The sequence below is a fragment of the Streptomyces asiaticus genome, from assembly GCF_018138715.1.
GTDB classification, from domain to species: domain Bacteria; phylum Actinomycetota; class Actinomycetes; order Streptomycetales; family Streptomycetaceae; genus Streptomyces; species Streptomyces asiaticus.
Genome location: NZ_JAGSHX010000006.1, coordinates 2518344 through 2576014 on the forward strand (window position 1 = coordinate 2518344; position 57671 = coordinate 2576014).

At 71.2% G+C, this 57671-nt stretch carries 47 protein-coding genes and 1 riboswitch (1 of these 48 only partly in view); of the genes, 12 read left to right on the top strand and 35 right to left on the bottom strand.

Going from position 1 to position 57671, the window contains the following annotated elements; genetic code table 11:
- Both KHP12_RS18255 and KHP12_RS18260 read right to left on the bottom strand, forming a co-directional pair.
- Window positions 1-2161: the 5' portion of a putative bifunctional diguanylate cyclase/phosphodiesterase gene (locus KHP12_RS18255; RefSeq protein WP_210609931.1), read on the bottom strand. The gene continues 755 nt to the left of window position 1, outside the view; the window shows 2161 of its 2916 coding nt (coding positions 1-2161); the start codon lies at window positions 2159-2161; its stop codon lies off the left edge, out of view.
- 346 nt (window positions 2162-2507) lie between these two features.
- Window positions 2508-3506, bottom strand: a complete 999-nt coding sequence (locus KHP12_RS18260) for a 2-hydroxyacid dehydrogenase (RefSeq protein WP_246643133.1) — start codon at window positions 3504-3506, stop codon at window positions 2508-2510.
- Window positions 3507-3581: 75 nt separating this feature from the next.
- Here KHP12_RS18260 and KHP12_RS18265 point away from each other — a divergent pair, with 75 nt between their 5' ends.
- From KHP12_RS18265 to KHP12_RS18275, 3 genes are all read left to right on the top strand, one after another.
- Complete coding sequence (locus KHP12_RS18265) at window positions 3582-4580, top strand: aldo/keto reductase (protein ID WP_086885131.1); 999 nt, start codon at window positions 3582-3584, stop codon at window positions 4578-4580.
- 135 nt (window positions 4581-4715) lie between these two features.
- Complete coding sequence (locus KHP12_RS18270) at window positions 4716-5912, top strand: PQQ-dependent sugar dehydrogenase (RefSeq protein ID WP_086885130.1); 1197 nt, start codon at window positions 4716-4718, stop codon at window positions 5910-5912.
- A gap of 143 nt (window positions 5913-6055) precedes the next feature.
- Window positions 6056-6223, top strand: a complete 168-nt coding sequence (locus tag KHP12_RS18275) for a DUF6191 domain-containing protein (RefSeq protein ID WP_166483824.1) — start codon at window positions 6056-6058, stop codon at window positions 6221-6223.
- Between the two features lie 115 nt (window positions 6224-6338).
- Here KHP12_RS18275 and KHP12_RS18280 read toward each other — a convergent pair whose 3' ends face one another.
- From KHP12_RS18280 to KHP12_RS18290, 3 genes are all read right to left on the bottom strand, one after another.
- Window positions 6339-9728, bottom strand: a complete 3390-nt coding sequence (locus KHP12_RS18280; protein WP_245011086.1) for a helix-turn-helix transcriptional regulator — start codon at window positions 9726-9728, stop codon at window positions 6339-6341.
- 172 nt (window positions 9729-9900) lie between these two features.
- The gene (locus KHP12_RS18285) at window positions 9901-10092 is read right to left on the bottom strand and encodes a hypothetical protein (protein WP_210609927.1); all 192 of its coding nucleotides are present in this window, start codon (window positions 10090-10092) and stop codon (window positions 9901-9903) included.
- A 150-nt stretch (window positions 10093-10242) separates the two neighbouring features.
- Window positions 10243-12636, bottom strand: coding sequence for an MMPL family transporter (locus tag KHP12_RS18290; protein ID WP_211833175.1), 2394 nt, complete (start codon window positions 12634-12636; stop codon window positions 10243-10245).
- A gap of 128 nt (window positions 12637-12764) precedes the next feature.
- Here KHP12_RS18290 and KHP12_RS18295 point away from each other — a divergent pair, with 128 nt between their 5' ends.
- Window positions 12765-14255 carry a M81 family metallopeptidase gene (locus KHP12_RS18295; RefSeq protein ID WP_210609923.1) on the top strand — a complete coding sequence of 497 codons (1491 nt, stop codon included), beginning with the start codon at window positions 12765-12767 and terminating at the stop codon, window positions 14253-14255.
- A 742-nt stretch (window positions 14256-14997) separates the two neighbouring features.
- Here KHP12_RS18295 and gatB read toward each other — a convergent pair.
- From gatB to KHP12_RS18340, 9 genes are all read right to left on the bottom strand, one after another.
- Window positions 14998-16503, bottom strand: a complete 1506-nt coding sequence (gatB, locus tag KHP12_RS18300; protein ID WP_086884229.1) for an Asp-tRNA(Asn)/Glu-tRNA(Gln) amidotransferase subunit GatB — start codon at window positions 16501-16503, stop codon at window positions 14998-15000.
- A 14-nt stretch (window positions 16504-16517) separates the two neighbouring features.
- Window positions 16518-16757, bottom strand: coding sequence for a hypothetical protein (locus KHP12_RS18305; protein WP_020868240.1), 240 nt, complete (start codon window positions 16755-16757; stop codon window positions 16518-16520).
- A complete protein-coding gene (gene gatA / locus KHP12_RS18310) occupies window positions 16754-18247 on the bottom strand; it encodes an Asp-tRNA(Asn)/Glu-tRNA(Gln) amidotransferase subunit GatA (RefSeq protein ID WP_086884231.1) in 1494 nt (497 codons plus the stop codon). The genes KHP12_RS18305 and gatA overlap by 4 nt, the downstream gene beginning before the upstream one ends.
- A 5-nt stretch (window positions 18248-18252) precedes the next feature.
- Window positions 18253-18549, bottom strand: coding sequence for an Asp-tRNA(Asn)/Glu-tRNA(Gln) amidotransferase subunit GatC (gene gatC / locus KHP12_RS18315; protein WP_020868242.1), 297 nt, complete (start codon window positions 18547-18549; stop codon window positions 18253-18255).
- 207 nt (window positions 18550-18756) lie between these two features.
- Window positions 18757-20862, bottom strand: a complete 2106-nt coding sequence (locus KHP12_RS18320) for a putative bifunctional diguanylate cyclase/phosphodiesterase (protein WP_086884228.1) — start codon at window positions 20860-20862, stop codon at window positions 18757-18759.
- Window positions 20863-21165: 303 nt separating this feature from the next.
- Entirely contained in the window at window positions 21166-23388 is a 2223-nt protein-coding gene (gene ligA, locus KHP12_RS18325; protein ID WP_211833176.1) for an NAD-dependent DNA ligase LigA, read from the bottom strand.
- 15 nt (window positions 23389-23403) lie between these two features.
- Window positions 23404-24357, bottom strand: coding sequence for a methionine synthase (locus KHP12_RS18330; RefSeq protein WP_086884230.1), 954 nt, complete (start codon window positions 24355-24357; stop codon window positions 23404-23406).
- A 215-nt stretch (window positions 24358-24572) separates the two neighbouring features.
- On the bottom strand, window positions 24573-25262 hold the full coding sequence (locus KHP12_RS18335; RefSeq protein WP_086884226.1) for an SDR family oxidoreductase: 690 nt from the start codon (window positions 25260-25262) through the stop codon (window positions 24573-24575).
- 243 nt (window positions 25263-25505) lie between these two features.
- Window positions 25506-25982, bottom strand: coding sequence for an ATP-binding protein (locus KHP12_RS18340; protein WP_086884225.1), 477 nt, complete (start codon window positions 25980-25982; stop codon window positions 25506-25508).
- 290 nt (window positions 25983-26272) lie between these two features.
- Here KHP12_RS18340 and KHP12_RS18345 point away from each other — a divergent pair, with 290 nt between their 5' ends.
- The gene (locus KHP12_RS18345; RefSeq protein ID WP_086884224.1) at window positions 26273-27127 is read left to right on the top strand and encodes a helix-turn-helix domain-containing protein; all 855 of its coding nucleotides are present in this window, start codon (window positions 26273-26275) and stop codon (window positions 27125-27127) included.
- Between the two features lie 12 nt (window positions 27128-27139).
- A complete protein-coding gene (locus KHP12_RS18350; RefSeq protein WP_086884223.1) occupies window positions 27140-27337 on the top strand; it encodes a DUF397 domain-containing protein in 198 nt (65 codons plus the stop codon).
- A gap of 26 nt (window positions 27338-27363) precedes the next feature.
- Here KHP12_RS18350 and tgmC read toward each other — a convergent pair whose 3' ends face one another.
- The 5 genes from tgmC to KHP12_RS18375 form a co-directional block, all read right to left on the bottom strand.
- Window positions 27364-28500 (bottom strand): ATP-grasp peptide maturase system methyltransferase, encoded by a 1137-nt coding sequence (tgmC, locus tag KHP12_RS18355; RefSeq protein WP_211833177.1) that lies wholly within the window; start codon window positions 28498-28500, stop codon window positions 27364-27366.
- Window positions 28490-29461 (bottom strand): ATP-grasp ribosomal peptide maturase, encoded by a 972-nt coding sequence (gene tgmB, locus KHP12_RS18360; RefSeq protein ID WP_086884221.1) that lies wholly within the window; start codon window positions 29459-29461, stop codon window positions 28490-28492. Before tgmB ends, tgmC begins: the two co-directional genes overlap by 11 nt.
- Window positions 29458-29700 (bottom strand): putative ATP-grasp-modified RiPP, encoded by a 243-nt coding sequence (tgmA, locus tag KHP12_RS18365; protein ID WP_167442662.1) that lies wholly within the window; start codon window positions 29698-29700, stop codon window positions 29458-29460. Before tgmA ends, tgmB begins: the two co-directional genes overlap by 4 nt.
- A gap of 97 nt (window positions 29701-29797) precedes the next feature.
- Window positions 29798-30325, bottom strand: a complete 528-nt coding sequence (locus KHP12_RS18370) for an LOG family protein (protein WP_086884219.1) — start codon at window positions 30323-30325, stop codon at window positions 29798-29800.
- Window positions 30326-31176: 851 nt separating this feature from the next.
- Window positions 31177-32409, bottom strand: coding sequence for a glycosyltransferase (locus KHP12_RS18375; RefSeq protein WP_211833178.1), 1233 nt, complete (start codon window positions 32407-32409; stop codon window positions 31177-31179).
- Between the two features lie 3 nt (window positions 32410-32412).
- On the opposite strand from KHP12_RS18375, the gene KHP12_RS18380 reads away from it, so the two are divergent.
- The gene (locus KHP12_RS18380; RefSeq protein ID WP_086885823.1) at window positions 32413-33462 is read left to right on the top strand and encodes a MerR family transcriptional regulator; all 1050 of its coding nucleotides are present in this window, start codon (window positions 32413-32415) and stop codon (window positions 33460-33462) included.
- Window positions 33463-33553: 91 nt separating this feature from the next.
- Here KHP12_RS18380 and KHP12_RS18385 read toward each other — a convergent pair whose 3' ends face one another.
- The 3 genes from KHP12_RS18385 to KHP12_RS18395 all read right to left on the bottom strand — a co-directional run bounded on the left by KHP12_RS18385 (window position 33554) and on the right by KHP12_RS18395 (window position 37615).
- Window positions 33554-35287, bottom strand: a complete 1734-nt coding sequence (locus tag KHP12_RS18385) for a glycine/sarcosine N-methyltransferase (protein ID WP_244203394.1) — start codon at window positions 35285-35287, stop codon at window positions 33554-33556.
- Between the two features lie 205 nt (window positions 35288-35492).
- On the bottom strand, window positions 35493-36644 hold the full coding sequence (gene mnmA, locus KHP12_RS18390) for a tRNA 2-thiouridine(34) synthase MnmA (RefSeq protein WP_086885818.1): 1152 nt from the start codon (window positions 36642-36644) through the stop codon (window positions 35493-35495).
- Between the two features lie 59 nt (window positions 36645-36703).
- Complete coding sequence (locus tag KHP12_RS18395) at window positions 36704-37615, bottom strand: TIGR03619 family F420-dependent LLM class oxidoreductase (RefSeq protein ID WP_037960835.1); 912 nt, start codon at window positions 37613-37615, stop codon at window positions 36704-36706.
- 205 nt (window positions 37616-37820) lie between these two features.
- On the opposite strand from KHP12_RS18395, the gene KHP12_RS18400 reads away from it, so the two are divergent.
- Complete coding sequence (locus KHP12_RS18400) at window positions 37821-38546, top strand: N-acetylmuramoyl-L-alanine amidase (RefSeq protein WP_086885820.1); 726 nt, start codon at window positions 37821-37823, stop codon at window positions 38544-38546.
- 40 nt (window positions 38547-38586) lie between these two features.
- Here KHP12_RS18400 and KHP12_RS18405 read toward each other — a convergent pair whose 3' ends face one another.
- A complete protein-coding gene (locus KHP12_RS18405) occupies window positions 38587-40020 on the bottom strand; it encodes a hypothetical protein (protein WP_246648618.1) in 1434 nt (477 codons plus the stop codon).
- A 205-nt stretch (window positions 40021-40225) separates the two neighbouring features.
- Window positions 40226-41395, bottom strand: a complete 1170-nt coding sequence (locus tag KHP12_RS18410) for a cysteine desulfurase family protein (RefSeq protein WP_211833179.1) — start codon at window positions 41393-41395, stop codon at window positions 40226-40228.
- A 119-nt stretch (window positions 41396-41514) separates the two neighbouring features.
- On the opposite strand from KHP12_RS18410, the gene KHP12_RS18415 reads away from it, so the two are divergent.
- Window positions 41515-42396, top strand: coding sequence for an alpha/beta fold hydrolase (locus tag KHP12_RS18415; protein WP_210609919.1), 882 nt, complete (start codon window positions 41515-41517; stop codon window positions 42394-42396).
- A gap of 408 nt (window positions 42397-42804) precedes the next feature.
- On the opposite strand, the gene KHP12_RS18420 is transcribed toward KHP12_RS18415, so the two are convergent.
- The 11 genes from KHP12_RS18420 to KHP12_RS18470 all read right to left on the bottom strand — a co-directional run bounded on the left by KHP12_RS18420 (window position 42805) and on the right by KHP12_RS18470 (window position 54171).
- On the bottom strand, window positions 42805-43686 hold the full coding sequence (locus tag KHP12_RS18420) for an SRPBCC family protein (protein WP_086885100.1): 882 nt from the start codon (window positions 43684-43686) through the stop codon (window positions 42805-42807).
- Window positions 43683-44081, bottom strand: a complete 399-nt coding sequence (locus KHP12_RS18425) for an ArsR/SmtB family transcription factor (RefSeq protein ID WP_211833180.1) — start codon at window positions 44079-44081, stop codon at window positions 43683-43685. The genes KHP12_RS18420 and KHP12_RS18425 overlap by 4 nt, the downstream gene beginning before the upstream one ends.
- Window positions 44082-44154: 73 nt before the next feature.
- Window positions 44155-44814, bottom strand: coding sequence for a trimeric intracellular cation channel family protein (locus tag KHP12_RS18430; RefSeq protein WP_086885102.1), 660 nt, complete (start codon window positions 44812-44814; stop codon window positions 44155-44157).
- Between the two features lie 53 nt (window positions 44815-44867).
- Window positions 44868-45971: an ABC transporter ATP-binding protein gene (locus tag KHP12_RS18435; protein ID WP_086885106.1), complete on the bottom strand. Its 1104-nt coding sequence runs from the start codon at window positions 45969-45971 to the stop codon at window positions 44868-44870.
- A 20-nt stretch (window positions 45972-45991) separates the two neighbouring features.
- Window positions 45992-47134, bottom strand: a complete 1143-nt coding sequence (locus KHP12_RS18440; protein WP_037960854.1) for an ABC transporter ATP-binding protein — start codon at window positions 47132-47134, stop codon at window positions 45992-45994.
- Window positions 47131-48105, bottom strand: coding sequence for an ABC transporter permease (locus KHP12_RS18445; RefSeq protein ID WP_086885108.1), 975 nt, complete (start codon window positions 48103-48105; stop codon window positions 47131-47133). The genes KHP12_RS18440 and KHP12_RS18445 overlap by 4 nt, the downstream gene beginning before the upstream one ends.
- 160 nt (window positions 48106-48265) lie before the next feature.
- Window positions 48266-50026 carry an ABC transporter substrate-binding protein gene (locus KHP12_RS18450; RefSeq protein WP_086885103.1) on the bottom strand — a complete coding sequence of 587 codons (1761 nt, stop codon included), beginning with the start codon at window positions 50024-50026 and terminating at the stop codon, window positions 48266-48268.
- Between the two features lie 131 nt (window positions 50027-50157).
- Window positions 50158-51162, bottom strand: coding sequence for an ABC transporter permease (locus KHP12_RS18455; RefSeq protein ID WP_037960857.1), 1005 nt, complete (start codon window positions 51160-51162; stop codon window positions 50158-50160).
- A 410-nt stretch (window positions 51163-51572) separates the two neighbouring features.
- On the bottom strand, window positions 51573-52370 hold the full coding sequence (locus KHP12_RS18460; protein WP_037960859.1) for an enhanced serine sensitivity protein SseB C-terminal domain-containing protein: 798 nt from the start codon (window positions 52368-52370) through the stop codon (window positions 51573-51575).
- Between the two features lie 111 nt (window positions 52371-52481).
- Complete coding sequence (locus KHP12_RS18465) at window positions 52482-53288, bottom strand: enhanced serine sensitivity protein SseB (RefSeq protein ID WP_372455204.1); 807 nt, start codon at window positions 53286-53288, stop codon at window positions 52482-52484.
- 178 nt (window positions 53289-53466) lie between these two features.
- Window positions 53467-54171, bottom strand: a complete 705-nt coding sequence (locus KHP12_RS18470) for an AAA family ATPase (RefSeq protein WP_372455307.1) — start codon at window positions 54169-54171, stop codon at window positions 53467-53469.
- 163 nt (window positions 54172-54334) lie between these two features.
- A riboswitch (glycine riboswitch) is annotated at window positions 54335-54445 on the top strand.
- A gap of 170 nt (window positions 54446-54615) precedes the next feature.
- On the opposite strand from KHP12_RS18470, the gene gcvT reads away from it, so the two are divergent.
- The 3 genes from gcvT (at window position 54616) to glyA (ending at window position 57582) form a co-directional block, all read left to right on the top strand.
- Complete coding sequence (gene gcvT / locus KHP12_RS18475; RefSeq protein WP_086885105.1) at window positions 54616-55743, top strand: glycine cleavage system aminomethyltransferase GcvT; 1128 nt, start codon at window positions 54616-54618, stop codon at window positions 55741-55743.
- 166 nt (window positions 55744-55909) lie between these two features.
- On the top strand, window positions 55910-56290 hold the full coding sequence (gene gcvH / locus KHP12_RS18480; RefSeq protein ID WP_020868267.1) for a glycine cleavage system protein GcvH: 381 nt from the start codon (window positions 55910-55912) through the stop codon (window positions 56288-56290).
- Between the two features lie 26 nt (window positions 56291-56316).
- Window positions 56317-57582, top strand: a complete 1266-nt coding sequence (glyA, locus tag KHP12_RS18485; protein ID WP_037960868.1) for a serine hydroxymethyltransferase — start codon at window positions 56317-56319, stop codon at window positions 57580-57582.
- Window positions 57583-57671: the final 89 nt, after the last annotated feature.

Genomic DNA, 57671 nt, shown 5'->3' on the forward strand with positions numbered 1-57671 from the left:
CACCGCCCCCCCGGCCGTTGTCGGCGACCCGGAGGAACTCGGCGGGGGTGAACAGGATGCCCTGGGCCGAGCGCCAGCGGGCCTGCGCCGCGACCGCGGTGATCCGGCCGCTGGTCAGCTCGACGACGGGCTGGTGCAGCAGCACGAACTCCCCGTCGTGCAGGGCGGCGCGCAGTCTGGTGGCGACCTCGGCGCGCCGCGCCACCTCGGCCTGCATCTGCGGTGCGTACAGCTCGACGCGGTTCTTGCCCGCGGCCTTGGCGCGGTACATCGCCAGGTCGGCGTTGCGCATCAGGGCGCCGGGGCTGGTGCCGGACTCGGCGAAGGCGACGCCGATGCTGGCGGCCACGCGGACCTCGGTGCCGCCCTCGACCCGGTAGGGCTGGGAGAGCCGGAGCCGCAGCCGGTCGGCGATCTCCATGATGCGCTGCTCGCGGTTGCCCGCGTCCCCCTCTCCGTCGCCGAGGATGAGGGCGGCGAACTCGTCGCCCCCGAGCCGGGCCGCGCAGTCGCCGGACCCGGACCGCACGGACTCCTGGAGCCGACGGGCGGCCTGGACCAGCAGCTCGTCCCCGGCGTGGTGGCCGACGGTGTCGTTGACCGCCTTGAAGCCGTCGAGGTCGATGAAGAGCACGGCGGTGCCGGCGTCCGTACGGCGGCGGCCGGCGACGGCGTGCGCGACCCGCCGGGTGAACAGGGCGCGGTTGGGCAGATCGGTGAGCGGGTCGTGCTCGGCGTTGTGCTGGAGCTGGGCCTGGAGCCGGACCCGCTCGGTGACATCGCGGCTGTTGAAGATCAGCCCGCCGTGGTGGCGGTTGATCGTGGACTCCACGTTGAGCCAGTCGCCGGAGCCGGAGCGGAAGCGGCACTCGATCCGCGTGGTGGGCTCCTCGCCCGGTGCTGCGGCCAGGAACCGGCGGACCTCGTGGACCACCGAGCCGAGGTCCTCGGGGTGGATCAGGGAGGCCAGCTCGGAGCCCTCCAGCTCCTCCGCGTCGCGGCCGTAGACCCCGGAGGCGGCCGGGCTGACGTAGCGCAGGATCCCGGTGGGCGCGGCGATCATGATCACATCGCTGGAACTCTGCACCAGGGAGCGGAAGTGGCTCTCCTTCTGGGCGAGTTCCTGGGTGAGCCTGATGTTGTCCATCAGCATGATCGCTTGTCGGACGACGAGCGCGAGCACGACCGCGCAGGCGGTGAAGAGCACCACCCCGTCGATCGGCCGGCCGTCCATCACGTTGAACAGGACCCCCAAGGTGCAGACGGCGGCGGCGAGATAGGGCGCGAGTGCGGCGAGCGAGCCCGCGATGGGGACGCTCTGCTGCGCGGGGCGGCGCGCCGGCGGCGGGTTCTGGGCGGCCTCGCGGCGGGCCACCCACGGTGCGTACGCCAGCAGCGCGGAACCGGCGAACCACCCGGCGTCGAGTATCTGCCCGGAGCGGTAGTGCTCCCGCAGCAGCGGCGAGGTGAACAGCGCGTCGCACAGCACGGTCAGCGCGAAGGCGGCGATCGCGGTGTTGATCGCGGAGCGATTGCCCGAGGAGCGCCGGAAGTGGAGCACGATCACCATGCTCACCAGCACGATGTCCAGCAGCGGATAGGCGAGCGACAGGGCGCCGCGGGCCACGGAGGCGCCGTCCGCGCCGAACTCCCCGGTGTGGGCGAGCGCGAGGCTCCAGGAGAGCGTGACCAGCGATCCGGCGATCAGCCAGGCGTCCAGCCCCAGACAGATCCACCGGGCCCGGCTCGTGGGGCGCTTGGCGAGCACCAGCATCCCGACGATGGCGGGCGGGGCGAAGAGCAGGAAGCAGAAGTCGGCGACCGAGGGGGTCGGCACGGAACGGCCGAGCACCACCTCGTACCAGCCCCAGACGGCGTTCCCCAGCCCGGCCATGGCCGAGGAGGCGGCGAACAGCAGCCAGGCCGGGCGCAGCCGCCCGGCGTGCCGGCGGCCGTGCCACAGACAGGAGGCCGCGGCGGCGAACGCGGCGGCGCTCAGCCCGAAGTCACCCATGACCAGGGCCAGTTGGGACGATCCCCAGCCGACGATCGCCCCCGCCGCGTAACCGCCGCAGACCAGGGCGAGGACCACTTGCGGCAACAGCCCGGCCCCGCCGCCGGAGACCGACGGCCGGGCGAGCACCGCTCCGGTGGCGCTCACTGGACTGCCATCCACTGCGTGGCGGACCACTGGCGCCTCGGGGCCCCCGGAAGCGGTATCCCCGCGGGCCTCGTCGAGTTGGAGAACCGCGCGGCTGCGCGGAAGTGTCGCGGTCGACGCCTGAGCTGCGTCGGGTTGTCGGTCCATCGGCCATACATCGCCCGTCGCCCCCCTCGAGTTCCGGTCCATCGCTGACGCCGTCAGGTCAGTGGCGCAGCCCCCGCTCGGGACGATACACCAGACTGGTCACTCAGGGACATAGGCCATCTACGGACCGTAACCGACTACGGCGTTGTATATACGGAGTGGAGTCAATCGGTGCCTGTATGTGGTGCCAGAGGCATGTCTACCCCGTCGTGGCGACGAGATGTGCCAGCGACTCGCCGCGCGCGTAACGATGCAGCTGATCCCTCAACAGCCGCTTGGCGCGCGGGAGGAAGGCAGACGTGGGGCCGCCCACATGCGGGGAGATGAGCACCCCTGGAGCGTGCCACAGCGGATGCCCGGCGGGCAGTGGTTCGGGGTCGGTCACATCGAGCGCGGCCCGCAGCCGTCCCGACTCCAACTCCGTGAGCAGGGCCTTGGTGTCCACGACCCCACCACGGGAGACGTTCACCAGCAGCGCCCCGTCCTTCATCCGGGACAGGAACTCCGTCCCCGCCAGACCACGGGTGGCCTCGGTGAGCGGGGTCACCAGCACCACCACATCCGCTTCCGGAAGCAGTCGGGGCAATTCGTCGATCGGATGCACCGGGCCGCGCTCGGTCGTGCGCGGGGAGCGCGCGACGCGCGCCACCCGCTCGCACTCGAAGGGCACGAGCCGATCCTCGATCGCGCTGCCGATGGCCCCGTAGCCGACGATCAGTACGGACTTGTCGGCGAGTGCGGGACGGAAGCCGGAGCGCCACTCCTCGGCGTCCTGGCCCCGGACGAAGTCGGGGACACCGCGCAGCGAGGCCAGGATGAGGGTGAGGGCGAGCTCGGCGGTGCTCGCGTTGTGCACACCGCGCGCGTTGCACAGCCGCACCCCGGGGGCGAGATCGGCAAGCGCGGGCTTGATGTGGTCTATTCCGGCGGTGAGGGTCTGCACCACCCGCAGATTGGTCATGGCGGGCAGCGGGCGGGTGCACACCTGCTGCGGCTTCATGTACGGGACGCAGTAGAACGCGCAGCGCGCCGGGTCGGTGGGAAAGTCCTCGCCACCGTCCCAGTGGGCGTATTCGAGGGTGTCGGGAAGACCGTCGATCTCCTCGGGCGGGATGGGCAGCCACACCAGGTCGCGCGCTTCGGATGAACCGTGAGTCGATTCCTGGTGGCGGAACGTATCGCTGTGATCTGCACTCATGCCAGGAGGCTATGCGATCACCGGCCGTTGGCAGAGGTTAGTTTGGGGTCCGAGGAACGGGAGGGGTCAGGCCAGGTGGAGCGCAGGAGAATCGGCGCGGCGGCGCTCGAAGTGGGGGCCATCGGCCTTGGATGCATGCCGATGAGCTGGGCGTACACCGCTTCGCAGCGCAGTGGCGAGCACTCGGAGCGCACCGTGCACACCGCGCTCGACGCGGGGGCGAGCCTGCTGGACACCGCCGACATGTACGGACCCTTCACCAATGAGCTACTGGTGGGGAGGGTGCTCAAGGAGCGGCGGGCGGACGCCTTCGTGTCCACCAAATGCGGACTGCTGGTGGGCGACCAGCACATCGTGGCCAACGGGCGCCCCGGCTATGTGAAACGAGCCTGCGACGCCTCGCTGCGCCGGCTCCAGACCGATGTGATCGACCTCTACCAGCTGCACCGGGCCGACCCTGAGGTCCCCATAGAGGAGACCTGGGGCGCGATGGCGGAGCTGGTCGCGGCCGGGAAGGTACGGGCGCTCGGGCTGTGCGCCGTGGGCGCGCGGGCGCAGCGGAGGGCGGGCGCCGGGATGCACGACGCCACGGTGCGCCAGCTGGAGCGGGTCCAGCAGGTCTTTCCGGTCAGCTGTGTGCAGGCGGAGCTTTCGGTGTGGTCGCCCGACGCGCTGGAGGCGCTGGTGCCGTGGTGTGCCTCGCGCGGGGTGGGCTTCCTGGCGGCGATGCCGCTGGGCAACGGCTTCCTGAGCGGGACGCTCACCCCGGGGCAGGGCTTCGAGCCGGACGACATGCGGGCCCGGCATCCGCGGTTCACGGCGGAGATGATGGCCGCGAACCAGCCGATCGTGGCCGGTCTGCGACGGGTCGCCCAGCGGCACGGGGACGAGGTGACCCCGGCCCAGGTGGCCCTGGCCTGGCTGCTGGCGCAGGGGCCGCATGTGGTGCCGGTGCCGGGGACCAAGCGGGAGCGGTGGGCGGCGGAGAACTGCGCGGCGGCCGGTCTGCCGCTCTCCCCCGAGGACCTCGCGGAGATCGCGGAGCTGCCGCCGGCGCGGGGGTCGTGGGACTGAGCGCGTCGCGCCCGGCGGCCCGGCACGTGGCCGCCGGTGTGCGTTCGGCCCTGGTCCGGGCCCGATTCGGGGATGGGAACCCGGCGCGGGTCCGCGGTGTATAAGAATCAGTGCCGTGCCGCGGCACACGTGCCCATGGAGAGGAACCCGACCGTGCGACGTCCTCGCGTCACCTCTGTTCTCGCCGCCGCTGCCGCTGCCGCCGTGGTGCTCGTGGCGGGCTGCTCGTCCGACGGCGACAGCATCACCAGACCGGGCGGCCGGTCGTCCGCGCCCGCGAAGCCGGGCGGTGGGGGTCCCTCCGACGCGCCCTCGCCGACGGAGTCCGCGGCGCCCGCGAAGGGCTCGGTGAAGGTGGAGCGCACGCTCACCACGAAGCTGAAGTCCCCCTGGGGGCTCGCTCCGCTGCCCGGCGGGGATCTGCTGGTCTCCTCGCGGGACACCGGGAAGATCTTCAAAGTCTCGGCGGATTCGGGGAAGAAGACCGAGCTGGGGTCCGTCCCCGGCGTTTCCGCCGCCGGTGAGGGCGGGCTGCTGGGGCTGGCGGTCTCCTCCGACTTCGGCACGGACCATATGGTCTACGCGTACTTCACCACCGATTCGGACAACCGCATCGTCCGGATGGTGTACGACGACAAGCGCCCCGCCGGCGATCAGCTCGGCGCCCCGGACACGATCTTCAAGGGCATCCCCAAGGGCGCGATCCACAACGGGGGCCGTATCGCCTTCGGCCCGGACAAGATGCTCTACGCGGGCACGGGAGAGAGCGGTGACCGCGGGCTCGCCCAGGACATGGACTCCTTCGGCGGCAAGATCCTGCGGATGACCCCGGACGGCGAGCCCGCGCCCCGCAATCCGGACGCCCAGTCGGTGGTCTACTCCCCGGGTCACCGCAATGTGCAGGGCCTGGCCTGGGACGCGGACAAGCGGCTGTGGGCCTCCGAGTTCGGCCAGGACACCTGGGACGAGCTCAATCTGATCGAGCCGGGCAAGAACTACGGCTGGCCGGAGGCCGAGGGCAAGGCCGGGAAGAAGGGCTTCACCGATCCGCTCGAGCAGTGGAAGCCCAAGGACGCCTCGCCGAGCGGAATCGCCGTCGCCAAGGGCTCGATCTGGATGGCCGGGCTGCGCGGTGAGCGGCTGTGGCGCATTCCGCTGAAGGGCGACAAGGCGGTGGCGAAGCCACAGTCGTTCCTGGACGGGAAGTACGGACGGCTGCGCAGCGTGGTGGCGGCGGACGACGGGGGGCTGTGGCTGACCACGAGCAATACGGATGGGCGTGGTAAGCCGGGCCGGGAGGACGACCGGATCCTGCGGCTGGAGGTCCGCTGAGGGGGCTCCGCTGAGGGGATGTTCGCTGGGGGGAGTGCGAATCGGCTGGTCGTGGCGTTGAGTTCGGCCGACATGGTGTGGAGTGCCCGTTCTGTGCGGGGTCTGCCTACACTGGCAGCAGTCGCACGCCTACGGGGGTCGTCATGTTCAACCTCATCGAGGAACTGTTCGCGCCCGGCCGCAAGCACACCGATGAAGAGCGCAACCGCCTGGAGTTCACGCTCGACGAGACGCGCAGCAGCGACCCGGGGAAGGGCCCTATAGACCTTGACTCCGGGCGAGTGGTGATCCGGCCCCGCGAAGGGGACTGACCCGGAAGGGGACAAGGGGACCGACCCGGCGGGCGGTCGGCGTACCGCACGTTCTGTCGCCCCTCCCCCGGCCGTCCTGTCGGCGGCGTGCTGCCGGTGCGCACCGCGCACACCGTCAGCGGGCCGCCGCCGCGCCGTCGGCCAGGCCGTCCACCAGGCGCAGGCGGTGGGCCACGGCGGCTGCCTCGGCCCGGCCCGAGACGCCCAGCTTGGCCAGGATGTTGGAGACATGCACGCTGGCCGTCTTGGGCGAGATGAAGAGCTCCTCGGCGATCTGTCGATTGCTGCGCCCATCGGCGACCAGCCGCAGCACATCCCGCTCCCGTGGCGTCAGCCCCAGCTCCTCGGCCGGATCGACGGGTTCGGCGGCCAGGGCCGGCGAGCCCGGGGCCGGGGGCAGCGCGGGGGTGCGGCCCGGGGACGCGTCGAGCGCGGCGCGGGTCGCGGCGGACGCCAGGGGCAGCCGGGTGCGTCGGGCCAGTAGCTCGATCTCCTCGCGCAGCGGACGGGCGCCCAGCCGGTCGGCCACGGCATACGCCTGGGCGAGCAGTTCGGCGGCGTGGTCGCGATCGGCCTGGGCAGGGGTGCCCCGACCCGGAGCCCCCCGGCCGGAGGCACCTTGGCCGGAGGGGCCCTGCCCAGAGGCGCCCACGCCGGACGCATCCGGGCCAGAGGCGCCCACGCCGGAGGCACCTGGATCGGAAGCACCCGGGCCAGACCCACCCACGCCGGAGGCACCTTGGCTGGAGGGGCCCGGGCCAGACGGGCCTTGGCCGGAGGAGCCCTCGCCGGAAGCATCCTCGCCGGAAGCCCCCACGCCGGGGGCGCCCGGGCCGGAGGGGCCCCGGTCGGAGGGGCCCGGGGCGGGGGTGAGCAGCGCCTCTGCCCAGCGGTGGCGGGCGCGGGCCAGTGGGTAGGGGCGGTCCAGCGCGGCGAAGGCGGCCGTGGCCTCGGCCCAGAGGTCGGGCCGGTCCCGGCCCTCGGCGCGCGCCAGTTCGGCCTGGACCATCGCCGCGTGGGCCCGCCAAACCGGCACGGGCTGCGGCACCCGCTTCACGGCCGCCCGGAGTCGGGCCAGCGCCTCACCCCGGCCCGGCTCGGCCGTGGGCAGTCCGCGCGCGGCCGACTCGGCCGCGGCGGCCGTGTACAGCAACCGCCAGGCGTAGCGCTGCATCCCTGGCGGGAAACCGGCCGCCACGGCCTGGTCCAGCAGAGCCCGGACCTCCAGGATCCGGCCACGCGCCGCCGCGAGTTCGATGGCGTGCCCCGCGATCTGGAGGGTGTACTGCGGTTCGGTGTTGCGGGCGCCGTAGTGCTCCCGGGCGGCGGCCAGCTCGCGCTCCGCCGTGTCCCACTCCCCTCGCGCCAGCGCCAGCTGGGTGAGCCGGTTGGCTGCGGTGCCGCGCGGCTTGGTGCCGAGGGCGAGCCGCCGGGTCTCCACGGCCGCCGCCTCCGCCTCGTCCCAGCGACCCAGGGAGAACAGCGACTCGGCCAGATTCCCGTAGACCCAGGCCCGGGAGTCCACCAGACCGACCCGGTCCAGGATCCGGGCGCCCTCCTCGGCGGTCTCCACCGCCTCGGCCGACCGGCCGACCCCCTCCAGCGCCGAGGCCAGATTGACATAGCAGCGCCCCAGGACGCTGATGTCGCCGAGGGCCAGGGCCCGCTCGCAGACCTCGCGCATCTCGGCCAGTCCGCGCTCGATGTCGCCGGAGTCACCGGTGAAGTAGCCCAGCGTCAGGCGGGCGTTCAGCTCCGTGCTCTCGGCGCCGACCAGCCGGGCCAGCTCCACCGCCCGTTCGGCGGCGGCCAGGCCCTCGGCACCTGGCCGGTGGGTCATCGTCCAGCCCGCCACCTGCGCCATGACCTCGGCGTGCACGGGGGACGGCGGCAGCCCGCGCACCAGCTCCTGGGCCCGGCTCAGCTCCTCCCAGCCGTCACCTCGGGCCAGGCCCTCCATCAGTTTGCTCTGCTGGGTCCAGAACCAGGCGGCCCGCAGCGGGTCGTCACCGCCGCGGTCCAGCGTCCGCAGCGCCCGCTTGCTGACGGTCAGCGCGCGCTCCCGCTGCCCGGACATATGCGCGGCCACCACCACCTCGGCGAGCAGATCGAGATGGCGCAGCGGCTGGTCCTCACAGCCGCGGGCGGGGTACACCTCCGCGTAGTCCATGGGCCGCTGCGCCCGCCGTATCTCCTTGGGGGCGTCCTCCCACAGCTCCATGGCCCGCTCCAGCAGCCGCAGCTGCTCCGCGTGGGCGTACCGCCGCCGTGCCGCGACGGACGCCTGGAGCACGGCGGGCAGGGCCTTGGCGGGGTCGTGTGCGTGGTACCAGTAGCTGGCCAGCCGGGCGGCCCGCTCATCGGCCCGTACCAGCGCGGGCTCGGCCTCCAGGGCCTCCGCGAAGCGCCGGTTGAGCCGGGAGCGCTCCCCGGGCAGCAGATCGTCGCGCACGGCCTCGCGCACCAGCGAATGCCGGAAGCGGTAGCCGCTGTCGTCGGCCGTGGGTCGCAGGATGTTCGCGCCGACGGCGGCCCGCAGCGCGTCGATCAGCTCGTCCTCGCCCAGCCGGGCGACCGCGCGCAGCAGTTCGTACTCCACGGAGGAGCCGCCCTCGGCGAGGATCCGCACCACCCCCTGGGCCTCCTCGGGCAACGCCTCGACCCGCACCAGCAGCAGATCGCGCAGGGATTCGCTGAGCCCGGTGGCGCAGCCCTCGTTGAGGGAGCGGGCGATCTCCTCCACGAAGAAGGCGTTGCCGTCGCTGCGCTTGAAGATCCGGTCGACCAGCTCGCGCTCCGGCTCGGCCCCGTTGATCCCGGTGAGCTGGGCGTGCACCTCGCCGCGGGTGAAGCGGGACAGCTCGATGCGCCGCACCTCGCGCATCCGGTCCACCTCGGCGAGGAACGGGCGCAGCGGATGGCGGCGGTGGATGTCGTCGGAGCGGTAGGTGGCCACGACCAGCAGCCGGGCGCTGAGCAGCGAGCGGAAGAGATAGCCGAGCAGTTCGCGGGTGGAGCGGTCGGCCCAGTGCAGATCCTCGATGGCGACGACGAGGGTGCGCTCGGCGGCCAGCCGCTCCAGCAGCCGGACGGTGAGCTCGAACAGCCGGGCCCGGCCGTCCCCGTCGTGGGACGCGCGGGAGGTCTCGCCCAGCTCGGGCAGCAGCCGGGCCAGTTCGCCCTCCTGCCCAGCGGCCGCCCCGTCCAGCTCGGTGCCCAGCTTGCGGCGCAGTGAGCGCAGCACGGTGGACACGGGCGCGAACGGCAGCCCGTCGGCGCCGATTTCCACACAGCCGCCGACCGCGGCGACCGCCCCCGCGGCCACGGCCGAGGCCAGGAACTCGTCGATGAGCCGGGTCTTGCCGACCCCCGCCTCTCCCCCCACCAGCAGCACCTGTGGCTCGCCCGCGGTGGCGCGGGCGAGCGCGTCCTCGAGGGTGGCCAACTCCTGGGCACGGCCGATGAACACCGGGCTGACGGACGTGGTGTGCACGCCGTCGAGCATCGCACAGGGCACCGACACCGCGGCACCGGCTTTTCCGGTGCCCACCGCTCCGGAATCCACCGCTCCGGATTCCACCGCTCCGGAATCCACCGCTCCGGATTCCACCGCTCCGGTGCCCACCACTCCGGCTCCCGCCCCGGCCCCCATGACGAGCGGCACGGCCCGGCCGCCGTCAGGCCGCCGTACGGTACGACCCTGGTGAGCGGTCGCCGCGCCACCGCCGGACCGCCCTCATCCGCCCTCCGTTCCCCCGCCCGGCCGAGCGGCCGTCGGCCCCCTCCGCCGCCTCCCGGACCAGCCGGTGGGCGGCGGCCTCCCGCCGCAGTTCGGCCTCGCGGATCCGGTGCAACTCATGGTGCAGCATGGCGTTCTCCCTGGTGACGAGTGGTTTGGTGGAACGCGTCCACTCTCGTCGCCCAGGAGGGTCCGGCGCATCGGGAGGCCGCCCGATCTTCGCTCGGGCCAGGGCCTTAGGCGCCCCGCCGACACGGCTGAGGAAGCCCGAGGAGGGTCCTCAGGGCACCGGCGAACGTGCCGTACCGGCCCGCGCCGCACCCTCCGAGGGTTGCTCCGGCAGCGGCACGGGCACCGCCACCGGTCCGGACGCCGCGCCCTCGCCCTCGGCCCCGACCTCGGCGTCGCCCGCGCCCTCGCCCTCCGACTCGATGCTGATCCTCGGCAGTAGCCTCTCCAGCCAGCCCGGCAGCCACCAGTTGGCGCCCCCGAGCAGATGCATCAGCGCGGGCACCAGGAGCGTACGGAGGACGAAGGCGTCCAGGGCGACCGCGGCCGCCAGCCCGATGCCGAACATCGCGATGATCCGGTCGCCGCTGAGCACAAAGGCCGAGAAGACCGCGATCATGATGACGGCCGCGGAGTTGATCACCCGGCCGGTCTCGGCGAGCCCCACCCGGACCGCGGTGCGGTTGTCGCGGGTGCGCCGCCACTCCTCGTACATCCGGCTGACCAGGAAGACCTGGTAGTCCATGGAGAGCCCGAAGAGCACCGACACCATGATCACTGGCAGGAAGGGCTCGATCGGGCCCGCCCTGCCCAGCCCCAGCAGTTCGCTCCCCCAGCCCCATTGGAAGATCGCGACCACCACGCCGAAGGACGACGCGACGGCGGCCACATTCATGACCGCCGCCTTGATCGGGATGCCGATGCTGCGGAACGCGAGCAGCAACAGCACACATCCCAGCGCCACCACCACCCCCACGAACAGCGGCAGTTTGCTCACGATCACCGCGGCGAAGTCGTCGTAGCCCGCCGTCAGCCCGCCCACGTAGACCCGCAGCGAGCTGCCCTCCTCGGCCCGGGGCAGCACCTCGGAGCGCAGCCGTCCGACGAGGTCGGAGGTGTCCCGGGACTGCGGTGCCGTCGTGGGGACGACCGTGATGACGCCGGTGTCGCCGCCTCCGCCCAGGTCCGCGGCGCTCACCGAGGCCACCCCGTGGATGGTGCGCAGGGTCTCGGACAGTTGGGTGAAGGCCATACGGTCGTCGGCCCCGTCCATGCTGCCTATTAGCGTCAACGGGCCGTTGAAACCTGGTCCGAACCCCTCGGCCAGCAGGTCGTAGGCCCGGCGTGTGGTCGAGGCCGAGGAGCCGTTGCCCTGATCCGAGGTGCCCAGGTGGAGCGAGAAGGTGGGGAGCGCGAGCACCGCGATGAGGGCGGCCGCGACCGCCCCCAGCAGTTTGGGGCGGCGCTCGACGTAAAGCGCCCAGCGCGCGCACAGGCCCTGGGACGCCGCGGCTTCCGACCCCCGCTCGGCCAGCCGTACGCGTTCCCTCCGGCTCAGGGCCCGCATGCCGATCAGGCCGAGCAGCGCGGGCAGCAGGGTGAGCGAGGCGGCGACCGTAAGGGCGACGGTGAGCGCCGCCGCGACCGCCACCCCGTTGAGGAAGGACAGCCGCAGGACGAGCATGCCGAGGAGCGCGAGACAGACGGTCGCGCCCGCGAAGACCACCGCGCGCCCCGAGGTGGCCACCGCGCGCTGGGCGGCCTGTTCCACCGACAGCCCCCGCCGCAGCCCCTTGCGGTGCCGGGTGACGATGAACAGCGCGTAGTCGATCCCCACGCCGAGGCCGATCAGCATGCCGAGCATGGGCGCGAAGTCGGCGATGGTCATGGCGTGGCCGAGCAGCCCGATGGCCGCGTACGCGGTGCCGACGCCGATGAGCGCGGTGGCGATCGGCAGCAGCGTCGCCGCGAGCGAGCCGAAGGCGAGGAAGAGCACCACGGCGGCCACGCCGACCCCGATGGCCTCGCTCAGATGGGCGGGCCCGGTCCGCTCGGTGAGCCCGGCGCCCGCGCCGCCCATCTCGACCTGAAGGCCCTTGGCCCCGGCTGCGGCGGTACGGACCGTGTCGAGCACCCGGCGCACCTCCGCCTCGCCCAGGTCGGCGGCCGGTTTACGGAAGACGATGCTGGCGTAGGCGGTGTGCCCGTCGGCGCTGACCCGGCCGTTGTCACCGGCTTCGCCGAGCCCGCCGGATTCGCCCAACCGGCCGGTGTCACCGGCACCGTACGGACCGGTCGCGGAGACGGCACCGTACGGACCGGTCGCGGAGACGGCACCGTACGGGCCGGTCACGGAGGCGACGCCGGGCAGGTCCGCCACCTGCCGCAGCGCCGCCGTCATCCGCCGCTCGACCCCCGGGGCGCGTACGGTGCCCGCGCCGTCCGCCGTGTGCCAGACGACGGTGTCGCTGTCCCCCGCCCGGTCCGGCAGCCGCCGCTCCATCAGGGCGGAGACCTTGGAGGAGTCGGTGCCCGGGATGTCGTAGTCGTTGGAGTACGCCGAACCCGTCACGGCCGCCGCCGCGGCGACCCCGGCGAAGGCGGCAAGCCACAGCACGACGACGATGGCTCGGCGCCTGAGACACCAGCGGGCGAGTGCGGCCATGGCTGCTTTCCGGGTCGTGCGCCGGGGGGCGGCGTGATGTGGTTGTGACCTGGCACTCTGCCAGGCGGAAAAGATCCTTTGTCCCCTTTGTGGGCTTCACCACATGGGGGAGGGGGAAGTCGGAGAGCATGAACCCTGCCGCGTCCGGAGGCCGCCGCCCGCGTATCGGCATCGGCGGAATGCACATCGAGTCCAGCACCTTCAGCCCGCACCGCGCGGTCTACGGCGACTTCCGGGTCACCCGCGGCGCCGAGCTGCTGGACCGCTACGCCTGGACCCGGCCGGACGGCGAGCTGGCCGGGCGCGCCGAGTGGGTGCCCCTGCTCCACGCGGTCTCGCTCCCCGGCGGCCCGGTCGAGCGCGGGACCTACGACCGGATCAAGGGCGAGCTGATCGAACGGCTGCGGCGGGCCGGTCCGCTCGACGGGCTGGTGTACGACATCCACGGCGCGATGAGCGTCGTGGGCCTGGAGGACGCCGAGGGCGACCTGACCGAGGCCGTACGGGAGGCGATCGGGCCCGACGCGCTGATCTCCGCTGCCATGGACCTCCACGGCAATGTCTCCCGCCGCTTCGCGGGCCGGCTCGATCTGATCACCGCCCACCGGCTCGCCCCGCACGAGGACGCCTGGGAGACCCGCGAGCGCGCCGCCCGCAAGCTGGTGGAGCGCCTGGCCTCCGGCCGGGGCCGCCCGCATCTGGCCTGGGTGCAGATCCCGGTGCTGCTGCCCGGTGAGCGCACCAGCACCCGTCTGGAGCCCGCCAGGTCGCTGTACGGACGGCTGGCCGCCGTGGAGGCGATGCACGGCGTCGTGGACGCGGCGATCTGGGTGGGCTACGCCTGGGCCGACGAGCCGCGCTGCCGGGCGGCCGTGGTGGTGACCGGCGACGACCCCGTGCTCGCGGTCGAGCAGACCCGCTCCCTAGCCCGCGAGTACTGGGAGATGCGCCGCGACTTCGCCTTCGTCGGCCCCACCGGGGGCGCCGACGAGTGCATCGCCGAGGCCGTCGCCTCCTCCGCCCGCCCCTTCCTGATCAGCGACTCCGGCGACAATCCCACCGCCGGGGGCGCCGGGGACCTCGCCTATATGCTCGGGCGGCTGCTGGCCAACGAGGAGCTGGCCGCCGGCCGCGCCTCCGCCCTGCACCCCGGGATCACCGATCCGGCGGCGGTGGCGGAGTGCTTCGCCGCCGGGCCGGGCGCGACGGTCCGGCTGTCCGTCGGTGGCGGGATCAGCCGGGGGACGGCGGACCACGCCGCGCCCTGCGAGCTGACCGGCGAGGTGGTCGCCCTGCGCCGGGGCGACCCGGTCGGCGGGGATCTCGCGGCGGTGCGGCGCGGGGGCGTCACGGCGATCCTGGTCAGCCGCCGCAAGCCGTTCCACACCCTGGCCGACTTCGGTGAGCTGGATCCGCGCGGCTATGACCTCGTCGTCGTCAAGATCGGCTATCTGGAGCCGGAGCTGTATGCCCTGGCGGCGGACTGGCGGCTCGCGCTCACCCCCGGTGGGGTGGACCAGGATCTGGCGCGCCTGGGCCATCGGCGCCTCGTGCGGCCGCTGTATCCCTTCGACGACGAGGGGTTCGAGGTGCCGCGTCTGGAGCCGATGCTGCTCTAGGGGTGTCGGGGCGCTCTGGGGGTCCAGCCTGCTCCGGGGTTCCAGGCTGCTCTGGGGTTCCAGGCTGCGCTGGGGGTGTCCGGCGGGTCTTGGCGCCTGCGGCGGGCTGCTCCCCTCCCCGCCCCTTCCCGCAACCGGGGCTCCGCCCCGGACCCCGGCCGGACGCCCCGGATGCGCGCGGGCGTCCGCCCGTCACCCGCCGCACCGACGTGCCGATGCGATCGCCCGTGCAGGCGACACGCCCCCACCTCACAGACGGCACGATCAGCGCCCCAACCAAACACCCCGGATACGCACGGGCACCCACCGATCCACCCACCGCACCGGCACGCCAACCACGATCAACCCACCAATGCGGGCCCCCACGCCCCCGCCCACCACCTCACAGACGGCACGATCAGCGCCCCAACCAAACACCCCGGATACGCACGGGCACCCGCCGGTCCACCCACCAATGCGGGCCCCCACGCCCCCGCCGCGGCCAGCCCCGCCCTGCGGACGCCGTGGCCCCCTGCCCACCGGCCAGCCACTCGCCCACCGCGTCACAGGCGGCGCGGTCGGCGCAGGCGGCGCTGGGCCGGTGAGTTGGCCGCGGCGACAGTCCGCTCCTCGCACCCCGGGGTCCAGGGGCGGAGCCCCTGACACGCGGCGGAGCCGCATATCGATGCGGGCGCATACGACGGCGGCGGGGTGCGCTTTCGCGCGCCCCGCCGCCGTCACACAGAGGCGAACGCCGAGCGGATCAGCCCTCGACGCCCAGCTTCTCCAGGATCAGCTCGCGCACCCGCGCCGCGTCCGCCTGGCCGCGCGTGGCCTTCATGACCGCGCCGACCAGCGCACCCGCCGCCGCGACCTTGCCGCCGCGGATCTTGTCGGCGATGGCCGCGTTGGCCGCGATCGCCTCGTCCACGGCGGTGCCCAGCGCACCCTCGTCCGAGACGACCTTCAGCCCGCGCTTGGTGACGACCTCGTCCGGACCGCCCTCGCCCGCGAGGACGCCCTCGATGGTCTGGCGGGCCAGCTTGTCGTTGAGCGAACCCTCCTTGACCAGCGCGCACACCCGGGCCACCTGCGCCGGGGTGATCGGCAGCTCCGCGAGCTCCACCCCGTCCTCGTTGGCACGGCGGGCCAGCTCGCCCATCCACCACTTACGGGCCTGGTCGGCCGGGGCACCCTCGTCCATCGTGGCCGTGATCAGGTCGATCGCGCCCGCGTTGAGCACCGACTGCATCTCGTGCCGGGACAGGCCCCACTCCTCGCGCAGCCGGTTGCGGCGCACCCGCGGCAGCTCCGGAAGCCCGCCGCGCAGCTCCTCCACCCATGTCCGGGCGGGGGCGACCGGCACCAGGTCGGGCTCGGGGAAGTAGCGGTAGTCCTCCGCCTCCTCCTTGACCCGGCCGGAGGTCGTGGAGCCGTCCTCCTCGTGGAAGTGGCGGGTCTCCTGGATGATCGTGCCGCCGTCGTTCAGCACCGCGGCATGGCGCTGGATCTCGAAGCGGACCGCGCGCTCGACCGACCGCAGCGAGTTGACGTTCTTGGTCTCGGAGCGGGTGCCGAACTTGTCGGCGCCCTGCGGGCGCAGCGACAGGTTCACATCGCAGCGCATCTGGCCCATCTCCATGCGCGCCTCGGAGACCCCGAGCGACTTGATGAGCTCGCGCAGCTCGGTCACATACGCCTTGGCGACCTCCGGGGCCCTCTCCCCGGCGCCGACGATCGGCTTGGTGACGATCTCGATCAGCGGGATCCCGGCCCGGTTGTAGTCCAGGAGGGAGTGCTGGGCGCCGTGGATACGGCCGGTCGCGCCACCCACATGGGTGGACTTGCCGGTGTCCTCCTCCATATGGGCGCGCTCGATCTCGACGCGGAAGACCTCACCGTCGACGTCGACGTCCAGATAGCCGTTGAAGGCGATCGGCTCGTCGTACTGCGACGTCTGGAAGTTCTTCGGCATGTCCGGATAGAAGTAGTTCTTCCGGGCGAAACGGCACCATTCGGCGATCTCGCAGTTGAGCGCGAGTCCGATCTTGATGGCCGACTCGACGCCGGTCGCGTTGACCACCGGGAGCGAGCCGGGCAGGCCGAGGCAGGTGGGGCAGGTCTGCGTGTTGGGCTCGGCGCCCAGCGCCGTGGAGCACCCGCAGAACATCTTGGTCTTGGTGCCGAGCTCGACATGCACCTCGAGCCCCATCACGGGGTCGTAGGTGGCGAGGGCGTCCTCGTACGACACCAGTTCAGTGACGGTCACGGAAAACTAACCTCTCAGTCCGCGAGGACGTCGTCGTCGCCCATGCGCTTGAGCTCGCGGATGAGCAGGGCGACGCCGGTGACGATGGCGGCGGCCGAGACCACCGCGTCGGCCAGCTGCAGCTTGTCGTTCTCGAATCGGGCCTTCTTGGCCTGCTTCGCCACACTGACCGCGCCGAACAGCGAGGTCGCGATGGACAGGTAGGTGCCGGGCCTGGACTTCTTGAAGCCCTTCGCCTTCTTGATCGCACTCATAGTGACGGTGCCTCCTCGATCAGCGGGTGGCCCCACTTGTCGATGAGCGCGGCCTCGACCGCGGCACCGACCTTGTAGAGCCGGTCGTCGGCCATGGCGGGGGCGATGATCTGCAGTCCGACCGGCAGACCGTCCTCCGGCGCCAGACCGCAGGGCAGTGACATGGCCGCGTTCCCCGCGAGGTTGGTGGGAATCGTGCAGAGGTCGGCCAGATACATCGCCATCGGGTCGTCGGCGCGCTCGCCGATCGGGAAGGCGGTGGTCGGGGTGGTCGGCGAGATCAGCACGTCGACCCGCTCGAACGCCTTCTCGAAGTCACGCTTGATCAGCGTGCGGACCTTCTGCGCGGAGCCGTAGTACGCGTCGTAGTAGCCGGAGCTGAGCGCGTAGGTGCCGAGCATGATCCGGCGCTTGACCTCGGCGCCGAAGCCCTCCGCGCGGGTGAGCGCGGTGACGTCCTCGGCGGACTTGGTGCCGTCGTCGCCCACCCGCAGGCCGTAGCGCATGGCGTCGAAGCGGGCCAGGTTGGACGAGCACTCGGACGGCGCGATCAGGTAGTACGCGGCCAGCGCCTTGTCGAAGGACGGGCAGGAGATCTCCTCGATCTCGGCGCCCAGCTCCCGCAGCAGCTCCACCGACTCGTGGAAGCGCTGCATGACGCCGGCCTGGTAGCCCTCGCCCGCGAACTCCTTGACGACGCCGATGCGCATGCCCCGCACGCTTCCGTTGCGGGCGGCCTCGACGACGGCCGGGACCGGCTCGTCGATGGAGGTCGAGTCCATCGGGTCGTGCCCGGCGATGACCTCGTGCAGCAGCGCCGCGTCCAGCACGGTGCGGGCGCAGGGGCCGCCCTGGTCGAGCGAGGACGAGAACGCCACCATGCCGTAGCGGGATACCCCGCCGTACGTCGGCTTGACCCCGACCGTGCCGGTGACGGCGGCGGGCTGGCGGATCGAGCCGCCGGTGTCGGTGCCGATGGCGAGCGGGGCCTGGAACGAGGCCAGCGAGGCGGACGAGCCGCCGCCGGAGCCGCCGGGGACCCGGGTGAGGTCCCAGGGGTTGCCGGTGGGGCCGAAGGCGCTGTTCTCGGTCGAGGACCCCATGGCGAACTCGTCCATGTTGGTCTTGCCGAGGACGATCACGTCCGCGTCCCGCAGCCGCTGGGTGACGGTCGCGTCGTACGGCGGGATCCAGCCGTCGAGGATCTTGGAACCGACCGTGGTCGGGATCCCCTTGGTGGTGAAGATGTCCTTGAGCGCGAGCGGGACACCGGCCAGCGGGCCCAGCTCCTCGCCGCGCTCCCGCTTCGCGTCGACGGCGCGCGCCTGGGCGAGCGCCCCCTCGCGGTCCACGTGCAGGAAGGCGTGCACCTTCTCGTCGACGGCCTCGATACGGGCCAGGTGCGCCTCGGTCACCTCGACGGCGGTGACCTCGCCGGAGGCGATCCTGGCGGCGATCTCGGCCGCGGTGAGCCTGGTCAGGTCGGTCACGGTGGTCACTCCTCCCCCAGGATCTGCGGCACCTTGAAACGCTGCTGCTCCTGGGCCGGGGCGCAGGCCAGGGCCTGCTGCGGGGTCAGGGACGGACGGACCTCGTCCGGGCGCATGACGTTGGTCAGCGGCAGCGGGTGGGAGGTCGGCGGAACGTCTTGGTCGGCGACCTCGGAGACGCGGGCGACCGCGCCGATGATGTCGTCGAGCTGTCCGGCGAAGTGGTCTAGCTCTTCGGCCTTCAGCTCCAGACGCGCCAGCCGGGCGAGGTGGGCGACCTCCTCGCGCGTGATGCCAGGCATGCAGCGATCCTCAGGGTGTGTGTGGAGTGTTTCGGCCCCAATCCTATGGCTCCCCGCACGCACAGCGCGAAAGGCTTTGGCGCACCATCGTTGTGGGCAATCGTTGCTCCCTCAGCTAACGCTGGGAGGTGCCCCCTGGCGGAACGGGTGGGCACAACGCCACCCACCGGCCCGCACCCGGCAACGAAACGCCAAGGGGCAGCGCCCTCACGTCACCGGCTGATCCGCGTCCTCGTCCGCGGAAGCGTCTTCGTTCGACGGCTCCGCCGTCTCGCGGTGCCAGCCGCCCTCACCCCGCGCCCGCAGCCACGCCGTCATCTCCTCCGGCGGCATCGCCGCGGCCACCAGCCAGCCCTGGACCGCGTCGCAGCCCAGATCCCGCAGCCGCTCCCAGGTCTCGTCGTCCTCGACGCCCTCCGCGACCACGAGCAGGCCCAGCGAGTGGGCGAGGTCGACCGTACAGCGGACGATCTCCGCGTCCTCGTTGTCCACGGCCAGCCGGGCCACGAAGGAACGGTCGATCTTGAGCTCGCTCACCGGCAGCCGCCGCAGATGGACCAGGGACGAATACCCCGTCCCGAAGTCGTCGAGCGACATCTTCACCCCGTGCCCGGTGAGCCCGGCCAGCGTGTCGGCGGCCCGCTGCGGGTCCTCCAGCAGGACGTGCTCGGTTATCTCCAGCTGAAGGGCGCCCGCCGGGACCCCGTGCCGGGCCAGCCGCCCGGCGACCGCGCCCGCGAAGCCGGGGGTGTGGACATCGCGCGGCGAGACGTTGACGGCGACGGGCACCTCGAGGCCGTCGGCGCGCCATCGCGCGACCTGGCCCAGGGCCGTCTCCAGGACATACTCGGTCAGCCGGGGCATCAGCCCGGAGCTCTCGGCCATGGAGATGAACTCGTCCGGCGGCACCTTGCCCCGGTCCGGGTGCACCCAGCGCACCAGGGCCTCCAGGCCCGCCACATGGCCGTCGAAGCCGACCTTGGGCTGGTAGTGCAGCTCGACGTCGCCCGCGTCCAGGGCGCGCCGCAGATCGCCGAGCAGACCGAGCCGGTCGGGGGTGTTGCCGTCCCGCCGCGCCTCGTACAGCTCGACTCCGCTGCGGTCCCGCTTGGCCTGGTACATCGCGACGTCGGCGCGGCGCAGCAGCCCCTCGGCGTCCAGGGCGTGGTCGGGGTAGACGGCGACGCCCGCGCTGGCCTCGAGCACCAGGGTCAGCCCGTCCAGGTCGAGCGGGGAGCCGAGGTCGCCGACGAGGACGCGGGCGCTGCGCTGGGCGCTGGTGAGCGAGTCGGTGGTGGGCAGCAGCACCGCGAACTCGTCGCCGCCGAGCCGGGCCACCTCCGCCCCGCGCGGCAGGGCGAGCCGCAGCCGCTCGGCGATCTGGAGCAGCAGCCGGTCCCCGGCCAGATGGCCCAGGGTGTCGTTGACCGAACGGAAGCGGTCGAGGTCCAGCAGCACCAGCGCGGTGCGGGTACCGGCCCGCTCGGCCTCGTCCAGCGCGGTCCAGGTGCGCTCCAGCAGCCACTGGCGGTTGGGCAGCCCGGTGAGCGGGTCGCGCAGCTGCTCCTCGGCGCGGACCCGGGCGATCCACAGCGTGGAGTCCAGGGCGACCAGCGGCACCGCGAACAGCGGGAGCAGCAGCGGGGTGTCCCCGGCGACGACCACGATGAGGGGGGCGATGCCGAGGAGCGCGATGCCGACGAGGACCTGCCGGAAGAGGGCGGTGCGGGCGACGGTGGGCAGTCCGGCGCCGGGCGGGGCGAGGGAGCACCACAGCAGGGCGCGGGTCACCGCGAGATAGACGAAGGCGGCCAGGGCCGTCTGGGGAATGGCGGACACATGCCAGGTGTCGGTGCGCCAGGGGTGTTCGACGGAGGGGGTGGTGCCGAAGGCGGCGAGGGTGAGGGCGGCCGCACCGACCCCCAGGATGTCGACCGCGCCGTGCAGGGCGGCCTGCCGCCATCGGTGCCGCCGGGCGGCACCGACCAGGACGACCACGGCGAGGCTGACCAGCACGGCCGGAATCCAGCCGTAGAGCAGCAGCGCCGCCAGGGTTAACGCGGCCCCGGAACCGGTGCCGCCCCACCAGCGGTCACGGCCGAGGGCGACCAGATGGCCGACGATGATTCCGGTGAGCACGGCGAGCGACCAGCCCACGGTCCCATCGGGAAAGAGCGCATTGCCCGCGTCGAGCACTCGGAACACTCCGATACCGAGTGCGAAAGCCGCCATGGCGACCGCAGCGGCCGGCAGCGCGGGCAGCACGGCCCGGCGCAGCCGCGACGCCGGGGCGGCGCTTTCGGTCGGTTTCATACCCGTCCCTCTCACAGCCGGCGGTGCCAGCGCCACGGCGGGCGCACACCTCAACAGTAGGCGGCAGAAGGGGAAGACGGGCGGCGATCGGCGACGGTTCCCCGAATGCCGCCCGACGATCCATGACCTTCTGCTATGCGCTGTAAGGGTGATGCCCGCCGGCTGTACCCGGGAAGTGCTCCCAGTCGTAATCCGGCCAGGTTTGGACCCATTGAGCGGACAAGATGGCCGGAGCACTGCGCCGGATGGGTGGAGCGGCTACTCCAGCGGCTACTCCAACCGCCGCTCCACCGGCCGTCCGTGCTACTCGGCGGACTCTTCCGCGGACTCTTCCCCGGACTCTTCCGGGGGCGTCAACGCGACCTCTCTCGCCGCGTCGGGACCCTGTTCGAGCAGGACGCCAAATCCGTCCTCATCGAGCACGGGAACCTTCACCTGCATGGCCTTGTCATACTTCGAGCCCGGATTGTCGCCGACTACTACGAAATCAGTCTTTTTCGAAACCGATCCGGTGACTTTGGCACCACGGCTCTGTAGTGCCTCCTTGGCCCCATCCCGGGTGTACGACTGAAGCGTTCCGGTGACGACGACGGTGAGGCCCGCCAGCGGACGGGGGCCTTCGTCCTCGCCGCCCTCCTCCTCCAGCCGGACCCCGGCCCGCCGCCATTTCTCGATGATCTCGCGGTGCCAGTCGACCGCGAACCACTCCTTGAGCGAGGCGGCGATGGTCGGCCCGACCCCCTCCACGGCCGCCAGCTCCTCCTCGTCCGCCTCGGCGATCCGGTCCAGCGAGCGGAATTCCCGGGCCAGCGCGGTGGCGGCCACGGGGCCGACATGACGGATCGAAAGTCCGGTGATGATCCGGGCCAGCGGACGCTCCTTGGCCGCCTCGATATTGGCCAGCATCGCCAGGGCGTTCTTCTTCGCCTCGCCCTTCTGGGTGGCGAAGAAGGTGACGACCTTCTCCTCACCGGTCTCCGGATCACGCTTGGGCAGTCCGCTGTCCGGGTCCAGTACATACGACCGAATGGGCAGCAGTTGTTCGATCTTCAAGTCGAACAGATCGCCCTCGTCCTTCAGCGGCGGTTCGGCGGGTTCCAGCGGCTGGGTGAGGGCGGCCGCGGCGACATAGCCGAGGTTCTCGATGTCCAGGGATTTCCGCCCGGCGAGATAGAAAATCCGCTCGCGCAGCTGCGCCGGGCAGGACCGGCCGTTGGGACACCGCAGATCGACATCGCCCTCCTTGGCGGGCTGGAGCGGCGTATCGCACTCGGGGCAGGCGGCCGGCATCACGAATTCCCGTTCACTGCCGTCCCGCAGATCGACGACCGGGCCCAGGATTTCCGGAATGACATCGCCCGCTTTGCGGAGCACCACGGTGTCACCGATCAGCACGCCTTTGGCCTTGACCACATCCTGGTTGTGCAGCGTCGCGAATTCGACCTCCGAACCCGCGACCGTGATCGGCTCGACCACCGCATAAGGCGTCACCCGCCCCGTGCGCCCCACGCCCACCCGGATGTCCACCAGCTTGGTGTTGACCTCCTCGGGCGGGAACTTCCAGGCGATCGCCCAGCGCGGCGCCCGCGAGGTGGAGCCCAGCCGCCCCTGGAGCGGGATCTCGTCCAGCTTGACGACCGCGCCGTCGATCTCGTGCTCCACCGAGTGCCGGTGCTCGCTCTGGCCGTAGTACGCGATGTACTCGCGCACGCCCTCGATCGAGTCCACCACCTTGAAGTGGGCGGCGGTGGGCAGCCCCCACTCGTGCAGCAGCTCATACGCCTGCGACAGCCGGTCGATGTCGAAGCCCTCGCGCGCCCCGATGCCGTGCACCACCATGTCCAGCGGCCGGGACGCGGTGATCTTCGGGTCCTTCTGGCGCAGCGAACCCGCCGCCGCGTTCCGGGGGTTGGCGAAGGGCGGCTTGCCCGCCTCCACCAGCCCGGCGTTCAGCTCCTCGAACCGCTCGCGGGGCAGGAAGACCTCGCCGCGCACCTCCACCAGCGCCGGGACGCGGTCGCCCGTCAGCCGGTTGGGGATCTTGGCGATCGTCCGCACATTGGGCGTGATGTCCTCGCCGGTGCGGCCGTCGCCACGGGTCGCGGCGCGGGTCAGCCGCCCCTGCTCATAGGTGAGGTTGACCGCGAGGCCGTCCACCTTCAGCTCGCACAGGAAGTGGTACGAACCGCTGCCCAGCTCCTTGGCGATGCGGTCCGCCCAGCCGGCGAGCTCCTCGTCGTCGAAGGCGTTGTCCAGGCTGAGCATCCGCTCCCGGTGCGCGACCTCGGTGAACTCCGTCTCGTACGCCCCCGCGACCTTCTGGGTCGGCGAGTCGGGCGTACGGAGCGTGGGATGCTCCTCCTCCAGCGCCTCCAGCTCGCGCATGAGCTTGTCGAACTCGGCGTCACTGACGACCGGCGCGTCCTTCACGTAGTACCGGAAGCGGTGCTCCTCGATCTGCTCAGCGAGCCTGGCGTGCCTCTCCCGCACCTCGGCGGGCACTGTCGACTGCTGTTCGCCGGCCACCGTATGGTCCTCCCGTTACTCAGGGTTGTCCGCGAGCGATCTCGCCGCCCGGACGCAGTGGGCCAGCGCGGCGCGGGCGTACCCGGGCGATGCGCCCGCGAGCCCGCACGACGGGGTGATCACCACCGACTCCGCGAGAGTCGCCGGTGCCAGCCCCAGCCTGCGCCACAGCGTCCTGACACCCCCGACGCTACCGGCAGGGTCCGACAATGGGGTGTCCGTGCCGGGTACCGCGCCGATGAGGAGTGCCGTACCGCCTTCCACGGCTTCCCCGATCGCCTCCTCCTCACCCTCCGTGAGCAGCGACAGGTCGAAGGAGATCCCCGCGACGCCCGCGCGCCGCAGCAGCCCGAACGGCACGGCCGGCGCGCACGAGTGCACCACCACCGGCCCCTCGGCCGCCTCCACCAGGGTCCGCAGCGCGCCCTCGACCACGCCCCGGTCCACGGCGGCGTGGGTGCGGTAGCCGCTGGCCGTACGGACGCTCCCGCGCAGCACCGACGTCAGCGACGGCTCGTCGAGCTGGAGCACCACCTCGGCGCCCGGCACCCGGCGGCGCACCTCCGCCAGATGGGCGCGCACGCCCTCGGCGAGCGAGGCCGTGAGGTCCCGGCAGGCGCCCGGATCGCTCAGCGCGGCCTCGCCACCGCGCAGTTCGAGGGCGGCGGCCAGGGTCCAGGGCCCCACGGCCGACACCTTGAGCGCGCCCTGGTGCCCCTGGGTGAACTCCTCCAGCGCGTCCAGGTCCTCGCCCAGCCAGGAGCGGGCCCGGCGGGTGTCCCGGCCCGGCCGGTCGCTGATCCGCCAGCCGCTGGGCTCGACATGCGCGTACAGCTCGGCCAGCATCCCGGCGGTGCGTCCGATCATGTCCGCGCCGGGCCCGCGCGCGGGCAGCTCCGGAAGGTACGGCAGGGCCTCCAGCGAGCCGGTGACGGTCTTCGCGGCCTCCCGCGCGTCGCCGCCCGGCATCGACCCGACGCCGCTGGCGGCCCCGGGGGGCCATGGGTGGTGGGTGGTGGTCTTGTCGCTCACGTAAGCGCTCCGCTGAAAGCGTTGATATGCCGTCGGTCGTCTGCGGCAACATTGTGGCTGATCGCGCCCACGCGGCGGAGCCGCACATCGACACAGTCCCGCGCCCCTGCGGGCGCACCCGAACCGCAGCCGACCGCCGCTGTCGAGATGGCTCAGCCGCGGGGGCGGACCTGGAGGTCGGTGATCTCGGCGTCGGGCGGCAGGTCGAGGGCGGTCAGGATGGTCGTCGCCACGGTCTCGGGCGCGATCCAGCGCTCCGCGTCGTACTCCTTGCCCTCCTGCTGGTGCACCTTCACCTGCATCGGGGTGGCCGTGCGCCCCGGGTAGACCGTGGTCACCCGGACGCCGTTGCCGCTCTCCTCCCAGCGCAGCGCGTCGGCCAGCGCCTTGAGCCCGTGCTTGCTGGCGGCGTACGCGGCCCACTGGGCGTTGGCGCGCAGCCCGGCGCCGGAGTTGACGAAGACGACATGCCCCTGGGCCAGCCGCAGCTGCGGCAGCAGCAGGCGGGTCAGCTCGGCGGGCGCCACGAGGTTGGCGGCGAGCTGGCGGTTCCACGCCTTCGGGGTCAGCTCCCCGACCTCGCCCAGGTCGACCACTCCGGCGATGTGCAGCAGCGAGTCCAGCCGGTCGGGCAGCGTCTGATGGCCCAGCGCCCAGGACAGCCGGTCCGGGTCGGCCAGGTCGCCGACGACCGTCCGCACCCCCGGGAACCGCTCCGCCAGCTCCTTCGCCCGCCCGGCGTCCCGCGCGAGCAGCCACAGCTCGTCGCCGCGCTCGGCCAGCCGCTCGGTGACCGCCGCGCCGATGCCCGAGCCTGCCCCAGTGATCAGATGCGTTCCCATGCTCCCCAGCTTGCCTCACCGCCGGACGCGCCCCGTCGCCGGTCCCGACCGACGACGGTCCCGACCGGCGACGGTCCCGACCGGCGACGGTCCCGATCGACGACGGTCCCGACCGGCGACGGTCCCGATCGACGACGGTCCCGGCTTGGCGCGATCCCATGCCCGAAACCCGCGCGGGCTTCCCGCCGAGCGCTCCCATCCTGTAACGGGCGCGGCGCTCGCCGTAACGTTGCCCGCGGAAGATCAGGCGGCGAGGGCCGGAACCGGTGCCGGCGGCGGCCCACCCCAGGACAGCTCGAACCACAGCGTCTTTCCGCCGAGCCCGAACGGCTCTTCTCCGATGGCGCAGCCGCCCCAGCGGTCGGCGAGGACGTCAAGGATGAACAGGCCGCGCCCCTTCTCCAACTCGGTCGACACCGACTCTGCGGACGGCTTCAGTGGCTCGGGCAGTTCGGGGTTGGTGTCCGTGACGCTGATCCGGAGGACGGGATGCAGCCAGAGCAGACGCACGGAGGCGTGGTTGCCGGAGTAGCGGACGGAGTTGGTGGTCAGCTCGGACGTCAGCAGCGCGGCCCGCTCGACGAGTTCGCGCAATCCGTGCGCCGTCAGCACGGCGCGCAGGGTGGCCCGGACGATCCCCGGGCCGCGCGGATCGCGAGGGAAGCGGAGCTCGTACTCCCAGGGCTCGGTGAACAGCAGCGGCGGCGGAAACGGAGTCACGCGGCACCTCCAGTGCGGGTTTCGTTCGCGGTACGTGGGTGTGTTCGCGGGCGCCGACGCTCGTTGGGTCGAGTGGCGCAACAATGTCAGTGCCGTTCGCCCTCCCGGGCAGGGGCGAACGGTGTGCTTCCGTTGCGTGGCGGCGGCGCGGGCGAGTGGTTCGCATCACAAGCTAGAGCACAATCCTTCACACGTGATGCCATCTCCACTATCGAGTGAATAATTGGCGCCTCACTCGACGGCTGCGAGCCCCGCTGTCAAACTCAGCTTTCAGCGCAGAGAGAGGACCAATGGCATCAAGACCTGCCCCTACGGCCCGCCAGCGTCGTTTGGCCACGGAACTTCGTCGCATGCGCGAACAGGCTGACATTTCGGTCCAGCAGGCTGCGGCCATGCTCGGAGCGGACCGAACGATGGTCGCTCACATCGAGGCCGCCCGGACCGGGGTGAGCGAGGAACGTGTTCGCCAGCTCGCGTGCAACTACGCATGCCCCGATGAAGCTCTCATCGAAGCCCTCGCAGCCATGGCCGGTACGCGCGGAGACCAGCCCTGGTGGGAGGAGTACCGAGGCAAGCTACCGGATGGCTTTCTCGACATCTCCGAAATCGAGCACCACGCCACGCGGATCCGTACCGCTCAGACGGTGCACCTCCCGGGGCTACTGCAAACCGAGGAGCATGCCCGCGCGATCTTCGATCTTTCCGTCCCAGCGCTGCGACGCCTGGACGTAGAGCTGCGCGTCGCCCACCGAATGGGCCGTCAGAGCATCTTCGATCGAGAAAGCCCCACCCCTTACGTCGGCATCATTCATGAGGCGGCGCTGCGGATGCAGTTCGGTGGACCTGCTGTGGCCCGACCGCAGCTTGAGTTCCTGGCCGATGCTGCCGACCGCGAGAACGTCACGCTACTGGTCATCCCGTTTAGCGCGGGAAGCTTCTATGGTGCCGGGCAGTCGGTCCTCTACGCCGAGGGACCGGTGCCCCAGCTCGACACCGTGCAGTTGGATACGGCGTACGGAGCGCACTTCGCCGACTCCCCTACACCGCTGGTCAACTATCGTTCGCTTCTGGACCTGATGGAAGACTCCGCGCTCCCGCCCGACGAGTCGCAGAAGCTCATCCGGTCCATCGTCCGTGAGATGTGAGAGGAGCCATTCGTGCACGAGCGCACCTGGCAGCGGTCGTCGTTCTGCAGCGGCGGCGGCAACAACTGCATAGAGGTCGCCGCCGACGACAGTGACATAGCCATCCGGGAGAGTTCGGAACCCAGCGCCGTTCTCCATACCGACAGGATCGCGCTCCGCACGTTCATCTTCGGTGTTAAGCGCGGGCACTTTGACCGGTTGCCGAACTGACACGCTTTTGTCGGAGTGTGCGACGGTCAGACGGGGAGCTGCCACTTCGGGCCCTCCGGTGAGCCGATCCATACGGTCTGTTCAAAGGGGGTGGCGGTCATCCCGAACTGCGTCATATCCGGCGCTCCCGCGTCCCGCCAGAGCAGAAGAGCCTGTTCCACTTGGTCCCAGAGGTGGAGTGGCCCGTGCTGGTGCACGGTCCACCCCTCACCTTCCGGTTCCGTCCACGCCTGTGAACCGGTAGCTACATCACGGAGGATGACACCTGAGCCGGTAGTCATCAGTTCGGCTGAGGGTGCCGCGAGCTGGCCGACGAACCGTCCCGCCCACTCCTCCAGGAGCCCGGGGTCCAGACGTGTACGACGGGTGTCGCCGTCCAGCCGGAAGAAGGACGGGGACGGCGGCCGTTCGTGGGGGCGGGCGAGCATATAGGTGACAGTGTCGCCGGTGAACCGACCATGGGCGGTTCCCTCGTCGTCGAGGACGAGACGAATCATTCCGGCGGCGGGCATCCAGCCGCAGATGGTGGTGGTGATTGATCCGCCGTCATTGAGTTGCCAGAACCATGAGTGCGGGATGGACCGGACGGAGCAGGTGGCGACGATTGCGTCATAGTCAGCGTGCCGCTTGCACCCTTTGAGGCCGTCTCCGACCGCGAGCGTCGGCGTATATCCGGCCTCGCCCAGGTGCGCGGCGGCCCTTGCGGCCAGGCCGGAGTCGCACTCGATGCTGACGACATTCCCGGCCCCGAGCCGGTGGCACAGGACTGCGGTGGAGTAGCCGGTGCCGGTGCCTACCTCGAGAACCTTCTGACCGGGGCGGAGTTCTGCCACCTGGGCAGTGCGTACCACCAGAGAAGGGAGCGTTGCCGAGGACGTGGGACTGCCGGAGACGGGACCCGTGGCGTCGGCGGCGTCCTTCTCCTGGACCTGGGTGACCCACGTCTGGTCGGAGTAGATCATCCGCAACCACTCGTCCGCCCCGGTCTCGGCCCGGTGTACGGGTTCCCATCCGGTGCCGGTGGGGCGGAAGGCCGCGGTGCCGAGGAACAGCTCGCGAGGGACAGCCGCGACGGCGTCGCGCCATCCGGGGTCAAGGGTCAGATTGGCGGCGCTGATCTTCTCGGCAAGTGCAAAGCGGAGCGCGGCAGGGTCAGCGGGCACGGTGTTCTCCTGCGTACTGGAGCTGGTCGGCGACGGCAGTGATGATTTTGCTGCTGATCGGTTCAGGGAACCATGCATATTGACCATTTGGGTTGCACTCGTACAGCCAGATTCGGTCATCCCGGTCCACGCCGAAATCGAAAGCCCCGAAGACGAGCCCGAAAGCGTCCAGATACTGGCGCACGCTCTTGGCCACTTCCGGCGGCGTATCGACGAGCGAATACGACAAAGCGTCGTAGTAGCGTCGCCAGTCCAGGCCGGGCGAACCCTCGATCCGGACCGTGAAGACCTTTTCACCCACGGCGGTCACCCGTAGATCAGCGATGGATTGCACACGTTTTTGGAACAGGTGCATGGTCTGGCCGACGCCGGCGTTCAGGGAGGCGGGATCGACTTCCTCAACCCATACCGTCAGTGCCCGGCCGTCGGCATCCTGGTAGTCCGTGCTGCGCAGTGGCTTGTAGATGACTGAGCCGTGCTCGCGGGCGAACTCCCTGGCGGCGGTCTCGTCGTTCGTGAGGAGAGTCGGCGGGATATCGAAACCGCAACGCGCCGCGGTGGCGAGCTGGGCGGGCTTGTGCTCGGCGTCCCGGTTCCGCCATGGGTGGTTCACGTAGTACGCGCCAGGGAGGGAAGCGAGGATGCCCCCGAGGCCGTAGCGAGCCTCTTCCCGGCACCAGCGGGCGTCCTGGTCTACCAGCCCGGGCGGACCTGCGTAGGGGCGCGGTCGGCGCCAGTACACGGATCGGACCCGGCCAAGGTCGGTGACCCGGGTTCGCGTCCGTGCGTTCCCCCGCAACCCGTCGTTGTCCAGACGGGCCGCGACGCAGAGGTCCATGGGGAAGTCGCCCGGGTCCAGGCGTACGACCGGGACATGGCGCCGGTTCAGTTCCTCGATGACGGAATCGGCGGTTGCATCATCCACCTGCGAGACAACGAGGATGGGGAAGGCCGGGGTCAATCCGTGTCGCCTTCCTGGTCACCGCCTTGATCCGGGTTGCCGTCCAGACTTGTCTTGGTCTGGGTTTCCTTGCTCGTCTCGGACCTCTTGTGCTTGCCCGCAAGGGGCACGCCCAGACCGTCCGAGCCGACCCATCGACCGGTCTGCGTCTCCGGGTCGAGGACGACCTCCGCAGCGGGAAGGACCACTGCTTCGGGGTAGGACCTCATACGCGTCAGGCCCCACGGCACCGCTGCCATGCTCACTTCCACCTCCGGACACCGCTGATCTCCGGCGCACAGTGTGTCGCCTTGCTCTCGCGCTTCGGTAGAGGGCGTGTCTCCAGCGGCACCCGCGTCAGACGGACTCCAGATACGTCATGGCCTCCGCCCCGTTCTCCGCGAAGAAGACCAGCTCGCTCAGCGGCCGGGGCAGGAACCCCTCCTCCTCCATCCGCTGGAACTGCTGCTTCAGGCCGTCGTAGAACCCCGCCGCGTTGAGCAGCACCACCGGCTTGATGTGCAGCCCGTGCTTCTTGAGCTCCAGGATCTCGGTGGCCTCGTCCAGCGTCCCGGTGCCGCCGACCATGATCACGACGGCGTCGGCGCGGGCGAGCAGCTGTGCCTTGCGCTCGGCGAGGTCCTTGGCGATCACCATCTCGTCGGCGTTCTCCCGGGCCTTGGCGGCGAGGAACTCCACCGAGATCCCGACCAGCCGCCCGCCGTGCTCCTGCACCCCGTCCGCCATGACCTTCATCAGCCCGATGTCGGATCCGCCCCAGACCAGGGTGTGCCCGCCCTTGCCGATCAGCTCGGCGAACTCGCGGGCGGGGGCGGTGTATCGGTCGTCGAGGTCGGCGGCGGAGCAGAAGACGCAGATATTCATGCGCGTCACTCTACGAGCCGGGTCGGACACCCCCGCCGCCTCGCGCTACGGGTCGCGCCGTGCGGCGGATCTTTCCCCTCCCCGCCCCTTCCCGTAACCAGGGGCTCCGCCCCTGGACCCCGAGGGCGAGGGCCCGGTGCCAGGGCCAGGGGCCCGGAGCCAGGGCCAGGGGCCCGGAGCCAGGGCCAGGGGCCGGGGCCCGGGCCGGGGCCAGGGCCCGGAGCCCGGAGCCAGGGCCCGGAGCCCGGAGCCAGGGCCAGGGCCCGGAGCCGAGGGCCCAGAGCCCAGAGCCAGGGCCCAGAGCCCAGGACCAGGGCCAGGGGCCAGGGGCCAGGGCCAGGGGCACCTGGGTTCTGGGGGGGCAGAGCCCCGGCCCAGGACTGGGGCCCGGAATCCGGGGCTTGGGGCAGAGCCCCGAGTCCGGAGCCCAAAGCGGAGCCCGAGACCGGAGCCCAAAGCGGAGCCCGAGACCGGAGCCCGGAGCGGAGCCCGAGACCGGAGCCCAAAGCGGAGCCCGAGACCGGAGCCCGGAGCGGAGCCCGAGACCGGGATCTCTGGCAGACCCCCGATCCGGGATCTCGGGCAGCCCCCCCCGATCCGGGACCCTGGCAGAGCCCCGGCCCAGGGCTGGGGCCCGGAGTCCGGAACCTGGAGCGGAGCCCCGGGTCCGGGGTCTGGGGCGGAGCACCAGTTTCGGGAAGGGGCGGGGAGGGGAACAACAGCCCGCCGCAGGCGGCAAGGTCCGTCGGACACCCCTGGTGGGGGCGACAGCGCGCCCGGCCCCGACATCGTGCGTGCTGGGCCAGGAGGAGCCGGGGCCGCCGAGGAGAGATGCCCTCCGCGCCCCGGCCCTACCCCCCGCCCACCGCCCCGATGTGGGTCAGCACCGCCGCGGTGCCGTCCTCCTCCGCGAGGGCGTACGCGAGCTCCGCCGCCCGGCGGCGGAGGGCGGGCTCGGTCAGGCAGGTGATGATCGCCGCGCCGAGGGATTCGGCGGTGAGCTCGTGGAGCGGCAGCGGCCGGGGGGCGACTCCGAGCCGGTGCAGTCGCGCGGACCAAAAGGGCTGGTCGGCCATGGCGGGCACCGGCACCGCGGGGACCCCGGCGCGCAGTCCGGCCGCGGTGGTGCCCGCTCCGGCGTGGTGGACGACGGCGGCCGTACGAGGGAACAGCCAGTCGTGCGGGAGGTCGCCGACCGCCAGGACGTCGTCCCCGGCCGCGGTCAGCCCGGCCCACCCTGCCTGCACCACCGCGCGCACCCCCGCCCGGGCCACCGCCGCCGTCACCAGCTCGCCCAGCCGCTCCCCCTCGCCCGGCGCCATGCTGCCGAAGCCGATGAACACCGGTGGCGTACCGGCCTGGAGGAAGTCGACCAGCTCGGCCGGGGGCCGCCAGTCCCGGGGCCGGGCGGGCCACCAGTAGCCCGCGACCTCGACCCCGGACGGCCAGTCCGCCGGACGCGGTACGACCAGGGGGCTGAAGCCGTGGAAGACCGGCCGGAGGTCCGCTCCCGTCGTGTGTGAGGTGGCCGCCCGCGAAGTGGCGGGCGGCAGGCCGAGCCGGGTGCGCAGCCCCGCCACGGCGCCCGCCTGGAGCGCTCCGGCATCCGCCAGCAGCCGCTGCCCCGCCGCGACATTGCCGTCCGGCCCGAGGTCCTCGGCGTCCGTCGCACCGGCCAGCGGGAACTCCCGCGTGGCACAGGCCGGGGCGAGAAAGGTGCCGATGACGGGGGTGCCGGACGCCTCACCGGCCACCCGGCTGAGCGCCGCCGGGCCGAAGGCGGTGAGCACCAGGTCGGCCCCGTCCGCCACCGCCGCCGCCACTCCGTCGGCGAGCCGGTCCAGGAACGCCCCCATCGCCGCCCGCGCCTCCTCCCACGAGGCCGCCCGCGCCCTGGCGCGGATCAACTCCCGCGGATCGCCCGGCAGCGGCCGGTGGTCCAGGCCGCATCCGTCGATGAGCCCGGCGAAGGGCGGGTGTGCGGCCACGGCCACCGCATGACCGGCCTCCACCAGACGACGCCCCAGACCCGTGTACGGAGCGACGTCCCCGCGCGAACCGGCAGTCACGATCAGAATCCGCATGTGATGATCCTCCTCGGCGAGCGCCGCCCGGCGCGCACTCGGACGACGGCGTTCGCCACGGACGCTAAGGGCTCCTGCGCGGTGGAGGTTCAAGTAACGGTGACGGGCGGCACCCAGGGCGGCGACACGATGGGCATCGGCGAACTGGCCGCGCGCACCGGACTGCCGGTGAAGACCGTCCGCTACTACTCGGACGCCGGGCTGCTGCCCGAGAGCGGACGCAGCCCGGGCGGCCACCGCAGATACGCCGCGGACGCGCTGCCCCGGCTCCGGCTGATCCAGCGCCTCCGCGCGCTCGGCACCCCGGTCGCCGCGATCAAGGCGGTCATGACGGGGAAACGCTCGCTGGGCGAACTCGTCACCCGCGAACTGGACGCGGTCGAGGAGCAGTTGCGCGTGGCGACCTGGCGCCGGGAGGTGCTCCGCGCGCTGGACGGCTGCCCCGCGCCGGAACGGCCGCGCCGCCTCGACCTCCTCGCCGGGGTGGGCAAGCCGGACGACGCCCACGACCGGCTGGTGCGGTACTGGCACTGGGCGCTCCCGGCCGGACTGCCGCGCCGCCTCGCCCAGGCCGTCATCGACGGCGCGGTGCCCACGCCACCGGCCGCCCCGACCACCGCGACCGTCCTCGCCTACGCCGAGCTGCATGCCCTGGCCACCGCGGACGACCGGCGCCGCCAGCCGCAGCCCCACCAGGTGGGCGACGTGGCGTCGTTCTACGCCGGTCTCCTGGACGCCTGCGCGCTGGCCGGTGAGGCCCTGGCAGCCGGCTGCCCGGACCGGCTCACCGAAGCGCTCGGCCACTTCGTGCGCACCTACGCCCGCGTCGACGGCCACGACGACACACCGGCGTTCCGCGCGCAGCTGCGCGCGCTGTTCCGCCGCGGGACGCGCGCGGATTCGTTCTCGCTGCGCTACTGGCGACAGGCCCTCGTCATCACCGGCGAGACCCCGCCGCCGTCCGCGACCTCCGGCCAGGGACACCTCGCGGCGCCGCTCGCCGCCCTGCACCATCAGGTCGCGGGCCTCCCCCTGACCGCGAACGCCCGGTGAGCGCCCCGGGTGGCCGGCAGCGGGTCCGGAACCCACCACCGGCCACCCGACCGGGTCAGAGGTCAGGGGCCAGGGGCCAGGCGGCCCCGCGTCAGCGGGTGAAGTGGAAGATGCCCCAGGTCACATGGCGGTTCCTGCCGCCCTCGACCCAGTTGCTCAGCCCCTTCTTCATATGGGTGAGGTAGTCGGCGCTGACCTGCTCCGTCAGACCGTTCGCCTCCTGGCGCCGGGTTTCCTCCAGGACCCGGGCGTAGTGGGTGATCAGCTGCTCGCGGTGCTCCTGGAAGCCGCCGCCGACCTCGATGAAGCCGAGCCGCGCCAGTTCATGGCGGTAGAACTCGGGCGACCCCATGGTCTCCAGATGGATGCGATCCAGGATGGGGCGGAGGGTTTCGGCGGCGCAGCCGTCGGCCGCCATGGGGTCGGTGAAGATGAGGTGACCGCCGGGGCGCAGCACGCGGGCGGCCTCCTCCAGGGGGCGGGCGCGGTTGCCGCTGTGCAGGAACGCGTCCTGGGACCAGACGACGTCGACGCTGTCGTCCGGCAGCGGGATGGACTCGAAGGAGCCGTCCATCACCTCGATGGCCTCGGTCAGCCCGCGCTCGGCGTTCAGTGCGCGATGCCGCTCGTTCTCCACCTCGCTGAGGTTGAGCGCCATGACGCGGCAGCCGTACGTCTCGGCCAGATAGCGCGCCGAGCCGCCGAAGCCCGCTCCGAGGTCGAGGACGACGGAGGACTCGGTGAGGTCCAGCTGCCCGGCCATACGGGCCACGGTGCGCCTGCTGGCCTCGGCGATCGGCTCGTCGGGCCGGTCGTAGATGCCGATGTGGATGTCCTCGCCGCCCCAGACACTCCAGTAGAAGGCGTCGGCGTCCGCGGAGTTGTAGTAGTCGCGGGCGGTGCCCACGGCTCCCGAATACTCCCCGTTCGCCGTGACCGAACCGATCGGTCCGACCGGCGCCTCCGTCGTGCGGTATTCCTTCTCCGCGACGTGAATGAAGAAGTCGGGCCGCTCGTCCCGGTAGGTGTGCTGGAAGTCGCCGTAGGTCTCGATCCGCTGGAAGCCGACCTCCTCCATCAGCCTGCGCGTGTAGTCCTTGCGCAGCGGAAACATGTTGAGGTGGTAGACGGATTCGTCGGGGAAGCTGTAGCGCATGCGCACCAGCCCCTCGTCCACGTACTCCGGTTCGACGGCGACGTCTTCTCCGCAGTAGTAGTACACATGCTTGCTGCTGTAGCCGCGATCGAGGATCGCGTCGTAGTTGCGGTGATCCAGGATCAGGATTCCGTCGTGCGTGAGCATGGCGTAGAACTCCGCCAGCGCCTTGCGCCGGTCACGCTCGGAGAACAGATGCGTGAAGGAGTTCCCGAGGCAGACGATGGCGTCGTACTCGCCGTGGGCGTCGCGGTTGAGCCAGCGCCAGTCGGCCTGGACGACGCGGAGGATGTGGTCACCGTGCTTGAGCCCGTTGGAGAATGCCTGGGCGAGCATCTCGGCGCTGCCGTCGGCGCTCACGGCCTCGAACCCGGCCTCGAGCAGCCGGACCGAATGGAAGCCGGTCCCGGTGGCCACGTCCAGGACCTTCTTGACGCCGCGCTCGCGCAGCAGGTCGATGAAGAACGTGCCCTCGCTCTCCGCCCTCCGATCCCAGTCGATCAGCGAGTCCCACTTTTCGACGAAGCTGGGTACGTACTCCTCTGTGTAGTGATCAGTGTCCCTGACATCAACTGGATTGTCGCCAAATTTCTGTACAGGTTGCGCAGAAATAACGGAACCTCCGGTGCTGAGACAGCGGACCACGGCACCCGTGTCCGCGGGGCGCATTCCCGGATTCACGAGACGCATGCCACCGGAATGGCCGGACGCACGTTAATTTCAGAGAAACTGATCGCGCCAAACGGAGATCAACCACTCAATCCTGACTTTCGGCTTCTTTCTCACCAAAAGCGGATATCACCCTGGAATTCTCTGCGGCCTTCCAGAGTCTTCCGGGGCTTTCCGGGGTCCTCCGCGGCCGACCGCACCGCCGCTACGAGGCGACCGGCTGGGCCCGCTCGGTCGCGGCGATGGTCGCGGAGCCGACCACCCGGGTGCCGTCGTAGAGCACGATCGCCTGCCCGGGCGCCACACCCCGCACCGGCTCGGTGAAGGTCACCCGCAGCTCGGTTTCCCCGATTCGCTCGGCCATCACCTCGGTTTCGCCACCATGTGCGCGCAGCTGGGCGGTGTACGTGCCCGGGCCCACCGGAGGGGCCCCGCACCAGCGCGGCTTGATGGCGGTGAGGGCGGCCACGTCCAGGGCCTCGACGGGGCCGACCGTGACCGTGTTGTCCACCGGGGAGATGTCCAGGACATAGCGCGGCTTGCCGTCGGGCGCCGGATGGCCGATGCGCAGCCCCTTGCGCTGGCCGATGGTGAAGCCGTACGCGCCCTCGTGGGTGCCCAGCCGGTGCCCGTCCTCGTCGACGATGTCGCCCTCGGCCGTACCGAGGTGCCGGGCCAGGAAGCCCTGGGTGTCGCCGTCGGCGATGAAGCAGATGTCATGGCTGTCGGGCTTCTTGGCCACGGCCAGGCCCCGCCGCTCCGCCTCCGCGCGGATCTCGTCCTTGGTGGTCAGGGTGTCACCGAGGGGGAACATCGCATGGGCGAGCTGGCGCTCGTCGAGCACGCCGAGGACATAGGACTGGTCCTTGGCCATGTCGCTGGCGCGGTGCAGCTCACGCGAGCCGTCCTCGCGCTCCACGATCGTGGCGTAGTGCCCGGTGCAGACGGCGTCGAAGCCGAGGGCGAGCGCCTTGTCCAGCAGCGCGGCGAACTTGATCTTCTCGTTGCAGCGCAGACACGGATTGGGGGTGCGGCCCGCCTCGTACTCGGCGATGAAGTCCTCGACCACGTCCTCACGGAAGCGCTCGGCGAGGTCCCACACATAGAAGGGGATCCCGATCACATCGGCGGCCCGCCGGGCGTCCCGCGAGTCCTCGATGGTGCAACAGCCACGGGCGCCGGTGCGGAACGACTGCGGGTTGGCGGAGAGCGCGAGATGGACGCCGGTCACGTCGTGGCCCGCCTCGGCAGCCCGCGCGGCGGCGACCGCGGAGTCCACACCGCCGGACATGGCAGCGAGGACGCGCAGCCGACGGCCGTCGCGGGGACCTGTGGGCGCACCGGGGAAGTCAGTCATAACTCGACCAGAATAGTCGCTACGCACGCAACGACGTTCCGGGTACGCCACCGCCCCGCTCAGCTCGCCCGCGCCCGCTCCAGCACCCGCTGGACGAGGTCCAGGGCTTGGTCGGCGTCCTTGCCGAGGTAGATCAGGTCGACGAAGGCGTGCTGGATGCCCGCTTCCCGCTCGGCCCGGACCAGGGTCGTCGCGATGTCGTCCACGGAGGCGTCGGCGCTCGGGTTGACGCGCAGGATCGCGTCGAACGCGGCCGGGTCCCGGCCTTCCCGCTCGACCGCTTCGCGCACCCCGGGCAGCCGCTCGGCGAGGGCGGCGACGGGGTCGGGCGCTCCGGACGCGGCCGGGACGACCGCGATGGGCAGCCAGCCGTCGGCACGCCGGGCCACCCGGCGCATGGCCGCGGGCGCGAAGGCGGCGAGGTAGACGGGCGGGCGAGGGCGCGAGGCCGGTTTGAGGTCCACGTGGGAGGCGGGCACGGTCCAGTGGTCCCCGCGGTACTCGACCGGGTTCCGGGTCCACCAGGCGTCCAGGGCGTCGAGGCATTCGTCCAGGCGCCGGCCGCGCTCGGCCATGGGGACGTCCACCGCCTCGTACTCCTCGGGCGACCAGCCGGTGCCGAGCCCGACCAGCAGCCGGCCCGCGCTCAGCAGATCGACGGTGGTGAGGGAGCGGGCGAGCAGCGCGGGCGGGTACCAGGGGGCGTTGATGACATCGGTGCCGAGCTCGACCCGCTCGGTGGCCGCGGCGGCGGTGGCCAGCACGGCGAAGGGGTCGAGCGCGGCGCGGAATTCGGGCGGGATCACATCGGTGCCCGCGTAGCCGACGATCGGGTCGACCGGGGCGAGCAGGCGGTCCCCGACCCACAGGCTGTCCGCGCCGAGCTCCTCGGCCTGGCGCGCGAACCGCGCGATGTCCTCGGGGTGGTGGGCGAGCGGACCGAACTGGGGAAGGGCGAATCCGATGCGCATACCGTCAGCTCCTCGTCGAGCGGATGGACACATTCCGGCGGACACGTTCCGGCGGACAACCTTCCGGCGGACACGTTCCGGCCGACGTACTCCACGGTACGGAGAAGTACCGGGAAGTACGGGAGGCGCGGGGCCCCGGAGACAGTTCAACGTTCATCTACCCGGACGGCCAGAGGGCCATCGCCCGGAACGAAGGGTTCGCGCCATGATCCCGGCGGCCGGAACCCGACGCCCGCCCCCGCGCGTTGAGCGTTCCGTGAGCGAGACCACGACCGGCGGTGGACGCCGCGTCAGCAGGCGCACCCTCCTGATCGGCGGCTCGGCGGCCGGTCTCGGCGCGGGTGTCGCGGCCTATGCCGCGCGGGACGAGCTGACCCGGATGTGGTGGCGGCTGCCCGGAATCGACAAGCCCCGCAAGGCGGGGGCGGTCGATCAGCCGGGCGCGGAGTGGATCCCGGCCTCGGGCGCGAACTGGCGGTGGGCGGACCGCCCGGACGACTACGTCATCGACCGAGTGGTGATCCATGTGGTCCAGGGCAGTTTCGACGACGCGGTGCGGGTCTTCAAGGACCCCGGACACCGCGCCGCGGCGCACTATGTGGTGCGCCGCGACGGGCATATCGCGCAGCTGGTCCGGGAGCTGGACGTGGCGTTCCACGCGGGCAACCGCTCGTACAACGAGCGCAGCATCGGCATCGAGCACGAGGGGTTCGTGAGCGAGCCGAGCTCGTTCACGGACGCGATGTACCGCGCCTCGGCGCGGCTCACCGCCTCGATCTGCGAGCGGTACGACATCCCTCGGGACCGTGAGCACATCGTCGGCCATGTGGAGGTGCCGGGCACCGATCACACCGACCCCGGCCGCCATTGGGACTGGGACCGCTATATACGGCTGGTGCGAGCGGTACGCGTGGCACGGACGGCGAAGTGACAGACCTGGCTCAGGCGGACCTGGCTCAGGCGGACCTGGCTCAGGCTCCGAAGACGATGGCGAGCGGACGGGCCGCGCTGTCGCTGCTGGGCCTGCTCGCCCGGCTGTCGCCGATGTAGAGCTTCTTGCCGGTGTAGATCATGGTGCAGTCCCCGTAGGTGTCCATGTCGGACTCCACGTCCTTCATGTCGTCCGGGTGGGTCTGGAGCGTGTCCATCGCGAAGGTCTTGGGATCGACGCGCACGACCCCTCCGGCCTCGCTGTACATGGAGCCCAGATAGGCGATCAGGGAGCCGTCGTCATCGGTCTGGACGGGGATCAGCGACCGGCTCTCCGCCATCTTCGTCTTCCCGGTCTCCTTGCCGGTCTTCAGGTTCAGACCGGAGATCCGCTCCCCCGGGCCGCCGTGGTCCACGTCCACCTCCGAGGAGAGGTAGAGGGTGCTGCTCGCCTTGTCGAGGGCGAGTTCGGTGCAGCCCTCCACGCTCGTGGCCGGGCAGTTGGGCTGGTACCCCTTGGCCAGGACGTCGATCGTGCTGAGCAGCTTGCCCTGCTTGCCGCTGTCGTCGATGGTCAGGATGTCCGTGGTGCCGGTCCCGGCGTCCGAGTCGCCGGTGTCGACGGCCACGACGAGCGGCGCGGTGGAGATCACATGCGCGTACTCGACCTTCTCGTCCAGCTTGTAGCTGGACTTCACGTCGCGGGTCCTGGGGTCGACCGTCTGGACCTCCAGCCGCTTGGTGCTGGAGTCCTCGGTGTCGCAGCTCCGGATCGCGACGATCTTGTCCTCGCCGCCCGCGTAGCCGTCGTCGTCGCAGTCCGCGAGGTACGCGGGCTTCCACAGCGGCTTCCCGTCGAGCGACCAGGCTCCCCCGCCGCCGGTGCCGCCCGCGGCCACGGTGCCACCGCCGATGGTGACCTCGTCGAACTGCACCCCGGCGTTGCCCTCGCTGTCCGACCCCTCCTTCCGCCAGACCAGCTCGCCCTTCTTCAGGTCGACAAGACCGACCTTGGTGCACAGGGCGTCCTCGCCCGCGCCGTCCCGGAACAGGATGGCGGTCAGACCGTCCTTGGTCATATGCGGGGAGGCCCAGCAGAGCTGTCCGCCGAGCGGAATCCGCCACTTGGACTTGGCGCCGTCGAGCGAGTAGCCGACGAGCTTGTTGACGTCGCCCTTCACAAAGGTCGAGTCCGTCACCCAGGTGCCCATGGTGTTGGCCTCCTTGCCGACCTTCGGCATGGCGACCTTGCCCAGCGTCTTCGCCTGGGCGCCCTTGGACGAGCCCCCGCTCCCGCCGCCGTCGTCATCCCCGGACCCGCAGCCGCTCACCAGGGCGGCCGCGAGGACCCCGCCCGCGATCAGCTTCAGTGCGGGCTTGGAGCGCCACCCCCGCGACGGCGGCCGCCGCACCCCCCGCGGCTGCGGGGGCTGGTGCGACGGCTGGTGGTGCGGCGGCAGCGAAGGCTGCGACATCGATGAACTCCTGGATTTCCCCGTGAAGAAAACCTGTGCGCGTATCCCGCATGACAGGTCTCGTTGACGGGTAAATCCTTTCCCACGGTTCTCCGCCTTTTCAAGCGGAGATTGCTGTTCCGTAGGTTATGTGAAATGGCCGCCGGAACAATTCGAATTCCGTGGTGATGATGAGGCGGTCCGGGCGGGGCCGTCGGCGCGGCCGTCAGCTGAGTCCCGCCCCGCGCGCCCGTTCCACCGCCGGGCCGATCGCCTCCGCTACGGCCTCCACATCGGCCTTGGTCGAGGTGTGGCCGAACGAGAAGCGCAGGGTGCCCCGGGCCAGCTCGGGGTCGCTGCCGGTGGCCAGGACCACATGGCTGGGCTGGGCGACACCGGCCGTGCAGGCCGAGCCCGTCGAGCATTCGATGCCCTGGGCGTCCAGCAGCAGAAGCAGCGAATCGCCCTCGCAGCCGGGAAAGGAGAAGTGGGCATTGGCGGGGAGCCGGCCCGCCGGGTCGGGGTCGCCGCCGAGGACCGCGTCGGGCACGGCCGTACGGACGGCGGTGATCAGCGTGTCGCGCAGGGCGCCGATCTCGCGGGCGAACTCCTCGCGGTGCTCGGCGGCATGCGCACCGGCCACGGCGAAGGCGGCGATGGCCGGGGTGTCGAGCGTCCCGGAGCGCACCTGACGCTCCTGGCCGCCGCCGTGCAGCACGGGCACCGGGGTGTGCTCACGGCCGAGGAGCAGCGCGCCGATGCCGTAGGGACCGCCTATCTTGTGGCCGCTGACGGTCATCGCGGCCAGCCCCGAGGCGGCGAAGTCGACCTCGGTCTGACCGAACGCCTGGACCGCGTCGGCATGCAGCGGAACGCCGAATTCGGCGGCGATGGCAGCGAGTTCGCGGACCGGCTGGATGGTGCCGATCTCGTTGTTGGCCCACATGACGGTGGCGAGGGCGACGTCCGAGGGGTCGCGGGCGATCGCCTCGCGCAGCGCCTCGGGGTGGACCCGGCCGAGGGAGTCGACCGGCAGCCATTCGACCCGCGCGCCCTCGTGCTCGGCGAGCCAGTCGACCGCGTCGAGCACGGCGTGGTGCTCCACGGGGCTGGCGAGCAGCCGGACGCGGGCCGGGTCGGCGTCCCTGCGGGACCAGTAGAGCCCCTTGACCGCGAGATTGTCGGCCTCGGTCCCCCCGGCGGTGAAGACGACCTCGCTCGGGCGGGCGCCCAGCGAGGCGGCCAGGGATTCGCGCGACTCCTCGACGGTACGGCGGGCACGCCGGCCGGCGGCGTGCAGCGAGGAGGCGTTGCCCGTGACGGCGAGCTGGGCGGTCATCGCCTGCACCGCCTCCGGGAGCATCGGAGTGGTGGCGGCGTGGTCGAGGTAAACCATGGTGGCCTCGATTCTACGAGGCGTTGCGGGGCTGCGTACCGGGTGCACGGCCCGCGGCTTTCTCATGGGTTCGCGAGGACCCCTCGACAGGGCTGTAAGGAGTGTCTACGATTTTACTCATGACAGGCACTGAGTGGAAGACCGAGAAGACCGAGAAGACCGAATGGGACCTGGACCGCACCTACCTCAGCTCCTCCGGCGAGGTCCGCTGGGCCGAGTTCGGCGCGCCGGACGCGCCGCCGGTCGTGCTGCTGCACGGCACGCCGTTCTCGTCGTACGTGTGGCGGGGCGTCGCCCGTGCGCTGGCCGGCCGGTACCGGGTGTTCGTGTGGGACATGCCGGGCTATGGGGCCTCCGAGAAGCGGGCTGACCAGGACGTCTCGCTGGCCGCCCAGGGCCGGGTCTTCGGTGAGCTGCTCGAGGAGTGGGGGCTGACCGGGGAGGGGGCGGAACCGGCCGTCGTCGCCCATGACTTCGGCGGCTGCGTCGCCCTGCGCGCGCATCTGCTGCACGGTGCGAGGTATCGCCGGCTGGCGCTGGTCAACGCTCTCGCGCTGTCCCCGTGGGGCTCCCCCACGTACCGCCTGATCGGCGCCCATCACGACGTCTTCGGGCAGCTGTCACCCGAGGTGCATCGGGGTCTGGTGCGCGAGTACATCCGCTCGGGGAGTGCCTCAGGGCTGCATCCGCGGGTGCTGGAGCGGATCGTGGACGGGTGGTGCGGCGGCCCTGAGGACCAGGCTGCGTTCTACCGGCAGATCGCGCAGAACGATCGGCGCTTCACGGATGAGATCGAGGGGCGGTACGGGGAGATCTCTCTGCCGGTGCTGGTCTGCTGGGGTGCGGATGACTCTTGGATTCCTGTCGAGCGGGGGCGGGAGCTTGCGTCTCGGATTCCGGGGGCGGGGTTTCGGCTGATCGAGGGGGCGGGGCATCTGGTGCAGGAGGATGCGCCTGCGGAGTTGGGTGTTGCGCTCAGTGGGTTCCTCGGCGAGGGCTGAGGGGGCGCCTACGGCGGTTGTTCCCCCACCCCGCCCCTTCCCGAAACTGGGACTCCGCCCCAGACCCCGGTCCTCAAACGCCGGACGGGCTGGAGTGGGCGCTCGAACGCCGGACGGGCTGGATGGGGGCCTCCGACGCCGGGCGGGCCGGAATGCGAGGCCGCAAACGCCAGTCGGCCAGGCTGCGGATCCGCAATCGCCGGACGGGCCAGGATGCGCGCCCTCAAACGCCGGACGGGCCAGAATGCGGGCCTTCAAGCGGCGGACGGGCCGAATGCAGCCCTCGCCGGACGGGCTAGTTTGCGGCCCTCAAGCACCGGACGGGCCGGGTTGCAAGACCTCCAGCGCCAGACGGGCCGGATGGGCGATCCACAAACGCCAGACAGGCGGATTGCGTGGGCTCGCGGTTCAGGCGCTCATGCGGAGCAGCTCTGCGGCCAGTCGGCCGATGTGGTGGCGCCAGGATTTTTGGGCTTCGGTGCGTTCCGCGGCGGCGTCTGACGGGCCCGTTTGGGTGAGGATGAGGCGGGCGCCGTGGCCGGTGCCTTCGGTGAGTTCCCAGCGGACCGTTCCGGCGGGGTGGCCGCCGCGCTCCCAGTCGTAGGTGAGCACCCGAGGCGGGCGCGCCTCGGTGATCGGGCCCGCCGGGACCGCGTCCGTGCGGAAGCCCGAGGGGACCGGCGCCCCGGCCGCCGGTTCGGCGGTGGTGTCGGCGGCCGGGCCGGTCAGTGCCCGCCAGGCCGTCTCGGCGGGGCGGACCAGCTGGCGCTCGAAGCGCAGCCGCCAGCCGCCGTCCTCGGTGGTCTCCACCGTGCCCTCGGCGAGCCCGAACGCCTCGACGTACTGCTCGTGCAGCTCGGCCATGTCGCCGTGGGCGACCTCCTCACCGCCGAGCAGGGCCGCGAGACCCGTGATGCAGGCGTGCCAGCCGGAGGCGAAGCTGGCCGCGCCGAAGCGGTCGCCGAAGGTGTGGGTGAGGGTCAGTACGGAGCCGTCACCCTCGGGGCGCAGCTCCCAGCGGAGCTCGTCCTCGCCCCAGGTGAAGGCGAAGACATGGGGCGGGTCGAGCTCGGTGACGACGCCGTCCATGTCCGGGCCCTCGCGCCCGGGGAAGACGAAGCCCATCCGGCCCCCGACCTCGAGCTCGACCTGGACCTCGGAGGGGAACCAGTGGGCGAGCTGGGCGGGCTCGGTGAGCGCCCGCCAGACCTTCTCCGGGGGGTGGGCGAGCCGGCGCTCGAGGCGCAGCGCCGAGCGGCCGCCGTCGGACTGGGCGAGGGTGTCTTTCATGGCGCTTCTCCGTCGGGTACGTCGGGGGGTACGTCGGGGGGTGCGTCGCGTACGTCGAGTGGCTCGGGTTCCCCGGTCATCCCGGGGAGGTCCGGCATCGTGTCCAGGTGTCGTTCGAGCGCGTCGAGACGGTCGGTCCACAGCCGACGGTACGGCGCCAGCCAGGCGTCCACCTCGGCGAGCGGCTCCGGGCAGAGTTCGTACCAGCGGCGCTGGGCGTCCCGGCGGACCCGCACCAGACCGGCCTCGCGCAGCACCCGCAGGTGCTTGGAGGTGCCCGGCTGGGTGAGCCCCAGGTGCTCGGTCAGCTCACCGACCAGGCGGGGCCGCTCCAGCAGGAGGTCCAGGATCTGCCGTCGACTCGGCTCCGCGAGCACATCGAACGGTATGGCCATGCCCTCAACATAACGCCCTGGCTATATAACCGCAAGGGAATGCAAGCCCCCCGGGTACGGAACGATCACCCCCTCAGGGCTCCTCCGTCGCCGTACTGCGCCGGTTCCACGCCCTCGGCGCCCGCCAGCCGAACCGCATCGCCGCCAGCCGCACCACAAACGCCACGGCGGCCGCGAGCGCGCTCGTGGCCGCCGTAAGGGCGTCGAAATGGAGCAGCAGGGCCGCTATCGAGGAGCCGACGATGGCCGGGACGGCGTACAGGTCCCGGTCCCAGCGCAGCAGCGAGGGCGCCTCATGGGCGAGGAGGTCGCGCAGCACACCGCCGCCGACCGCCGTGGCCATGCCGAGGGTGACGGACGAGGTGAGGCCGAGCCCGAAGTCATGCGCCTTCATCGTGCCCTCGACGCAGAACAGCCCCAGCCCGGCCGCGTCGAAGACCCCGACCGCCGCCGTGATCCGCTCGACCTCGGGGTGGAGGAAGAAGACGATGCCGGTGGCGACGAGCGGGGTGAGGAAGTAGCCGAGGTCGGTGAAGGCGATGGGCGGCACCGCGCCGATCACCAGGTCGCGGAAGACACCGCCGCCCAGCGCGGTGACCTCGGCGAGCACCGCCATGCCGAAGACATCGAAGTTCTTCCGCACGGCGAGCAGCGCGCCGGATATCGCGAAGACGAAGATCCCGGCGACTTCCAGGGCGTGCTGGACGGACGGGGTGAACAGTTCGATGGGCACGCGACATTGTTATCCGCGAGGGCCCACCGGTCCCGTCCGGACCCCGTCCCGTCTCAGCTGTCGGTCTTCTTCGTCACCTTCTGTGCCGACTCGGCACCGGGCTTCTCCCCCGGCGCCTGGTCAGGGCCACGCGGCGGTAGCCGCATATCAGACACGGACTCCGGGTGGTGGCAGGCCACCTGGTGGCCGGTGGCCAGCGACACCAGCGGGGGCTCCTGCCGCTTGCACACCTCGGTCGCCTTCCAGCACCGGGTGTGGAAGCGGCAGCCGGAGGGCGGGGCGATCGGCGAGGGCACATCGCCCTTGAGCAGGATCCGCTCCCGCTTGGCGCGCCGCCTGGGGTCCGGCACCGGCACCGCGGACAGCAGCGCCTTGGTGTACGGGTGCATGGGGCGCTCGTAGAGGTCCTTGCGGTCCGCCAGCTCGACGATCTTCCCCAGGTACATCACCGCGATCCGGTCCGAGACATGGCGGATGACCGACAGGTCGTGCGCGATGATCACGTACGTCAGGCCCAGCTCGTCCTGGAGGTCGTCCAGCAGGTTGACCACCTGCGCCTGGATCGACACATCCAGGGCCGAGACCGGCTCGTCGGCCACGACCAGCTTGGGCTTGAGGGCCAGCGCCCGGGCGATGCCGATGCGCTGCCGCTGGCCGCCGGAGAACTCGTGCGGATAGCGGTTGTAGTGCTCGGGGTTGAGCCCGACCAGCGCCAGCAGCCGCTGGACCTCCGCCTTGACCCCGCCCTCGGGGGTGACGCCCTGGAGCCGGAAGGGCGCGCTGACGATCGCGCCGACGGTGTGCCGGGGGTTCAGCGAGGAGTACGGGTCCTGGAAGATCATCTGGACGTCACGCCGCATCGGCCGCATCTGGGCCGTGTTGAGATGCGTGATGTCCTTGCCCTCGAACTCGATCTTGCCCGAGGTGGGTTCGAGCAGCCGGGTGATCAGCCGCCCCATGGTGGACTTGCCGCAGCCCGACTCGCCCACCACGCCCAGGGTCTCCCCCGGCCGGACGTCGAAGTCGAGCCCGTCGACCGCCTGGACCGCACCGGACTGCCGCTGGAGCAGCCCCTTCTTGATGGGGAAGTGCTTGACCAGACCCGACACCTTGAGCAGGGGCTCGGGCGACGTCGTCGCCTTCTCCGGGACCGTCATCTTCGGATCCTTCGTGTCGGTCACAGCTTCGGCGCAATCTCTTCGGTCCAGATCCGGGTGCGCTCCTCCTGCGTCATATGGCACGCGGAGAAGTGCCCGCCGCCCCCGGCCTCGGTGAGCTCCGGCCGCTCGGTGCGGGTGATGTTGTCCTTCGGCACATCGGCGTACGGGCAGCGGGGGTGGAAGGCGCAGCCGGACGGCACGTTGATGAGGCTGGGCGGAGAGCCCTTGACCGGGATGAGCCGCTCGGTCTGGTCGCGGTCGATACGGGGCATCGAGCCCAGCAGACCCCAGGTGTACGGGTGCTGGGGCTCGTAGAAGACCTTCTCGGCCGGGCCGCGCTCGACACAGCGCCCGCCGTACATCACCAGCAGATCGTCGGCGAGCTCGGCGACCACGCCCAGGTCATGGGTGATGATGATGACCGCGGAGCCGAACTCCTTCTGGAGGTCCCGGATGAGGTCGAGGATCTGCGCCTGGACGGTGACGTCCAGGGCGGTGGTCGGCTCGTCGGCGATCAGCAGCTCGGGGTTGTTGACCAGCGCCATCGCGATCATGGCGCGCTGGCGCATCCCGCCGGAGAACTCGTGCGGATAGCTGTCCACCCGCTTGTCGGGCTGCGGGATGCCGACGCGGTCCAGCAGCTCGATCGCGCGCTTGCGGGCCACCTCCTTGGTGACCTCGTGGTGCACCCGGTACGCCTCGATGATCTGGCGGCCGATGGTGTAGTACGGGTGCAGCGCGGACAGCGGATCCTGGAAGATCATCGACATCTCGCGGCCGCGCAGCTTGCGCACCTCGTCGGGGTCGGCGCCCAGCAGCTCCTGGCCGTTGAGCCAGATCTCACCGGAGATCCGCGCCTTGCGGCGGCCGTACTGGCCCGCGGTGTGCAGCCCCATGATGCCGAGCGAGGTGACGGACTTGCCGGAGCCGGACTCGCCGACGATGCCGAGCGTCTTGCCCTTCTCCAGCCGGAAGCTGAGCCCGTCCACCGACTTCACCAGACCGTCGTCGGTCGGGAAGTGGACGTGCAGATCGCGCACCTCGAGGAAGGCGGTGGGGGCGGGCGAGCCCGCCGCGGCCACCTCGCCCACGGCGGCGGTGCCGGTGGCCGGCAGATCGCCGTTCCCGGGCTGTCCTGAGGGCTTGGTCAGGTCGGTCATCCGAGCCTCACTCGCGGGTCGATGACGGCGTACAGAAGGTCCACGACGAGGTTGGCGACCACGATGAAGACGGCCGCGATCAGGGTGACGCCGAGGATGACCGGCAGGTCCTTCTCGGTGATCGCGTTCACCGCGAGCCGCCCGAGGCCGGGCAGGTTGTAGGTGGTCTCGGTGAGGACCGCGCCGCCCAGCAGCGCGCCCAGGTCGAGGCCGAGCAGGGTGAGGACCGGGGTCCAGGTCGAGCGCATCGCGTGCCGGCCGATGACCACCCGCTCCCGCAGACCCTTGGCGCGGGCGGTGCGGATGTAGTCCTCGCCCATGATCTCCAGCATGGTGGCCCGGGTGAGCCGGGCGTACATCGCCGCGTAGAGGAAGGCGAGCGTGATCCACGGGAGGATCAGGCTCTCGAACCACATCGCCGGATCGTCACCGAGCCCCTTGTAGTCCACGTTGACCCACTTCAGCGAGTAGCTGAAGATCGCCAGCGAGAGCAGACCGGTGAAGTAGATCGGCAGCGAGACACCGGCCAGCGCGACCGTCATCGCCGAGCGGTCCCACAGGGTGCCCCGGCGCAGCGCGGAGACGACACCGGTGGTGATGCCGCCGACCAGCCACAGCAGACAGGCGCCCGCGGCGAGCGAGAGAGTGACCGGCATGGCGTCGGTGAGCTGCGGCCACACCGCCTGCTCGGTGCGGAAGGAGTAGCCGAAGCAGGGCGCCGGGCAGTGGGTGACGTCCGTGCCGTTGGCGTAGTCCCGGCCGACGAAGAGGCCCTGGACGAAGTGCCAGAACTGCACCAGGACCGGATCACCGAGGCTGAGCTTCTGCCGGATGCCCTCGATGGCCGCGGGGTCGGCCTGCTTGCCGACGAACAGCAGCGCGGGATCGGCACCGGCCCACTTCGGGATCACGAAGAAGATGGCGAAGGTCGTAAGGGTGACGACCAACAGCATCACGACGACGGCGAACAAGCGCCGGATGAGATAAGCAAGCACTGTGCGCGGCCCGGGGGTGGCCCGTGATACCCCGGTCGAGGGGGATCACGGGCCACCGCCCGCGGCCATCACCTGCCCTTCGGGCCTATCGGGTGCGGCGATGGTTAACGTGTGCGGCGGATCGGGTGACCGGCCGTCACTTGACGACGCCCAGCTGGGAGTAGTCGTAGCGGCCGTTGTAGGCCGCCGACGTGAAGGCGTTCGTCAGCCGCGAGCTGCGCCAGGTGATGTTCTTCTCGTAGATGAACGGCATCTGCACGGCCAGGTCGCTGACCTTGTGGTTCATCTTCTGGTAGATCGCCCCGGCCTTGCTGGGGTCGGTCTCCTTGAGCGCGTCGTCGAAGTACTTGTTGATCTCCGCGTTGTTGGTCTCGGAGACGTTGTAGTTACCGGTCTGCTCGATGAAGCGGCCGTCGATCAGCGGCTGGGAGAAACCCTGGCCGGTGGGGAAGTCCGGGCCCCAGCCGGTCATGGACAGGCCGTAGCCGCGCTTCTTCATCACCGCCGGCGAACCGGTGATGCTGGCGGAGGTGCTGCCCTGGATCGGCTCCACGTTGAGGCTGATGCCGACCTTCTTCAGCGACGCCTGGAGCGCCTCGGCGGCGTCGACCTCGGCGGGCTGGTCGTTGCGGGCCACGATGCTGGTGGAGAAGCCGCCCGGCTTGCCGCACTGCTTCAGCTCGTCCTTGGCCTTGGCCACGTCCGCCTTGCCACCGCGCTTCAGGATGCCGTACGGGTCGTAGTTGTCCGAGCCCTTCACGCTCTTGGGGAGCATGTTGGTGGCGATGTCACCACCGGCCTGCGGGCCACCACGGGTGGTCTGGAGCGACTTGTAGTCGGTGCCGTAGATGACCGCCTTGCGGCAGTGGATGTTGTCGAGCGGCTTGACCTTGGTGGTGAAGTCGACGTAGCGGACGAAGCTGGTGGTGATGTTGTCGACGTTGCCCTTGTTGTGCTTGAGGGCGTCGTTACGGCCCGAGGGGGTCATACCGGTGGCGCTGAGGAAGACGTCGTAGTCGCCCTTGATCAGCAGCCGGTCGATCGCCTCGAGGTTGGAGTTGAAGGTGACCGTGACCTTGTCCGGCAGCGCCGGGCGGATCGGGTCGGACGCCTTCTTCCAGCTGGTGTTGCGGACCAGCGACAGGCTCTTGCCCGGGGTGTACGACTGGACCTTGTACGGACCGGAGGAGAACGGCCGGTTGGTGTACTTGGCGCCGGTGTCCTTGTCCGCCTTCACCGGGGAGCCGGTCGGCATCGCGAGCATCTGCTCGAAGTCACCGTTGGGCTTGGCGAGGTTGAAGACGATGGTCTTGTCGTCCGGCGTCTGGATCGCCTTCAGGCCCAGCTTGTCCTTGGACTTGTCCTTGTACGGGCCCTTGTACTCGCCCTTGGGGTCCAGGACCTGGCGCAGATAGCCGGGGCCGCCGGAGACGACGTCCTTGGCCCAGATGCGCTCGATGCCGTACTTGACGTCCTTGGACGTGATCGGGGAGCCGTCCTCCCAGGTGATCCCGTCGCGCAGGGTGTAGGTGTAGGTCTTGCCGCCGTTGGTGATCTTGCCGGTGGAGGTGGCGAGGTCCGGGGTCAGCTCGTTCGCGGCGTTGCCCGGCTTCGGCGTGTAGGAGATCAGTTGGCGCGCGTAGAAGCGGGAGAAGTCCCAGGCGAACCCGTAGTACTGACGCTGCGGGTCGAGGGAGTCGAACTCCTGCTTGTTGATGAACTTGAGGGTGCCGCCCTTCTTGGCGGACTTGGCTGCGACACCCTTCACCGCGGCGTTGAACCCGGCACCCGAGCCCTCGTCGTCGGAACCGCCCCCACCGCAAGCGGCGGTGGCCAGGAGAGCGCCGACGACAGCCGCCGCTCCGGCGATCCGCCTGCTTCTCGACGAACGTTTCATAGTTGCTGCAACCTCCGGGTTAGAGCGGTCCTGAGCATGGCGCCGCGGAATACCTTGGGGAGCCGTCTGCCGGATGTGGCAGGGGCTGCTGATTGCGTTCGAGTACGACCGGGCGGCCGTGTGCCGCACCGTCATCGGGTGCCCTTCGGGTCCAGTGCGTCGCGGACGCCGTCACCGAAGAGGTTGAAGGCCAGCACCGTGACGAAGATCGCCACACCCGGGATGATCATGAACATCGGGTCGTCCTCATAGGTGCCGACCGCCTTGGAGAGCATCTGCCCCCAAGAGGCGGTGGGCGGCTTCACGCCCGCGCCGAGGAAGCTGAGCGCGGCCTCGGTGAGGATGTTGGTGGGGATCATCAGCGTCGTGTAGACGGTGATCGGCGCCACCAGGTTGGGCAGCAACTCACGGAAGAGGATGTAGCGCCGGCCGGCGCCCAGACTCCGCGCGGCCTCGATGTACTCCTTCTCGCGCAGCGACAGCGTCTGGCCGCGCACGATGCGGCCGACGTACGGCCAGCCGAAGAAGCCGATGACCGAGACCAGGATCGCGATGCGCACCCCGCTGCCGGTCAGTCCCAGCAGGTCGTTGGGGAGCACGGAGACCAGGGAGATGATGAAGAGCAGCTGCGGGAAGGCCAGCAGCATGTCCATCACCCGGCTGATCAGCGAGTCCACCCAGCCGCCGAAGTACCCGGCGATGATGCCGAAAATGGTGCCGAGGACCACCGCGACCACCGCCGCGAGGAAGGCCACCAGCAGCGAGATCCGGGCGCCGTAGATGACCCGGCTGAAGACGTCGCGGCCGTTGGACGGCTCCACACCGAACAGGAAGTCCGAGCTGATGCCGCCCATGGACCCCTTCGGGGTGCCGAACAGCGGGTCGATCTCCTCCTGGTGGAACTCATTGGGCGGATGCCCGAGCAGACTCACGATGAGCGGAGCGAAGATCGCCACCAGCACGAGGAAGACGACAACGATGCCACCCGTCAGTGCGAGCTTGTCCCGCTTCAGGCGCGACCAGGCGATCTGCCGCAGCGATCTGCCTTCGACGGACGCTTTGACCACATCCGCCGCTACATCGGCAGTCGCGACCGGATCGCTGTCCGTGCTCGTGCCGTGCAATGGTGCCGTCATCGTGGTGGAGACCCCTCTCGACCGGTGGTGACCGGCCCACGACTCGCCGCTGTAGCGGCTTTGTTCACAACCTGGGTGAAAGTCGCGTTCTGGTACGGAACCCTTCTGGAAGGGGTCGTACGCAGGAACCGCACCCCTTGGAGCGGGAGTCTTCAACGCGTTTGTGATCACCCGCCAGTACTCCCGGGCAATGGATGCCTAACCGTGATGTGAGGAGTACCGCTCCGCTATACGGACGGTCGCGACACGAGAACGCAGCAGTAACATCGCGCCCGTAATGAGGTGTTCGGCCCGATTGGGGCGGAAGGCCGGTCGGGCAATCCCGTCAATCGGTGCGCGGCTCGGTACGCGGCGGGATCCGGTGGCTCGATACGTGGGACGGGGTGGCCCGGTACGCGGGACGGGGTGGCTCAGTACGCGGGACGCGGCGGCGGATAGCCGTAGCCGTACGACGGCGGCGCGGCGGGCGCGGCGCCATAGGCGTCACGGTCGAAGAACGGGCGGGCGTTGGCCCGCATCCACATGGCGACGGGGTCGTACTCGTCCGAGAGCGCGACCGTGGAGACCGGCAGCCCGTCCGGCACGGCGGTGATCGACTGCTCCATCATCACCCGCACCGACTGCACCGCCGCCGCTCCGGTGTCGTACAGATCCAGGCCGATCGCCAAGTACGGGGCGCCCAGCGAGGGCTGCACCCAGGCGCGCCGCAACGAGCGCACCGCGGCGGTGCGATGCGCGTTCTGCCCCAACAGGGCGTAGAACTGGGGGATGTCGATGGCGGGTTCGGTCAGCCGCAGCGGCCCGGCGGGCAGCCGGTCCAGACCGCCCGCGATCCGGCGCAAGTCCGGCCAGGGGATGCCCACTCCACCGCCGCGGGCGTGGGGGTTGAGCCAGAGGCCGTAGCGGTCGCGGTAGAGCGAGTCGGCGATGAGGCGTCCGTCGGCCACCTCGTGCGCGCGGTTCCAGCCACTGGCGGCCAGTTCCTGCGCCGAGGTCACACACGGGGCGTAACCGAGGCCGTCCACGTCCATGTTCCCGTACTGGGCGTCGGGCGAGCCGGGCGCACCGTGCCACAGCAGCATCCAGACCTGGCCCTCACCGATGGCGTGCAGCAGCGCCTCGTAGGCGTCGTACCGGCCGGGAGCGACCTGTTGCAACGCTCGCTCAACCTGGCCGGCCGCCGCCCCCCAATCCGCGCCCGCGCTCACCTGGGTCCGCCCCTTCTCATCGCCTTGCCCACACCTCACCGGGGAGCGTGCCCGCACCCCTCCTGGTCATCAAACCAGCTTACGGGCCCCGGCAGCGGACCCAGGGGCGAGTCAGAGGTCACGGTCGTAGAACGGACGCACCCGTCCCAGCATCCAGTCGGCCACCGGATCGCCCTGCGCCACGTCCAGCAGCACCAGCTGAACCTTCCACGGCACCGGCACCGAACCGAGGGCGCGGCCGAGCGCCTCCACCGCGCGCGCCTGCCCCTCGGGGTCGGGCTCGTCGAGCTGCACCCCGACGAAGAGCGCCGGCTCGTCGCCCTCGACGCTGGCCAGGGCGCGCCGGGCGGTCCGCACCCCGGTGCCCTTGGCGAACTCGATCCCGGCGGCGGCCAGGAAGTCCACCGGCTCGTCCTGCCAGTCCGGTTCGAAGAGCCGCACCCGGCCACCGGCGGCCGGGCCGTCGAGCTCGGTACGCCCGGCGCGGCACAACTCCCGGACGGCGGGCGGAGGCAGCGGTACGACCACCGCGCCACCGGGGTTCACCGCGATGCCGAGCTGGGGCGGCAGCCCGCGGGCGAACTCCACGGCCGGGGCGATGGTGAAGGACATATGGGGGCCGACGAGCTGGAGGAACTGCTGCTCGGAGCTGAACACCGGGACATACGCGCCGCCGTCGATCTCCATCGTGGGCAGATCGAGGCTCGGGCTGCCCGGGCCCCCGCCGTTGGGCAGCGGGATCCAGAGGTGGCTGCGGGAGAGCGTCTCGACGATGCGCGCTCCGGCCCCGGGGACGTCGACGGAGGCGGCCATCACCTCTTCGAGCTCATTGCCGGGAAACGCCGAATGCGCGGCATATCCGCCGTCCGGGAATCCTCCGTGCGCCGGGGCCACTCCGTACTGCTCCGGGAAGCTCATCTTCGTCCAACCGCCATCTCGTCCGACCTGCCCGAAGCACCCTAACCGCTGGGCGGCCCGGGGCCGGAGGGGTCGGCGGCGATCTCCACAGCACTTCCCCACCTCGCCCGGACCCGCCCTCGTCACGCTGTGTGATGCCGATGGCCGATTTCCGGCCACTCCCGAGGGAGCGGCGTGCTCACTCGAAGGAGATGCAGCGCAGCGCGCTCGCGCCTCGCCGGTCCAGCAGCACCGCCGACGCGCACCCCCGCGGCGGCCGCCCCTCCTCCATCCCGGTGATCAGCCGCCGCATCGCGCGCAGATGCCGCCCGAAGGCGTAGGCGGAGACCCCGCGGCCACGCGCGGCCTGGCCCTCCAGCGCCTCCGTGGCGCCCACGTCCAGCAGCACCATATGGAGGCCACGGCCCCGGCGCCGCACGTCCCGCGCCAGCCAGCGGCGCACCCACGGCAGCGCGCCGCAGTCGTGCACCACGACGCTCGCGCCCGAGCGCAGCGCCCGGTGCAGCCCGGCGTAGTGGGCGTACCGGACCAGCGGGCGGTAGAGCGCGTACGGCAGCCAGCCGGGCAGCCGGCGCTCCCATGCCTCGCGGGTGTTCTGCGAGTCGACCCTGATGACGACCGCGCCCGTCTCGTCCAGAAGCGGCACCGTGCGGTTGATCAGCGTGCTCTTGCCGCTGCCCGGCAGCCCGGAGGCGACCAGCACATCCCCTGCCGGAAAGCGCAGCTCACGCGGGTCCGCGCCGCCGCCCTCCGCCCCGGCGCGCAGATCGCGCACCGCGCTTCTCCGACCGGGGCGTGCCGTCGACCCGGAGGGGATGCGGCCACGCCGCGCCGGCAGGAGCCTCTGTGTCGTCGCGTACGTTCCCTGCCCATGCACCGTGATCGTCCTCCCAGGTCGGTCAACGCTGCTCGTACCCGCAGAGTGTCAAGAAAAGGTAATGTCGGGCAAGGCTGCCCCTGTCCGGGCGGCCGGAGCCCGGTCGGATCGGGGCTTCCCTTCTCGGCCATACATGCGATGATGTCCGCGCAACTCCATACCGGCCGCTTGAATCCGCGCGGGAGAGTCCTTGGTCACCGGCATCCGTGCCGGGTGTCCAGGGCGCCGAAGGAGCAAGTCCTCCCTTGAATCTCTCAGGCCCCGATACCGCACGGACGAGGCAGATCTGAAAAGCGGGCCGCGCGGGCGCGGCTCCACCCAAGGTGCAAGCCGGGCCCCTTACGGGCGTCACGGCGAACCTCTCAGGTTCCGATGACAGATGGGGAGGACGCACGCGTCCTTGCCGTCCGTCCTCGCCGTCGCGCGACCCCGATCTCTGGAGCCTGAATCGTGACCGACGCCCCGCCCACCCCACGCCGTACCGCGCTGGACGCGCGGCACCGCGCGCTCGGCGCCACCATGACCGACTTCGCCGGCTGGGACATGCCGCTGCGCTACGGCAGCGAGCGCGACGAGCACACCGCGGTGCGCACCCGCGCCGGGCTCTTCGACCTCTCCCACATGGGTGAGATCTCTCTCATCGGTCCGCAGGCCGGGGAGGCCCTGGACCACGCGCTGGTCGGCCGGCTGTCCGCGCTCGCCGTGGGCCGTGCCCGCTACACCATGATCTGCGACGACGAGGGCGGCATCCTGGACGACCTGATCGTCTACCGCCTCGGCGACGAGGAGTTCCTGGTCGTGGCCAACGCCGCCAACGCCCAGGTGGTGCTGGACGCGCTGACCGGGCGGGCCGGCGGTTTCGAGGCGACCGTGAGGGACGACCGCGACGCCTACGCGCTGCTCGCCGTCCAGGGCCCCGAGTCCCCGGGGATCCTGAAGCGCCTGACCGACGCGGACCTGGACGGGCTGAAGTACTACGCCGGGCTGCCGGGCACCGTCGCGGGCGTCCCCGCCATGATCGCCCGCACCGGCTACACGGGCGAGGACGGCTTCGAGCTGTTCCTGGCGCCGGACGACGCCGAGCGGGTCTGGGAGGCGCTGACCGAGGCCGGGGCCCCGGTGGGCCTGGTCCCCTGCGGTCTCTCCTGCCGGGACACCCTGCGGCTCGAGGCGGGCATGCCGCTGTACGGGCATGAGCTGACCACCGACACCACCCCCTTCGACGCGGGGCTCGGCCGGGTGGTGAAGTTCGACAAGCCGGGCGACTTCGTCGGCCGCGAGGCCCTGGAGGCCGCGTCCCACCAGGCGGACACCGTCCCCCCGCGCACCCTGGTCGGCCTGATCGCTTCAGGCCGCCGGGTGCCGCGCGCCGGATACGCCGTGGTGGCCGCCGACGGCTCGGCGATCGGCCAGGTCACCTCGGGCGCGCCCTCCCCGACGCTGGGCAAGCCGATCGCGATGGCGTACGTGGACCCGGAGTACGCGAAGCCCGGCACCGAAGGGGTCTTCGTGGACATCCGCGGTGCCCGGGAGCCGTACGAGGTCGTGGCGCTCCCCTTCTACAAGCGCGAGCGCTGACGTTTCTCCGGGCGCGAGCGGTGCTCCGGCCCGTCGCCGGGCCTCTCCGGGCCCGAGCAGGGCCCCGGCCCATCACGCCCCCTCGGCGTCGTATCCCCTCGGCGTCGCATCCCACCAGCTAAGACCCGTTTCCCAAGCACTCCCCCGTATCCAGGAGAATCGGACCATGAGCAACCCCCAGCAGCTGCGGTACAGCAAGGAGCACGAGTGGCTGTCGGCCGCCGGCGAGGACGGCGTGTCGACGATCGGCATCACCGAATTCGCGGCCAACGCGCTCGGCGATGTCGTCTATGTCCAGCTCCCGGACGTCGGCTCCACGGTCTCCGCCGGTGACACCTGCGGTGAGCTGGAGTCCACCAAGTCGGTCAGCGATCTGTACACGCCGGTCTCCGGTGAGGTCACCGAGATCAACGAGGACGTGGTGAACGATCCGGCGCTGGTGAATTCCGCCCCCTTCGAGGGCGGCTGGCTGTTCAAGGTGAGGGTGACGAGCGAGCCGGAGGACCTGCTCTCCGCCGACGAGTACACCGCCTTCGCCGAAAACTGACCCTCCTTATTCGATCGGGACCCTCGATGTCGCTTCTGAACAGCTCCCTGCACGAGCTCGACCCGGACGTCGCCGCTGCTGTCGACGCCGAACTCCACCGCCAGCAGTCCACCCTGGAGATGATCGCCTCGGAGAACTTCGCTCCGTCGGCGGTCATGGAGGCCCAGGGCTCGGTCCTGACCAACAAGTACGCCGAGGGCTACCCCGGCCGCCGCTACTACGGCGGCTGTGAGCACGTCGACGTGGTCGAGCAGATCGCCATCGACCGGGTGAAGGAGCTCTTCGGCGCCGAGGCGGCGAACGTCCAGCCGCACTCGGGCGCCCAGGCCAACGCGGCCGCGATGTTCGCCCTGCTCTCCCCCGGCGACACCATCCTGGGGCTGAACCTGGCGCACGGCGGCCATCTGACCCACGGCATGAAGATCAACTTCTCCGGCAAGCTCTACAACGTGGTGCCCTACCACGTGGACGCCGAGACCGGTCTGGTCGACATGGACGAGGTCGAGCGGCTGGCCAAGGAGCACCGCCCCAAGCTGGTGATCGCGGGCTGGTCGGCGTACCCGCGCCAGCTGGACTTCGCCGCCTTCCGCCGGATCGCGGACGAGGTCGGCGCGTACCTGATGGTCGACATGGCCCACTTCGCGGGTCTGGTGGCGGCCGGGCTGCACCCCTCGCCCGTACCGCACGCCCATGTGGTGACCACCACCACCCACAAGACCCTGGGCGGTCCGCGCGGTGGCGTGATCCTCTCCACCGCCGACCTGGCCAAGAAGATCAACTCGGCGGTCTTCCCCGGTCAGCAGGGCGGTCCGCTGGAGCATGTGGTCGCGGCGAAGGCGGTGTCCTTCAAGGTGGCGGCGAGTTCGGCGTTCAAGGAGCGCCAGGAGCGCACGCTGGAGGGCGCCAGGATCCTCGCCGAGCGGCTGACCCAGGCCGATGTCCGGGAGGTGGGCGTCGCCGTCCTCTCCGGCGGCACCGATGTCCATCTGGTCCTGGTCGACCTGCGCGACTCCGAGCTGGACGGGCGGCAGGCCGAGGACCGGCTGCACGAGGTCGGCATCACGGTCAATCGCAACGCGATCCCGAACGACCCGCGCCCCCCGATGGTCACCTCGGGTCTGCGCATCGGCACCCCGGCGCTGGCCACCCGCGGCTTCACCGCGGAGGACTTCCGCGAGGTCGCCGACGTGATCGCGGAGACGCTCAAGCCGTCGTACGACGCGGAGGCGCTGAAGGCCCGGGTCACCGCACTGGCCGACAAGCACCCGCTGTACGCGCATCTGTCCAAGTAAGCCGGAGCAACCCGGAGCAACCCGGACCCGGGGGCGCGTCCGCCCTGGCGCGCCCCCGCCGCACCACCCCGCACCAACCCACGCACGGC

Excerpts from the sequence above, each read along its gene's own strand:
- KHP12_RS18400 (WP_086885820.1), top strand. The coding sequence starts at position 37,821 with ATGATCCCGGCGGCCGGAACCCGACGCCCGCCCCCGCGCGTTGAGCGT.
- KHP12_RS18420 (WP_086885100.1), bottom strand. The coding sequence starts at position 43,686 with ATGAAAGACACCCTCGCCCAGTCCGACGGCGGCCGCTCGGCGCTGCGC.
- gatC (WP_020868242.1), bottom strand. The coding sequence starts at position 18,549 with ATGCCTGGCATCACGCGCGAGGAGGTCGCCCACCTCGCCCGGCTGGCG.
- KHP12_RS18465 (WP_372455204.1), bottom strand. The coding sequence starts at position 53,288 with ATGAGCTTCCCGGAGCAGTACGGAGTGGCCCCGGCGCACGGAGGATTC.
- tgmA (WP_167442662.1), bottom strand. The coding sequence starts at position 29,700 with ATGGCAGCGGTGCCGTGGGGCCTGACGCGTATGAGGTCCTACCCCGAA.
- KHP12_RS18375 (WP_211833178.1), bottom strand. The coding sequence starts at position 32,409 with ATGCGGATTCTGATCGTGACTGCCGGTTCGCGCGGGGACGTCGCTCCG.
- KHP12_RS18270 (WP_086885130.1), top strand. The coding sequence starts at position 4,716 with ATGGAGAGGAACCCGACCGTGCGACGTCCTCGCGTCACCTCTGTTCTC.
- KHP12_RS18345 (WP_086884224.1), top strand. The coding sequence starts at position 26,273 with ATGGCATCAAGACCTGCCCCTACGGCCCGCCAGCGTCGTTTGGCCACG.
- KHP12_RS18370 (WP_086884219.1), bottom strand. The coding sequence starts at position 30,325 with ATGAATATCTGCGTCTTCTGCTCCGCCGCCGACCTCGACGACCGATAC.
- mnmA (WP_086885818.1), bottom strand. The coding sequence starts at position 36,644 with ATGACTGACTTCCCCGGTGCGCCCACAGGTCCCCGCGACGGCCGTCGG.
- KHP12_RS18260 (WP_246643133.1), bottom strand. The coding sequence starts at position 3,506 with ATGAGTGCAGATCACAGCGATACGTTCCGCCACCAGGAATCGACTCAC.
- KHP12_RS18455 (WP_037960857.1), bottom strand. The coding sequence starts at position 51,162 with ATGACGGCACCATTGCACGGCACGAGCACGGACAGCGATCCGGTCGCG.
- KHP12_RS18335 (WP_086884226.1), bottom strand. The coding sequence starts at position 25,262 with ATGGGAACGCATCTGATCACTGGGGCAGGCTCGGGCATCGGCGCGGCG.
- KHP12_RS18275 (WP_166483824.1), top strand. The coding sequence starts at position 6,056 with ATGTTCAACCTCATCGAGGAACTGTTCGCGCCCGGCCGCAAGCACACC.
- KHP12_RS18285 (WP_210609927.1), bottom strand. The coding sequence starts at position 10,092 with ATGCTGCACCATGAGTTGCACCGGATCCGCGAGGCCGAACTGCGGCGG.
- glyA (WP_037960868.1), top strand. The coding sequence starts at position 56,317 with ATGTCGCTTCTGAACAGCTCCCTGCACGAGCTCGACCCGGACGTCGCC.
- KHP12_RS18440 (WP_037960854.1), bottom strand. The coding sequence starts at position 47,134 with ATGACCGACCTGACCAAGCCCTCAGGACAGCCCGGGAACGGCGATCTG.
- KHP12_RS18305 (WP_020868240.1), bottom strand. The coding sequence starts at position 16,757 with ATGAGTGCGATCAAGAAGGCGAAGGGCTTCAAGAAGTCCAGGCCCGGC.
- gcvH (WP_020868267.1), top strand. The coding sequence starts at position 55,910 with ATGAGCAACCCCCAGCAGCTGCGGTACAGCAAGGAGCACGAGTGGCTG.
- KHP12_RS18385 (WP_244203394.1), bottom strand. The coding sequence starts at position 35,287 with ATGCGCCCCGCGGACACGGGTGCCGTGGTCCGCTGTCTCAGCACCGGA.
- KHP12_RS18450 (WP_086885103.1), bottom strand. The coding sequence starts at position 50,026 with ATGAAACGTTCGTCGAGAAGCAGGCGGATCGCCGGAGCGGCGGCTGTC.
- KHP12_RS18410 (WP_211833179.1), bottom strand. The coding sequence starts at position 41,395 with ATGGTTTACCTCGACCACGCCGCCACCACTCCGATGCTCCCGGAGGCG.
- KHP12_RS18320 (WP_086884228.1), bottom strand. The coding sequence starts at position 20,862 with ATGAAACCGACCGAAAGCGCCGCCCCGGCGTCGCGGCTGCGCCGGGCC.
- KHP12_RS18380 (WP_086885823.1), top strand. The coding sequence starts at position 32,413 with ATGATCCTCCTCGGCGAGCGCCGCCCGGCGCGCACTCGGACGACGGCG.
- KHP12_RS18435 (WP_086885106.1), bottom strand. The coding sequence starts at position 45,971 with ATGACGGTCCCGGAGAAGGCGACGACGTCGCCCGAGCCCCTGCTCAAG.
- KHP12_RS18295 (WP_210609923.1), top strand. The coding sequence starts at position 12,765 with ATGAACCCTGCCGCGTCCGGAGGCCGCCGCCCGCGTATCGGCATCGGC.
- KHP12_RS18395 (WP_037960835.1), bottom strand. The coding sequence starts at position 37,615 with ATGCGCATCGGATTCGCCCTTCCCCAGTTCGGTCCGCTCGCCCACCAC.
- KHP12_RS18280 (WP_245011086.1), bottom strand. The coding sequence starts at position 9,728 with ATGCTCGACGGCGTGCACACCACGTCCGTCAGCCCGGTGTTCATCGGC.
- KHP12_RS18290 (WP_211833175.1), bottom strand. The coding sequence starts at position 12,636 with ATGGCCGCACTCGCCCGCTGGTGTCTCAGGCGCCGAGCCATCGTCGTC.
- KHP12_RS18330 (WP_086884230.1), bottom strand. The coding sequence starts at position 24,357 with ATGCCGGGCGGCGACGCGCGGGAGGCCGCGAAGACCGTCACCGGCTCG.
- KHP12_RS18425 (WP_211833180.1), bottom strand. The coding sequence starts at position 44,081 with ATGGCCATACCGTTCGATGTGCTCGCGGAGCCGAGTCGACGGCAGATC.
- KHP12_RS18415 (WP_210609919.1), top strand. The coding sequence starts at position 41,515 with ATGACAGGCACTGAGTGGAAGACCGAGAAGACCGAGAAGACCGAATGG.
- KHP12_RS18405 (WP_246648618.1), bottom strand. The coding sequence starts at position 40,020 with ATGTCGCAGCCTTCGCTGCCGCCGCACCACCAGCCGTCGCACCAGCCC.